This window comes from Streptomyces sp. NPDC030991 (genome assembly GCF_055571235.1).
Window position 1 is genome coordinate 57672 of sequence record NZ_JBVIFR010000025.1, and the last position, 55208, is coordinate 112879.

Sequence of the window (55208 nt, forward strand, 5' to 3'; positions counted from 1 at the left end):
AAGACGTCGATGGACCGGCGGTTGTCGATGCAGCAGGTGGCCGAGGCGGTCATCGAGGACGCCGCGGAGAAGAAGGCGTCGAAGGGCTGAGAACCGGCCCCGCGTAGCGAGCAGTGCGGTGAGGCCCGCGTCCCGATCTATCCGGGGTGCGGGCCTCATTGCGTTTGGGGGGGAGGGGGAAGGGGTCAGTCTTCGCCCAGGTATGCCTTGCGTACGGATTCGTCGTGGAGGAGGTCCTGGCCGGTGCCGGAGAGGGCGATGGAGCCGACTTCCATGACGTGGCCCTGGTCGGCGAGGGAGAGCGCTGCTTGGGCGTTCTGTTCGACGAGGAGGATCGTGGTGCCTTGTGCTTTGAGTTCGACGATGGTCGCCATGATTTTCTGCATCATGATGGGGGAGAGGCCCATGGAGGGCTCGTCCAGCATGAGGAGTTTGGGCTGGGACATGAGGGCGCGGCCCATGGCGAGCATTTGTTGTTCGCCGCCGGAGAGGGTGCCGGCTGCTTGTTTTCGGCGTTCTCCGAGGATGGGGAAGAGTTCGTAGGCGCGTTGGAGGTCTTTTTCGATTCCTGCGGGGTCTTTGCGGAGGAAGGCTCCGAGTTGCAGGTTTTCGAGGATGGAGAGGCGGGGGAAGATGCGTCGGCCTTCGGGGGAGTGGGCGAGGCCGAGGGCGACGATTTTGTGTGCGGGGACGCCGGTCAGCGGTTGTCCGTTGAAGGTTATTTTGCCGCTGAGGGGTTTGAGGAGGCCGGAGAGGGTGCGCAGGGTGGTGGTTTTTCCGGCGCCGTTGGTGCCGATGAGGGTGACGACCTGGCCTTCTTCGACGGTGAAGCTGATGCCTTTGACGGCTTCGATTTTGCCGTAGGCGACTTTGAGGTCTTCGACTTCCAGCAGGGCGGTCACTGGTTGGTTCCTTCCGAAGGTCCTTCTGTCGCGTTTTCGGCGGCGTGTGCTTCGGCTGCCTGGACGTCTTCGAGGGCGGTGTCCTCGGGGGCGCCTTCGAAGGGGGTGCCGAGGTAGGCGGCGATGACGCGTTCGTCGCCCTGGACGACGTCGCTGGTGCCTTCGACGAGTTTTTCGCCTTGGACGAGGACGGCGACGCGGTCGCAGAGGTTGAAGATGAAGCGCATGTCGTGCTCGATGACGAGGACGGCCATGCCTTTGTCGCGGATGGCGAAGACGAGTTCTTCGGTGGCGCGGGTTTCCTGGGGGTTCATGCCGGCGGTGGGCTCGTCGAGGAGGAGGAGTCCGGGTTCGCTGGCCATGGCGCGGGCGATCTCGAGTTTGCGTTGTTCGCCGTAGGGGAGGCTGCGGGCGAGGTGGTCGCGTTTGTGGGCGAGGCCGATGAATTCGAGGAGTTCCATGGCGCGTTCTTCGGATTCCGCTTCGGCTTTTTTGAAGCCGGGGCCGCGCAGGAGTGCGGACCAGAGTCCTTCTTTGGTTCTGGTGTGGCGGCCTACGAGGACGTTCTCGAGGACGGTCATGTTGGCGAAGAGGCGGATGTTCTGGAAGGTGCGGGCCATTCCTGCCTGGGTGACCAGGTGGGGTTTGGGTGGGAGGACGGCGCCTTTGTAGGTGACGGTGCCTTCGGTGGGGATGTAGAGGCCGGTGAGGCAGTTGAAGAAGGTGGTTTTTCCGGCGCCGTTGGGTCCGATGAGGCCGACGATCTCGCCTTCGCCGACGGTGAGGTCGACGGAGCGGACGGCGGTGAGGCCGCCGAAGCGCATGGTGACGTCTTTTGCTTCCAGCACGGTGTTCGTCATGGTGGTCACGTCCCTGCCTTGGTCGCCTTGGTGGCGCCGATGGTGCCTTCGGGCAGGCTTTGTTGTTCTGGGATGTCGAGTTGGCCGGTCTCGTGGAATTCGAGTTGGCGGCGGCGGTCGGCGATGATTCCTTCGGGGCGGAAGCGCATGAGAAGGATGAGTGCGACGCCGAATGCGAGGAGTTCGTAGCTCTTGAGAAAGCCGAGCTTTTCGGGGATGAGGTAGAGGAGGCTGGCGCCGAGCAGGGGTCCGCTGACGGTGCCCATGCCGCCGAGGACGACTGCGGCGAGGAGGAACGCGGAGTTGGGTGGTGCGGCGCCGGCGAACTGGTAGGGGGTGGGGACGACGGAGTAGCTGACGTGGGCGCTGACGGTTCCGGCGAGTCCGGCGAGGGCGGCGCCGAGGGCGAAGGCGACGAGTTTGACGCGGAAGCCGTTGATGCCCATGGCTGTGGCGGCGGTTTCGTCTTCGCGGATGGCGACCCAGGAGCGGCCGATGCGGGAGTCGGCGGCGCGGGTGAAGACCAGCACGACGATGGCCGTGAAGATCAGCATGAGGAGGAAGTAGTTGGCGAAGCGGCCGAGGGTGAAGCCGGCGATGACGTGGGGTTCGCCGAGGTTGAACCCGAGGATTTCGAGGTCGGGGATGTTGGCGATGCCGTTGGGGCCGTTGGTGATGTCGGGGCCGGAGGAGCCGTCGAGGTTGTTGACGGCGATGCGGAAGATCTCTCCGAAGCCGAGGGTGACGATGGCGAGGTAGTCGCCGCGGAGGCGCAGGGTGGGTGCGCCGATGAGGACGCCGAAGACGAGGGAGGCGGCCATGCCGACGAGTACGGCTCCCCAGAAGGGGAGTTGGGTGCCGGAGAAGCGGGAGTACTCGGAGCCGGAGACGAGGGCTGCGGCGTAGGCGCCGACGCCGAGGAAGGCGACGTAGCCGAGGTCGAGGAGGCCGGTGAGGCCGACGACGATGTTCAGGCCGAGGGCGACGGTGGCGAAGATGAGGATGTTGACGCCGATGTTGGCGTTGTGGTCCTCGGCCTGGGTGAAGGGGAAGATCGCCGCGGCGAGGAAGGCCATGGAGGTGGCGAAGCCTCGGTGGCGGGCGTTGAGGCGGGAGAAGCGGTCGGTGAGTCCTGCGGCGAGGACGGCCCAGGTGGCGAAGATGACGAGCAGCATGAAGCCGCTGAAGGTTTCGCCGTACTCGTCGTCGGGGGTGCCGATGCCGTAGGTGAAGACGATGAGGCCGAGGGCGAGGGCGAGGGTGATGATGATGCGTTCTGCCCAGGCGGGGACTTCGTGGGCCGGGGGGATGCGGTCGGCTTTGGCGAAGTAGGACTTCCAGGTGTCGCCGGGGCGGGGGAGTGCGAGGGCGCCGATGACGGGGAGGAGGCTGGCGATGGCGGCGAGGTAGCCGCCGGGTTCGAGGTTGGCGAGGCCGCCGAGCTCGATGGTGATGGCGAGGACCGTGTACCAGGTGACGGCGAACGCGGCGAGGGCGATGAGGAAGACGGGGGCGGTGGCGCGGGCGGGGTTGAGCCAGCGTAGTCCTCGTACGTTCCAGAGGGTGAGGGCGTAGAGGAGGGTGAGGATGGCGCCGGTGAGGGTGAGGAGTTGGAGGCCCGCGGGGTAGCCGGTGACGGTGAGGTCGCCGGGGAATTCGCTGGTCCAGGTCCAGGCGAGCATGGTGCTTGCGAGGGTGGCGAGGGCGCCGGCGGCGATGAGGGGGCGGGCGGTGGCTGGGGGGAGGGGGATGACCGGGGTGCCGTGGGCGTCCTGTTTTTTGGTGGTGTCGGTCATGGTGCTCACGCCCTGTCCGCGACGCGTTCGCCCAGTAGACCTTGTGGTCTGAAGAGGAGGACGAGGATGAGGAGGACGAAGGCCCAGACGGAGGCCCAGCCTTGGCCGCCGAACTGCTCCATGCCGGGGATGTCGGCGATGTAGGCGGTGGCGAGTCCTTCGGCGAGGCCGAGGACGAGGCCGCCGAGCATGGCGCCGTAGATGTTGCCGATGCCGCCGAGGACGGCGGCGGTGAAGGCTTTGAGTCCGGCGACGAAGCCCATGTCGTAGGTGACGGAGCCGACGCGGAAGCCGTAGGCGACGCCGGCGACGGCGGCGAAGAAGCCGCCGATGGCGAAGGCGATGACGATGATGCGGTTGGTGTCGATGCCCATGAGCTGGGCGGTGTCGGGGTCTTGTGCGGTGGCTTGCATGGCGCGTCCGGTGCGGGAGGTGCGGACGAAGAAGGCGAGGGAGGCCATGCAGACGGGGGCGGCGATCAGGACGAAGAGTTCACCGGACTGGATCTTGAGGCTGTCGGTGATGTTGAGGGCGCCGCCGGGGAGGGAGGGGAAGACGCGGGGGTTCTCGGCGTCGGGGTACCAGTTGAAGACGGCCTGCTGGAGGGCGAGGGAGAGGCCGATGGCGGTGATGAGGGGGGCGAGGCGTGGGGCGCCTCTGAGTGGTCGGTAGGCGAACCGTTCCGCTCCTACGGCGATGAGGACGGCGATGAGTCCGCCGCCGATCAGCATGAGGGGGAGGGCGATCCACATGGATATGCCGTCGGGCAGGATGAGGTAGGTGGTGAGGGCGCCGAAGCCGCCCGTCATGAAGATCTCGCCGTGGGCGAAGTTGATGAGCTGGACGATGCCGTACACCATCGTGTAGCCGATGGCGATGAGCCCGTACATCGAGCCGAGAATCAGCCCGTTGGCCAGCTGTTGCGGCAGGGTGTGCACCGCATGGCCTCCATGTGGGTGCGGAGAGTGACTGGGGGTAGAGGTCGGGCCGCGCGGTGACGGGTCGTCGTGGCCGCGCGGCCCTGGGTGGTGCGTGGTTCATGCGGTGGTGCGGGGAGGGTCAGCCGGTTTTGACGGACTTCCACTCGCCCTTGGTGGCCTGGTACAGCGTGAGGGTCTTGTTCTTGGTGTCGCCGTACTCGTCGAAGCCGACGGGGCCTGCGATGCCTTCGAAGCTGATCTTCTGGACCTCGTCGACGACCTTCTGGCGGGCGTCGGCGGGGACCTTTCCGTCCTTCACGACGTTGGCGACGGCCTTGATGAGGGCGGTGGCGGCGTCGTAGGAGTAGCCGCCGTAGGTGCCGTAGTCGCCCTTGTAGTTGCCGGCCTTGTACTTGTCGATGAACGCCTTGGCGGCGGGCAGGGTGTCGACGGGGACGCCGACGGAGGTGACGAGGTCGCCTTCGGCGGCCTTGCCGGCGGTCTTGATGTAGGTCGGGGTGAACATGCCGTCGCCGCCCATGAGCGGGATCTTGGCGCCGGCGTCCTTGAGCTGCTTGGTGAGGACCTGCGACTCGTCGTACTGGCCGCCGTAGTAGAGGAGTTCGGCGCCGGAGTTCTTGATCTTTGTGACGAGGGTGGCGAAGTCCTTGTCGCCGACGTTGACGTGGTCGGTGCCGACGACCTTGCCGCCTGCTTCCTTGTACTTCTTGGCGAAGATGCCGGCGAGGCCGGCGCCGTAGGTCTGCTTGTCGTCGACGACGTAGACCTTCTTCTTCTTGAGGGTCTTGTAGACGTAGTCGGCGGAGAAGCCGCCCTGTACCTCGTCGGTGATGGCGGTGCGGAAGTACGTCTTGAAGGGGCGGGCCTTCGTGCCCGAGACCCAGTTCTTGCCCTGGGTGAGTTCGGGGGCGGTGTTGGAGGGCGAGATCTCGGCGAGGTTGGCGGAGGCGAAGACCTTCTGCATGGTCTGCGCGACACCGGAGTTGAGGGGGCCGACGACGCCGAGGACGTCCTTGTTGGCGACGAGTTCCGAGGCGTTCTGCTGGCCGGTGGGCGGCAGGGCCTTGTCGTCGAGGGCCTTGACCTGGAAGGTGACGCCGGGGACGAGCTTCTTGTCGTTGGCGTCCTTGACGGCTATCTCGACGCCGGACTTGATGCCGAGGCCGGTGGCGGAGTTCTGGCCGGTGAGGGGCGCGTCGACGCCGATCACGACGGTGGTGTTGCTGCCGCCTTTGTCGCCGTCGTCGCCTTTGTCGTCGCGCGATCCGCAGGCGGTGAGCGTGAGTGCTCCGGAGGTGAGCACGGTGGTGAGTATGAGCAGAGAACGGTGTCGCACGATCATTCCTCTCCCTGGCGCGGCTTCCGGGGTCGGAAGCCGTGAGTCTCGCCGGGCCGTACTGGTGGTACAGGGGCCGTGCAATGAACGCGCCCGGCGGCGCGGTGACTGGCCGTGACTATAAGCGCAGGTAGGGGGTGGTGGAGCTGCCGTGGGCAGGCTGTGACGCTCTTGTTATGACGGGGCGGTTCCGAGGGGGTGCAGTGGGGACGATTGGGACGTATGTGGACTGCATCCAGTTGTTCACATGGCGAGAACGTCCTGTTCCGCTAAGGGACTTGAGGTGATCTTGGTCCTTACCGGCTGTGGGGCGTGCGGGTGCCTGTCCCTGGTGTGTGGTGGCCGCCGGGGGCGTGCGGTGCGGGTCGGGGGGTGTGCACGGCTTTGTCTGGGCGGTGGTGACTGATTGTTACGGTCAGGTGAGTTCGAGGGGGAGCGCGGGGCCGCAGTTGGCGTACAGGAACTCGCGCAGGTCGCCGGCGAAGGCGGCGCCGAGGCCGAAGGTACGGCGCTGTTCGCCGCGTTCGTTGCGGAGCACCGCGTCGAGCCGGTGCAGGGCGGGGCCGGGTGGCAGTCCGGTGCAGGTGTACGCGGAGAGCCAGACGGTGACGGTGCGGGAGGTCCCCGGCGCCACCCGCAGTGGAAGGCGGGGTGTGGTGGAGGAGCCGAACTCCGCAAGTCGTGGGCGTAGTTGGCGCAGGGTGACGGGGCCTTCGCGGGCGGCGTGCACGGTGAAGCGGAAGGTGCCGTTGTCCCTGCCGGGCCCGTCGTAGCGCAGCGTCGTGATCTTCGCGGGCCACGGGGTCGGGGTCGGGTCGGCCGGGAAGGGGTGCAGGGCGAGCAGGGTGCCGAGCGCGGTGGCGCAGCCCGCGAGCAGCAGGGCGGTGCGGCGGCGCCGGGCGGGCAGTGCGGCCCAACGCCCGGACAGGCGAGGGGGGTTGCTGCCCAGCGTGTCGGCGGATGGTGGGGGGAGGGGGTCGTCGGAGGGTTCGTACGGTTCGACGGGCCCGATGCCGGTCATGGTGGACGGTAAGCCGGAGGGGTGCGTTCCGCCAACGGTGGTGCGGCGGCCGGGCCGGGGGTGCCCTCTGGCGGTGGGCGGCGCGTCGCGGTGGAATACCGGCGTCCCGCGAGTGAACTCCCTTACCGCGCCTCTGGAGGCACGATGGTGAGATCCACCGGCACGAGAGCACGCCGCTCCCGCGGCCTGGCCGTGGTGTGCGCGCTGGCGGCGGTGCTGGCCGCGCCGTCCGCGTACGCCGCTCAACGACCCGAGCAGCGAGCAGAGTTGAAGGTATCCGGGCACGAGACGCAACCCGTCTTCTCCCGGGCCGATGCCGTGTTGCAGCAGGTCGATGTCCGGACGGAGGTCGACAGTGACGGCGACGGGAGGCGTGACACCGTGCGGATGCGGATTCTGCGTCCGAAGGAGACCGGTACGGCGGGCTTGAAGGTCGCCACGATTGTCGAGGCGAGCCCGTACTGGGCGGGTGGCAACGATGTGCCGAACCACGGTGTCGACCTTGACGAGGACGGCCTGCCGGTCGCCGGGGCGGGTGGCGGGCTCACGGCCACCAGGCCCGGGTTGACGGGCCCCGCGGTCGCCTACTCCGGCTACTACGACAACTACTTCCTGCCCCGTGGCTACGCGGTCGCCCAGGTCGACAGCCTCGGTACCGGCGGTTCCAGCGGCTGCCCCACCTCCGGCGGCCGCAACGAGACGCTCGGTGCGAAGGCTGCGATCGACTGGCTGGGCGGCCGTGCGAAGGGCTGGGACCTCGACGGCAAGGAGGTGCGCGCGAACTGGTCGACCGGTAACGCGGCCATGATGGGTATTTCGTACAACGGCACGCTGCCGACGGCCGTCGCCGCCACGGGGGTCGAGGGTCTCAAGGCGATCGTGCCGATCTCCGGGATCTCGTCCTGGTACGACTACTACCGTGCGAACGGTGGCGTCGTCGCGCCCGGCACTTTCCAGGGTGAGGACACCGACGTGCTCGCCCGCTATGTGTACTCGCGCGCCGACCGTGAGATCTGCGGGCCGGTCCTCGACTCCCTGGAGCGCGACCAGGACCGGGTGACGGGTGACTGGTCGGCGTACTGGCAGGAGCGCGACTACCTCAAGGACGTCGGCAGGATCAAGGCGGGTGTCTTCGTCGTGCACGGCCTCAACGACTGGAACGTGAAGACCAAGAACGCCGGCCGGCTGTGGGAGGCGCTGAAGGAGAACGGCGTCCCGCGCAAGCTGTGGCTGCACCAGGCCGGGCACGCCAACCCGATGCCGCTGCGCATGGAGGAGTGGCTCGACCAGGTCCACCACTGGTTCGACCATTGGCTCTACGGCCTGGGCAACGGGGTCACCGCCGAGCCCCGGGTCGACATCGAGCAGGCCGACTTCAGCTGGCGGCAGCAGCGGGACTGGCCCGCCCCCGGCACCCGGAAGGTCGAGCTCCGGCTGCGGGCCGACGGCACTCTCGGCCGCGCCGCGGGGCCGCGGCGCGTCCAGAGCCTCACCGACGCGGGCCGCACCGTCCCCGCCGAGCAGCTCGTGGTCTCGCCGGACAGCGCCCGGGCGAACCGGCTCGCCTACACGACGGGGCCGCTGGCGAAGGATCTGCGGGTCAACGGCGTGCCCGAGATCGACATCCGCGCGTCACTCTCCGGTACGTCGCCGTACGTGACCGCGCTCCTCGTCGACTACGGGCGGGACACCCGCGCGACGTCCGGCACGGTCACCGACACCGCGCGGCAGGTCTGTTACGGCGAGGGCGTACCGGATCTGCCCGGCGAGAGCGGGTGCGCGTACCGGACGAGGCACGCCACGGAGACGGCCGACTTCAAGATCGTCACGCGGGGCTGGCTCGACGCGCGCAACCGGAACTCCTACGCCCGTCAGAGCAGGGTCGTGGAGGGCCGTGAGTACCGGCTGCGCTGGGACATGCAGCCGCAGGAGTACGTCTTCGAGGCCGGGCACCGTCTCGGCGTGGTGCTGATCTCGACCGATCACGACTACACGCTGCGGTATCCGGCGGGCACGAGGATGACCGTGCGCGCCGGGGCCGGTTCGCTCACGCTGCCGGTGGCGCCATAGGAGAGTCCTTGAGGAGGCAGGTCAGGCGGGCCGTGCAGACCCGCCTGTCCTGCTCGTCGGTGATGACGATCTCGTACGTGGCGGTGGTGCGGCCGCGGTGTACGGGGGTGGCGACGCCGGTGACGAGGCCGGAGCGGGCGCCGCGGTGGTGCGTGCAGTTGAGGTCGACGCCGACGGCGATCTTGCCGGGGCCGCCGTGGAGCATGGAGCCGACGGAGCCGAGGGTCTCGGCGAGGACGGCGGAGGCGCCGCCGTGCAGCAGTCCGTACGGCTGGGTGTTGCCCTCGACGGGCATCGTGCCCACCACGCGGTCCGCGGCGGCCTCCTTGATCAGGACGCCCATCCGGGTGCCGAGGTGCCCGGCGGAGAACAGGGCGGGCAGGTCGACGCCGAGCGTCGCGTACTCGTCGATGACCTCTTGCGGGAACTTCACGTGGTTCTGCTCGCCCATGGGGCCCGGCTCCGTCCGTCGTGCCTGCTTGCGAAGGTGCTGCTCGATGCCTGAGCAAACGCTCAGTCGGTCCTCGATTGTTCCAGGCGGACGACGACGGACTTGCTGGCGGGTGTGTTGCTGGTGTCGGCGGTGGCGTCCAGCGGCACCAGTACGTTCGTCTCCGGGTAGTACGCGGCCGCGCAGCCGCGGGCCGTCGGGTAGTGCACGACGCGGAAGCCGGGCGCGCGGCGCTCGACGCCGTCGCTCCACTCGCTGACGAGGTCGACATAGCTGCCCTCGGCGAGGTCGAGGACCTTGGCGTCCCCGGCGTTGACGAGGACGACCCGGCGGCCGTTCTTGATGCCCCGGTAGCGGTCGTCCAGGCCGTAGATGGTGGTGTTGTACTGGTCGTGCGAGCGCAGGGTCTGCAGGAGGAGGCGGCCCTCGGGCAGGTGCGGGTACTCGACGGGCGCGGCCGTGAAGTTGGCCTTGCCGGTGGTGGTGGGGAAGCGGCGCTCGTCGCGCGGGGCGTGCGGCAGCGTGAATCCGGCCGGGTCCGCCACGCGCGCGTTGAAGTCCTCGAAGCCGGGGACGACGCGGGAGATACGGTCGCGGATCGTGGCGTAGTCCTTCTCGAACTCCTCCCACGGCGTGGCGGAGGCGGCGCCCAGGACGCGGCGGGCGAGGCGGGCGACGATGGCCGGCTCGGAGAGCAGATGGCGGCTCGCGGGCTCCAGGCGCCCGCGCGAGGCGTGCACCATGCCCATGGAGTCCTCGACGGTGACGAACTGCTCGCCACCGCCCTGCACGTCGCGCTCGGTGCGGCCGAGGGTGGGCAGGATGAGCGCGCGGGCGCCGGTGACGGTGTGCGAGCGGTTCAGCTTCGTGGAGACGTGCACGGTCAGCGCGGCGCGGCGCATGGCCGCCTCGGTGACGTCGGTGTCGGGGGAGGCCGCCACGAAGTTGCCGCCCATCGCGAAGAAGACCCGCGCCTTCCCGTCGCGCAGGGCGCGGATGGCGCGTACGACGTCGAAGCCGTGCTCGCGCGGCGGCGCGAAGCCGAACTCCTTCTCCAGGGCGTCCAGGAAGGCGGGCGCGGGGCGCTCGAAGATGCCCATGGTGCGGTCGCCCTGCACATTGCTGTGGCCGCGCACCGGGCAGACACCGGCGCCGGGACGGCCGATGTTGCCGCGCAGCAGCAGGAAGTTGACCACTTCGCGGATGGTCGGCACGGAGTGCTTGTGCTGGGTCAGGCCCATCGCCCAGCAGACGACGGTGCGCTTGGAGGCGAGCACCATCTCCAGGGTCCGCTCGATGTCCGCGCGGGACAGGCCGGTCGCCTTCAGGGTCTCGTCCCAGTCGGCGGCGCGGGCGGTCGCCGCGAACTCCTCGAAGCCGTGGGTGTGTTCGGCGATGAAGGCGTCGTCCGTCGCGCCCTCCGCCTCCAGGATCAGCTTGTTCAGGAGGCGGAAGAGGGCCTGGTCGCCGCCGAGCCGGATCTGCAGGAACAGATCGGTCAGGGACGCGCCCTTGGTGAGGCCCTTGGGGGTCTGCGGGTTCTTGAACTTCTCCAGGCCCGCCTCCGGCAGCGGGTTCACGGAGATGATCCGTGCGCCCCCCGCCTTCGCCTTCTCCAGGGCGGAGAGCATGCGCGGGTGGTTCGTCCCCGGGTTCTGCCCGGCGACGATGATCAGGTCCGCCTTGTAGAGATCCTCCAGGAGGACGCTGCCCTTGCCGACGCCGATGGTCTCGGTCAGCGCGGAGCCCGACGACTCGTGGCACATGTTCGAACAGTCGGGCAGGTTGTTCGTGCCGAACTCGCGGGCGAACAGCTGGTAGAGGAACGCCGCCTCGTTGCTGGTGCGGCCCGAGGTGTAGAAGACCGCCTCGTCCGGGGAGGCGAGCGCGGCCAGCTCCTCACCGACGATGTCGAACGCCCGCTCCCACGTCACTGGCTCGTACCGGTCCGCGCCCTGCGCCAGGTACATGGGGTGGGTGAGGCGGCCCTGCTGGCCCAGCCAGTACCCGGAGCGCGTCGCCAGGTCCGCCACCGGGTGCGCGGCGAAGAACTCGGGCGTCACCCGGCGCAGGGTGGCCTCCTCGGCGACCGCCTTCGCCCCGTTCTCGCAGAACTCCGCCGCGTGCCGGTGCTCCGGCTCGGGCCAGGCGCAGCCGGGGCAGTCGAAGCCGTCCTTCTGGTTGACCCGCAGCAGGGTCAGGGCGGTGCGCTTCACACCCATCTGCTCGCGGGCGATCTTCAGGGAGTGCTTGACGGCGGGAAGCCCGGCGGCATGGTGTTGTACCGCTGTGACCTGCGGTGCGTCCTGAACCGGATCCGACGCGGGCGGCTTGCTGGCCATGGCTGGCTCCCCTTCGAGCTGGTCCTGCGAGCGTGCTGTGACGTGCTGTGGGCCACGTCTGCCGATCCTCGCACGTACGGCTGACAGGGCCCCCTGCCGGTCCGGGGTGGACCGGGCTGTCAGTGGGGCGTGGCAGGATCGGGGACGTGGCAGAGAAAGCAGCAAAGACGGCGAAGACAACCGCGACGAAGGCGACGGGCACGGCTGCGGGCGGGCGCCCCCGGCTGATGCTCATGGACGGGCACTCGCTGGCGTACCGGGCGTTCTTCGCGCTGCCCGCGGAGAACTTCACGACGGCGACGGGCCAGCCGACGAACGCGATCTATGGTTTCGCCTCGATGCTGGCGAACACGCTGCGCGACGAGGCGCCCACGCACTTCGCGGTGGCGTTCGACGTGTCCCGCAAGACGTGGCGCTCCGAGGAGTTCACCGAGTACAAGGCGAACAGGTCGAAGACCCCGGACGAGTTCAAGGGGCAGGTCGAGCTGATCGGCGAGCTGCTCGACGCGATGCACACCCCGCGCTTCGCCGTCGACGGCTTCGAGGCCGACGACGTCATCGCCACGCTCGCCACGCAGGCCGAGACCGAGGGCTTCGACGTCCTCATCGTCACCGGCGACCGCGACTCCTTCCAGCTCGTCTCCGACCACGTGACGGTCCTCTACCCGACCAAGGGCGTCTCCGAGCTCACCCGCTTCACCCCGGAGAAGGTCTTCGAGAAGTACGGACTGACCCCGGCGCAGTACCCCGACTTCGCGGCGCTGCGCGGCGACCCGTCGGACAACCTGCCGGGCATCCCCGGCGTCGGCGAGAAGACCGCCGCGAAGTGGATCAACCAGTTCGGTTCGTTCGCCGACCTGGTCGAGCGCGCCGACGAGGTCAAGGGCAAGGCCGGGGCGAATCTGCGGGAGCACCTGGACGCCGTCAAGCTCAACCGGCGGCTCACCGAGATGGTCCGCGACGTCGAGCTGCCCAAGGGCGTCACCGACCTGGAGCGCACGGCGTACGACCGCACCGCGATCGCGATGATCCTGGACACCCTGGAGATCCGTAACCCCTCGCTGCGCGAGCGCCTGTTCGCCGTCGACCCGGGCGCCGTCGAGGCCGAGGAGACCCCCGCCGAGCCCGGCGTGGAGATCGAGGGGACGGTCCTCACCACCGGTGAGATCGCGCCCTGGCTGGCCGAGCACGGCAGCGCGGTCCTGGGACTCGCCTCCGTCGACACCTGGGCGCTCGGCACCGGCTCGGTCACCGAGGTCGCGCTCGCCGCCGCCGGGGGAGAGGCCGCCTGGTTCGACCCGTCGATGCTCGACGAGGCCGACGAGAAGGCGTTCGCCGCCTGGCTCGCCGACGCCGCGAGGACCAAGGTCCTGCACAACGCCAAGGGCGTCATGCGGGTCTTCGCCGAGCACGGCTGGACCGTGGCCGGCATCACCATGGACACGGCGCTCGCCGCCTACCTGGTCAAGCCGGGCCGCCGCTCCTTCGCCCTCGACGCGCTCTCCCTGGAGTACCTGGGCCGCGAGCTGGCCCCGGCCTCCGCCGCCGACGGGCAGCTCGCCTTCGGCACCGACGAGGACGACCAGGCCGAGGCCGACGCGCTCATGCGGCAGGCCCGCGCCATCCTCGACCTCGGCGAGGCGTTCGGCGAGCGCCTGCGGGAGGTCGGCGCGGCCGAGCTGCTCACCGACATCGAACTGCCCACCTCCGTGCTCCTCGCCCGCCTGGAGCGGTACGGCATCGCCGCCGACCGCGCCCATCTGCAGACGATGGAGCAGATGTTCGCCGGCGCCGTGCAGCAGGCCGTGAAGGAGGCGCACGCCTCCGTCGGCCACGAGTTCAACCTGGGCTCGCCCAAGCAGCTCCAGGAAGTCTTCTTCGGCGAGCTCGACCTGCCCAAGACGAAGAAGACCAAGACCGGGTACACGACGGACGCGGACGCCCTCGCCTGGCTCGCCGCGCAGACCGACCACGAACTGCCCGTGATCATGCTGCGCCACCGCGAGCAGGCCAAGCTGCGCGTCACCGTCGAGGGCCTGATCAAGACGATCGCGGCGGACGGCCGCATCCACACCACGTTCAACCAGACGGTCGCCGCGACCGGCCGCCTCTCCTCGACCGACCCGAACCTGCAGAACATCCCGGTCCGCACGGACGAGGGCCGCGCGATCCGCCGCGGCTTCGTCGTCGGCGAGGGCTTCGAGACGCTGATGACGGCCGACTACAGCCAGATCGAACTGCGCGTCATGGCACACCTCTCGGAGGACGAGGGCCTCCTGGAGGCGTTCACCTCCGGCGAGGACCTGCACACCACGGTCGCCTCGCAGGTCTTCGGCGTCCCCCGGGACGCCGTCGACGCGGAGATGCGCCGAAAGATCAAAGCGATGTCGTACGGCCTCGCCTACGGCCTCTCCGCCTTCGGCCTCTCCGGCCAGCTGAACATCGAGCCGGGCGAGGCCCGCGTCCTGATGGACACGTACTTCGAGCGGTTCGGCGGCGTACGCGACTACCTGCGCCGCGCCGTCGACGAGGCGCGCGCCACCGGGTACACGGAGACGATGCTGGGCCGCCGCCGCTACCTGCCCGACCTGAACTCGGACAACCGGCAGCGCCGCGAGATGGCCGAGCGCATGGCACTGAACGCGCCGATCCAGGGCACGGCCGCGGACATCGTCAAGATCGCGATGCTGAACGTGGACCGGGCGCTCACCGAGGCGAAGCTCGCCTCCCGGATGCTGCTCCAGGTCCACGACGAAATCGTCCTGGAGATCGCCCCCGGCGAGGCCGCCGCCGCGGAGGAACTGGTCCGCCGGGAGATGGCCGGAGCGGTGGCCCTCCGGGCGCCGCTGGATGTGTCGGTGGGGCTCGGCACGGACTGGGAATCCGCAGCGCACTAGCCTCCGGCGGTCGGCGGTTCTGGTGGGTGCCGGGGGAGTTCGGTGGGGTGGGTTGTGGCTGGGCGCCGCGGGGCTGTCGTCTCGGCGGTGCGGGGTGGTTCGACGGGGTGGGTGCGCCCGCGCGCCGCGGGTCTCTCGTCTCGGGTGCGTCCGGCGGCCCGGTGGGGCTTCTCGCGCCGTTCCCCGCGCCCCTGGAGACACGCACTTCGTGCGTTGCCTCCAGCGCCGCGCGCTTACGGCGTCCCTGAGGCCCGGCGGGTCAGCTGCGCCTGCGCGCCGCGGGGTTTCTCGTCTCAGGTGCGTCCAGCGGCCCGGTGGGGCTTCTCGCGGCGTTCCCCGCGCCCCTGGAGCATGCGGCTTCGCCGCAGCCCCAGGGGACGCGCGTCCCCTGAGATGCGCACGCAGTGCGCATCTCAGGGGCGCGGGGAACTGCGCGCTCAGCCACGACGCAACCCGCACCGCCGAACGAGACCCGTACCCCCCTGCACTCGCTGGATGAGGCCCGCGCTGCCCGTACCCCGATCGGGGCCCGCACCCCGTACCCGCCGCACACGACCCCGGCCGGGCCCCACCGCGCCGCACCCCGTACAAGACCCCGCGGCCGCGCACGCGTGAAGCCGCACCGCCGTTCAGCCCTCACACCAGGCCCCGCACGGAGTGCCTCCGCACCATGGGGCAATGCCGTCACCACACCGCCGCGGGCACACCGCCCTCGCTCGCCTGCTCGGCATCCGCTTGCCCGGTAACCGCTTGCCCGGTATCCGCCTGTTCGGCATCAGCCTGCTCGGCGTCTGCCTGGTCGCCGTCGCCCCCACCGCCGGGGCCGCGGGGCGCGGCCCCGTCTGCCGCGTCCCCAAGAAGCCCGGCCTCGCCAAGCAGCTCACCCGTGACCTGCGCGCCGCGCTCGCCGGGCGCCGAGGCATCGTGTCCGTGGCCCTGTACGACGACCGGACCCGGGCCGGCTGCACGCTCGGCGCAGACCGGAGGTACGAGTCCGCCTCCGTCATCAAGGTCCTGACGATGGAGGCCACCCTGCGCCGCGCAGAGCAGCACCACCGCCCCCTCACCGACTGGGAGCGGCGCAACATCCGCCCCATGATCCGCAGTTCGGACAACGCGGCCGCGAGCCGCCTGTGGAACGACCTCGGCCACCCCTACCTGGCCGAGACCCTGCGCCGCGCGGGCACCACCGCCACCAGCCTCGGCCCGTACAGCCACTGGGGCCTGACCCGCACCACGGCCGCCGACCAGCTGCGTCTGCTCTCCGCGCTCACCGGTCGCCGCTCGTTCCTCGACGCCCGCTCCCGCTCCTACGGCCTGAAGCTGATGAGCGAGGTCAGAGAGGACCAGCGCTGGGGCGTGAGCGCCGGGGTACCGCGCGGCGTGCGCGTCCACCTCAAGAACGGCTGGCTGTCCCGCGCCACGCACGGCTGGCGCATCCACAGCATCGGCGTGTTCACCGGCGGCGGCCGCACCTACCGCCTCGCCGTCCTCTCCCACGACAACCCGTCGATGGCGTACGGCGTGCGCACGGTGGAACGGGTCGCGCAGGCCGTGCACCGGAACCTCAACAAGGGGCGCGCCGGCGCCCACGGGCTGACCCCGGCCGACGAGATCAGCGGACGCTCGGACGGCTCGGCTCCGTCGCTCCCCCCGGCGCTCGCGACGCCGCCGGACCCGTGGGGCGCCCCGACGGCCGGCACGCCCTGACCGCGACCGCGTGCAGGACGAGGCCGAGCACGAGCCCCGCGCCCGCCCCGAAGCAGAGCGTCGGAATGATCTCCCAGGGTTTCCAGGCGAGGCCGCCCTCGTCCACGTAAGCGAGCCAGCGCGTCACCCGCAGAGCCGCGCAGCCGCACACGCAGCCCCCGATCGACAGACAGGCCACCCACCGCAGACGGATCGACGCGCCGGCGACCGGGACGGCCCCGGAAGCGTCCCGCAGCGCCCGCCACACCCATACCGCGATGACCCCCATCGCCAGCGCCGAACTCCCGTACTGCACGTACCAGTAGAGCGGAGAACCAGCCACTTTCTCGCCGAGTACGGGGAAGATCCGCATGCCCCAGCGGTCGGGGTGGGTGAAGGCGTCCCACACCACGTGCGTCACCGCCCCGAGCGCCGCGGACACGTACCACCACCACGCCCACCGGCGTCCGGGCCCGCCGCCCGGCCCCCGCAGGAGAGCCGCCGCCCGGCCGCGCAGCCACCGGGGCAGCAGCGCCAGGACCGGTTCCCTGATCAGCCGTTCCAGGGCCACCAGCGCGAGCGCGGTCAGCACGTCCACGGTGAACACACCCGCGAAGGAGTGCGTGAACTCGCCGAACTCCATCGCCCCCGGCACCGCGCCCGCCAGGAAGTACGTGACGTCCGGCGCGAACGACCCGGCGACGAGCAGCGACGGCACGAGCCGGCCCCGCCCCGAGCCGTCGCGCCGCACGCACGGCAGCACCGCCGCGGCATGGCTGATGGTGAACGGCACGAGGCCCCCCTCGGAACAAGTCACAACAAGAACGTGCGAGCGTGGAAGCCTACGACAACGCTTAGCTGTGCAATCGGTGAAAAACGGGCGCGAACAGGTGTCTGCGCGGCGGAAGTTGTCGTAGTGTCGGCTGGGTCCGTGCGCTGGGGAGCGCGAGGACCCGGAACGTCCCCTGATGTGGGACGGCCCGGGAAGAGCGGCTTTGACGGGCTATATGGGAGGGGTTCGCGGTATGGCTGCGGTATTCGGCTGGAGGTTGCGCAGAAGCGCGATGACGGCAGCGGTCGCCGCCGTCGCGGTGGCCGCTCTCTCCGCGTCACAGGCCCCGGGCGTGACCGCCCCGCGGGCGGGCGGGCAGAACACCGCGGACCGATCCGACGATCCGGCGCCCGACGTCGCGACCGGCCCCGACTACTACACGGACCTGCCGCCCCTCGACAGCCCCACCGCCGGCCCGACCCTCGCACCCGGCGCGAGCACCGGCGACGCCGATTCGGGCCTCCCCGCCACCGTCCTGGACGCGTACAAGAAGGCCGAGGCCGAGCTCGCGACCAGCAAGCCCGGCTGCAATCTGCCGTGGCAGCTGCTCGCCGCGATCGGCAAGGTCGAGTCGGGCCAGGCCCGCGGCGGCAACGTCGACGCGAACGGCACGACCCTCCAGCCGATCCTCGGCCCGGCCCTGAACGGCCAGGGGTTCGCGCTGATCAAGGACACCGACGGCGGCTCCTACGACGGCGACACGGAGCACGACCGCGCCGTCGGCCCCATGCAGTTCATCCCCTCCACCTGGGAATGGGCGGGCCGCGACGGCAACGGCGACGGCAAGAAGGACCCGAACAACATCTACGACGCGGCCCTCGGCGCCGGCCACTACCTGTGCCGCAACGGCTGGGACCTGTCCGACGCCACGGACCTGAACCAGGCGATCCTCAGCTACAACAACTCCTCGGAGTACCTCGCCACCGTCCTGTCCTGGCTGGAGTTCTACCGCAAGGGCACGCACGAGGTCCCCAACGGCACCGGTGTCCTGCCCAGGAACCCCAGCGCCGGCACCGGATCGAGCCCGTCGCCGAGCCCGTCGCCGACGCTCCCCGGCTCGGCCCTCCCGTCACCGACCCCCGGCGGCACCGGCGGCACGGGCGGCACGGGTGGCAGCTCCGACCCCACGAAGCCGCCCACGAAGCCGCCCACGACCCCGCCCACCACGCCTCCGACGACGCCGACCAGCCCGGCCGCGTCCGTCACGGAGATCACCGACGCGGGCACCGGCGAACTGAGCGCCATGGCGGGCGACGCCTTCGGCGAGCGGATCGCGGTACGCCCGCAGAACGCCAAGGGCAAGGGCGTCGCCCGGGTCGGGGTCCGGTTCGTGATCGTCGGCGGGACGGACGCGAAGTTCGCCGGCGGAGTGACGAGCGCCGTCGCCACCACGAACAGCTCGGGTGTGGCCACCGCGCCGAAGCTCACCGCGGGCGAGAAGACAGGCGACTTCACGGTCCGCGCCACCGTCGTGGGCCGCTCCGGGCCCACCCTCGACCACACGGCGACCGTCACCGCCCGCGCGGCCGACGCACTCGCCCGCACCAGCGACAAGGCGCTCAGCTGCGTCGCCGGCCAGGCGTTCGCGGACACCGTCGAGGTGAAGGCGACGTACAAGGGCGCCGTCGCCGACGGTGTCGCCGCGACCGCGACCCTCGTCAAGGCGGAGAACGACCCGGCCGAGGCGGACAAGGGCCCCTACTTCAAGGACGCCGACGGCAAGAAGGTCCGCACCCTGAAGGCCCTCAAGACCGGCGCCGACGGCCGGCTCGAACTGCCGAAGCTGTACGCGGACGGCACCGCCGGCACGTTCCTGCTGCGGATCAGTACGACGGGCGGCGCGACGCTCACCGTCGAACTGAAGGTGACGGCGGCCCCGTCCGGCGGCGCCTCCGGCACCCCGACCGCACCCGCGAGCCCCGCCGCGTAACGACCGGCGCGCGGCGGACACACCGCGCCGCGCCGCAACGCACCGCGCCAGATCAAGCCCTCCGGCCCCACGGGGCCGGAGGGCTTCGCCGTGTGCGCGACGTGTTCTCATCTGGGCGCGGCATTGCTACGGTGCACCGACCCAAAAGGCTGACGCCTCATCAGATCCCGTGTGCCGCACGGCTCCAGGGAGGTCGGACATGCGCGCCCTCATCGCCGCCGCGAGCGGACTCGTCCTCGCCTTCGTCCTGGTCCTCGCCCTCACGGCGATCGGCGCACCACCGGGCGAGACCTCCCCGAAACCGCTCCTGACCACCGTCCCCGCACACCCCTAGGGCGTAGCCGACGCGACCGTAGTTGAGGAGGGCCACCGAGATGCGCCGCAAGGCCAGCCTGATCCTGCTCGCCCTCGCCGTGTTCTTCACGGCGCTGTCCCCGCTGATGCGCTGGTACGCGTTCCCGCGCCTGGCGAAGATCCCGCCGGGCCAGTACCAGACGATGGTCCTGGAGGCGAAGGACGCGACCCTCATCGACTACGGCTCCATGCAGGCCAGGAAGGTCCCCAGACTCACCGTCGTCCAGACCTTGAAGGGCAACGTCGAGGAGTCGGAGAAGATCGAGAAGAGCGCCGGGCGCGATGTTGTCGTCTGGGACGGACTCAGCTACATCGTGGGCCCCGACGGCGCATTCGTCTCCCAGGTCCCCGAGCGTTACATCTTCGACGCGCACAGCCAGGAACCCGTGCACGCCACCGGGGAATCCGTCGACGGTGACCCGGTCACCCGCGAGGGCATCGAGTTCAAGTGGCCGTTCCTCACGGAGAAACGGGACTACCAGTACTTCGACGCCCGCGCCCGCGTCACCCGGCCCATCCACTACAAGGGCACCGAGACCTTCCGCGGCGTCACGATCTACCGCTTCGAGCAGACCGTCCCCTGGACGAAGGTCCCCTTCCCCAAGAAGCTCCCCGTGCGGGGCATCACCGCCGGTTCCCTCGCGAAGACCGGCACCCGGATGTGGTACACGACCGTCCGTACGTTCCTGGTCGACCCGACCACCGGAGCTCCCGTCTACGGCGAGGAGCGGCACAAGGAGGAGATGCGCGGCGGCACCCTGCTCGGCGGCCGGGAGAAGGTCACCGCGTTCGCCGGCGACGTCAAGATGCGCGAGGACTACATCACCTCCACCGTCGACCTGGTCACATCCCAGCGCACCCTCGTCCTGCTGCTCACCTCGTACCTGCCGTGGGGCTTTTTGAGCCTCGGCGTGCTGCTGCTCGCCCTCGCCCTGTGGCTGGAGGCCCGCGGCCGCCGCCCCGGCGACCCGGAGCGGGCGGCCGCGGCGGAACCGGCGCCGGTCAGCGCCTGAGCCGCGCGTTCGTGAACCGGGTCGGCTCCGCCCCGGCCGGGTCCTGCGGCCACGGGTGCTTCGGATAGCGCCCGCGCAGATCGGCCCGCACGGCCAGGTAACCGTCCCGCCAGAACGACGCCAGGTCCGCGGTGACCGCGGCGGGCCGCCCGGCGGGGGAGAGGAGATGCACGAGCACCGGCACCCCGGCCACCCGCGGCGTCTCCTGCAACCCGAACATCTCCTGCACCTTCACCGCGAGCACCGGCTGCCCGGGATCGGAGTAGTCCAGGCGGATCCGCGAACCGCTGGGCACCTCGATCCGCTCGGGCGCCAGCTCGTCGAAGCGCGCAGCGACCCCGCCGGCCCACGGCAGCAGCCGCCTGAGCGCCTGCCCGGCGTCGATCCGCCCCAGATCCGCCCGGCGCCGCGCCGCGCTCAGCTCCGGCTCCAGCCAGTCGTCCACGCGCGCGTAGAGCCCTTCGTCGCTCACGTCGGGCCAGGGCTCCCCGACGTGCCGGCGCACGAAGGCCAGCCGCTGCCGCAGCGCCTCGGCGTCCCGGTCCCACCGCAGCAGCCCGAGCCCCTCACGCCGCAGCCCCTCCAGCAGCGCACCCCGTACGAGGCCGGGTGCGGCCTTTTTGAGCGGGCGCACGGCCAGTTCGACGGCGCCGAGCCGGGTCACGTGCCGGGCCACCAACTCACCGTCGGCCCACGCCACTTCATCGCCCTCGGAGTACAGCGAGGCCGCCGCCCGGCGCGCGACCTCCTCGTCGACGACCGCGCCGAGCCGCACGCGCGCGTGCCCCGCGCCGACCGGCCGGTCGGCGACAGCGACGGCCACCCACTCGGTGTGCCGCAGCGCGGACCCCTCGGCGATGTCCGCCCGGGTCCCGGACACCATCAGATACGAACCCCCCGACCTGTGGGCGACGCGCTCGGGAAAGGCGAGGGCGGCGACGAGCCCGGCGACCTGATCGTCACCGGCCGCTCTGCCGCCGCCGGCCGCCTTGCCGTCGCCGGACGCCTGCCGCACCTCCGGCTCCGCCGACGCCGACCGGGGCGCCAGGCCGGACAGGCGTCGGACCTCCTGCCGCCACCGCGCCCCGTAGGCGTCGCCGCCGCGCCGCGCGGCCCGTAGCGCCCCGGCCAGGTCGTCCCCGTACTCCCGCGGCGGCTCCTCGCTCAGCAGGGCGACCACTTCCGCCGCCCGCCGGGGCCCCACGGCCGGCGCCGCGTCGAGCAGCGCCCGGCCCAGCCGCGGATGCAGCCCGAGGCGGGCCAGCCGGGTGCCGCGCTCCGTGACCCGGCCCGAGGCGCCGTCCACCGCGCCGACCGCGGCCAGCACGGTCCGCGCCGCCGCCATCGCCCCGCCCGGCGGCGCGTCGAGCAGCGCGAGCCCCCACGCCCGCGGGTCACCCCAGCACGCGACCTGGAGCGCGAACGCCGTCAGGTCCGCCACCTTGATCTCCGGCGCCGGGAACCGCGCGAGCCGCCCGTCCTCGGCCTCGTCCCAGCACCGGTACACCACGCCCGGTGCCTCCCGCCCGGCCCGCCCGGCCCGCTGCGCACCGGCCGCGCGCGAAGCCCGTACGGTCGTCAGCGCGCTGAGCCCGCGCGCGTGGTCCACCCGCGGTTCCCTGGCGAGCCCCGCGTCCACCACGATCCGCACCCCGGGCACCGTCAGCGACGACTCGGCGACCGCCGTGGCCAGGACCACCCGGCGCCGCGCCCCCGCCGAGAGCACCGCGTCCTGCACGGCGGCCGGCGCCCGGCCGTGCACCTGCACCACATCGACGTCGCCGATCGCCCCCAACTGCCCCGCGACCCGGGCGATCTCGCCCACGCCCGGCAGAAAACAGAGCACGTCCCCGGCCCGCTCCGCGAGCGCGCGCCGCACGGTCGCCGCCACGTGCGACAGCAACGCCGGGTCGACCCGCATGCCGTGCGGTGGCCGCACCGGACGCGCGGGCGGCGCCCAGACCACGTCCACCGGGTACGAGACGCCGGCCGCCTCGACGACCGGCGCACCCCCGAGCAGCCCCGCCCACCCCTCGGCATCCGTCGTCGCCGACGCCGCGACCAGCCGCAACTCGGGCCGCAGCGCCGCCCGTACGTCGCACAGGAACGCCGCGACGGTGTCCGCGTCCAGATGCCGCTCGTGCACCTCGTCGAGCATGACGGCGTCGATGCCGGCCAGCTCCTGGTCGCGCTGGAGCCGTTGCAGCAGCACACCGGTCGTGACGACCTCCACGCGCGTGTGCGGCCCGGCCACGCGCTCGCCGCGCACCGTGTAGCCGATCCGCTCGCCGACCTGCTCGCCGAGCAGCCAGGCCATGCGCCGCGCCGCCGCCCGGGCCGCGATCCGGCGCGGCTCGGCGACGACGACCCTGCGGTCGGGAGCCCCCGCCTCCAGGAGCCCGGCGAGCACCAGCGGGACGAGTGTCGTCTTGCCGGTGCCCGGCGGGGCGACGAGCACGGCCGCCCCGTCCGCGTCCAGCGCGGTCCGCAGGGCGGGCAGCGCGGTACGCACGGGCAGTTGGTCGAGGAGGTCGGCGCGGATCACCCCCTCAGTCTCCAGCACCTCCGGCGGGGCGGTCCTCCCGCTCGCAGACGAAGATCGCCGTGCCGGGGATCAGATTCCCGCGCAGTGGCGACCAGCCGCCCCACTCCTGCGTGTTCCACGTCGGCCACTGCGGCTCGACGAGGTCCACGAGCCGGAAGCCGCCCGCCACGACATCGCGCACCCGGTCCCCGACCGTGCGGTGGTGCTCGACGTAGACGGCGTTGCCCTCGTCGTCCTGCTCCACATAAGGGGTGCGGTCGAAGTAGGACGCGGCGACGCTCAGCCCCTCAGGGCCGGGCTCGTCGGGGAACGCCCAGCGGATCGGGTGCGTGACCGAGAAGACGAAGCGTCCGCCGGGCCGCAGCACGCGGCGCACCTCGCGCAGGACGCGTACGGGATCGGCGACGAAGGGCAGCGCCCCATAGGCGGAGCAGGCCAGGTCGAACGAGCCGTCCCTGAAGGGCAGGACGCCCGCGTCGGCCTCCACCAGCGGGATCTTCCCGCCGTCGATCCGCATGGCGTGCTGGAGCTGGCGGTGCGAGAGATCGAGGGCGACGGGCCGCGCGCCCTGGGCGGCCAGCCAGCGCGAGCACTGTGCGGCGCCCGCCCCGATCTCCAGGACGTCCTTGCCGGCCAGCTCCTCGGCCGGGCCGAGGAGCTCGGCCTCCACCTCGTCCAGGCCCTCGGGCCCCCAGACGAAACGGTCGTCCCCGAGGAACGTGCCGTGCTCGACCTGATAGTCGTCCGCGTTACGGTCCCACCAGCCGCGGTTGGCCCGGGAACTCTCCGTGGTCCCGGCGTCGCGCCGGGTCGCCGTCGACTCGTCGTCCACCGCCGAGGCCCCCTGGTCTGCCTGGTGCGCTTCCATTGGTCCGGACTCTTGGATGATCGGCTCCCTCGTCGTACTCTTCCGTCCAACCCTGCGCCAGGAGGGCATCTACAGCGGGCTCTGGGCCCCTCGTAGCCTCGTGCGACAGGTTTTGTGCCGGGTATGCGGCGTTCGCCCCGGGTGGGCGCCTTCGCGACATTGACCCTGCCCGGCGGCCCCCGTATGCTACAAGTTGCGCTGCGGGCCTGCGCACCTCAGACATAGCAGGCTGTGCTCGCATCTGTTGCATGTCCCCTCGGTTGTCGGGGCGCCCCACCAGGGTCGTGGAAACACGGCCATGGGTTCGGCGCTCCTCAGGCTGTCCGGCTTCTTCGGTGCGAAACAGGTTCTCGGCGTAGCAGTACCTACGACTTCAATGTCCGCACCGGAGCCCTTTCCCACATGACGAGCAGCACCGAGACCACCGCCACCACCCCGCAGGTTGCGGTCAACGACATCGGTAACGAGGAAGCATTCCTCGCCGCTATCGACGAGACGATCAAGTACTTCAACGATGGCGACATCGTCGACGGCGTCATCGTCAAGGTTGACCGGGACGAGGTTCTCCTCGACATCGGTTACAAGACCGAAGGTGTCATCCCGAGCCGCGAGCTCTCGATCAAGCACGACGTCGACCCGAACGAGGTCGTCAAGGTCGGCGACGAGATCGAGGCCCTGGTTCTCCAGAAGGAGGACAAGGAAGGCCGCCTGATCCTCTCGAAGAAGCGTGCGCAATACGAGCGCGCTTGGGGCACCATCGAGAAGATCAAGGAAGAGGACGGCATCGTCACCGGTACCGTCATCGAGGTCGTCAAGGGTGGTCTCATCCTCGACATCGGCCTCCGTGGCTTCCTGCCGGCTTCCCTTGTCGAGATGCGCCGCGTCCGCGACCTCCAGCCCTACGTGGGCAAGGAGCTCGAGGCGAAGATCATCGAGCTGGACAAGAACCGCAACAACGTGGTCCTGTCCCGCCGTGCCTGGCTCGAGCAGACCCAGTCCGAGGTCCGCCAGACGTTCCTCACGACCCTCCAGAAGGGTCAGGTCCGCTCCGGCGTCGTGTCCTCCATCGTCAACTTCGGTGCCTTCGTGGACCTGGGTGGCGTCGACGGTCTGGTGCACGTCTCCGAGCTGTCCTGGAAGCACATCGACCACCCGTCCGAGGTTGTCGAGGTCGGCCAGGAAGTCACCGTCGAGGTCCTCGACGTGGACATGGACCGCGAGCGTGTCTCCCTGTCGCTGAAGGCGACGCAGGAAGACCCGTGGCAGCAGTTCGCCCGCACCCACCAGATCGGCCAGGTCGTGCCCGGCAAGGTCACGAAGCTGGTTCCGTTCGGTGCGTTCGTCCGCGTGGACGAGGGCATCGAGGGTCTGGTCCACATCTCCGAGCTGGCCGAGCGCCACGTGGAGATCCCGGAGCAGGTCGTCCAGGTCAACGACGAGATCTTCGTCAAGGTCATCGACATCGACCTCGAGCGCCGTCGCATCAGCCTCTCGCTGAAGCAGGCCAACGAGGCGTTCGGCGCCGACCCGTCGGTCGTCGAGTTCGACCCGACCCTGTACGGCATGGCCGCGTCCTACGACGACCAGGGCAACTACATCTACCCCGAGGGCTTCGACCCCGAGACCAACGACTGGCTCGAGGGCTTCGAGACCCAGCGCGAGGCCTGGGAGACCCAGTACGCCGAGGCGCAGCAGCGCTTCGAGCAGCACCAGGCTCAGGTCATCAAGTCCCGCGAGGCCGACGCTCAGGCCGAGGCCGAGGGTGCTTCCACCACGAGTGCGGCTCCGGCCGCCTCCGGTGGCAGCAGCAGCGGTGGCGGCGGCGGCGGTTCGTACTCCTCGGAGTCGGACGACAACTCCGGCGCGCTCGCTTCGGACGAGGCGCTCGCCGCGCTTCGCGAGAAGCTGGCCGGCGGCCAGAGCTGAATCGCTCTGCGCTAGCAGGTAGTTGAGCAGTGGGCCCGCACCTCTTGGTGCGGGCCCACTGCTGTTCCGCCCTCGCGCCGTAGGGCCTGCGCCCCGCGTGCGGGTACCGGTCGCGGGCGATGGCTCGCGCTGTTCCCCGCGCCCCCCCGCGGAGCGGGAATGTTCACCGCCCTTTCGGGTGTTCCCCGTATGAACACGAGGAGGAGCGGTCACAGTGCTTGATGCGCAGGATCTGTACACATGGGAGCCGAAGGGCCTTGCCGTGGTGGACATGGCGCTCGCCCAGGAGTCCGCCGGCCTTGTCATGCTCTACCACTTCGACGGATACATCGACGCGGGTGAGACCGGCGACCAGATCGTCGACCGGGTCCTCGACTCGCTGCCCCACCAGGTCGTGGCCCGCTTCGACCACGACCGGCTGGTGGACTACCGGGCCCGCCGCCCGCTGCTCACCTTCAAGGGCGACCGCTGGTCCTCCTACGAGGTGCCCTCCCTGGAGGTGCGGCTCGTCCAGGACGCCACCGGCGCGCCCTTCCTGCTGCTGGCCGGCCCGGAGCCGGACGTCGAGTGGGAGCGGTTCGCGGCGGCCGTCCAGCAGATCGTGGAGCGCCTCGGAGTGCGCCTCGCGGTGAACTTCCACGGCATCCCGATGGGCGTCCCGCACACCCGCCCCGTCGGTCTCACCCCGCACGGCAACCGCACGGAGCTGATCCCCGGACACCGCAGCCCGTTCGACGAGGCGCAGGTGCCGGGCAGCGCCGAGGCGCTGGTCGAGTACCGGCTGATGGAGGCCGGGTTCGACGTCCTCGGTGTCGCCGCGCACGTCCCGCACTACATCGCGCGCTCCGCGTACCCCGACGCCGCGCTGACGGTCCTGGAGGCGATCACCGCCGCGACCGGGCTCGTGCTGCCCGGCATCGCGCACGGCCTGCGCACGGAGGCGCACCGGACGCAGACGGAGATCGACCGGCAGATCCAGGAGGGCGACGAGGAGCTGGTCGCGCTCGTACAGGGCCTCGAGCACCAGTACGACGCGGCGTCCGGCGCCGAGTCCCGGGGCAACATGCTGGCCGAGCCGGTGGAGATCCCGTCCGCCGACGAGATCGGCCTCGAATTCGAGAAGTTCCTGGCCGAGCGGGAAGGCGATGCCTGACCGCCCTCGGCCGGGCCGGGGCGACGCCCTAAGCTTCCGCCCATGGTGAAGGTGGGGTTGACCGGCGGTATCGGCGCCGGAAAGAGCCAGGTGTCCCGGCTGTTCGTGCGACGCGGGGCCGTCCTGATCGACGCCGACCGGATCGCGCGGGAAGTCGTCGAGCCCGGTACGCCGGGGCTGGCGGCCGTCGTCGAGGAGTTCGGTGCGCAGGTGCTCTCCCCGGACGGCACCCTCGACCGGCCGAAGCTCGGCTCGATCGTCTTCGCCGACGCCGACCGGCTGGCCGCCCTGAACAGGATCGTGCACCCGCTGGTCGGCGCCCGGTCCGCCGAACTGGAGGCCGCCGCGGGGCCCGGCTCCGTCGTCGTCCACGACGTCCCGCTGCTCACCGAGAACGGTCTCGCCCCGCTCTACGACCTGGTGATCGTCGTCGACACGAGCCCCGAGACCCAGCTCGACCGGCTGACCCGGCTGCGCGGCATGACCGAGGACGACGCCCGGGCCCGGATGGCCGCCCAGGCCACCCGGGAGAAGCGCCGCGAGATCGCCGACATCGTGATCGACAACGACGTACCGCTGGAGAAGCTGACCGAGCAGGTCGACGCGGTCTGGAGCGACCTCATGGACCGGGCGCGCGCCACCGGCGCGTAAGCGGTGGGGCGGCCGGTGCGGGTGTCCCGGACGCGGCCCGCGGGCAGGAATAGCCCCCACGGTACGCGGTGTTGACCCAGGTGACCGGTCGACACCGGAAGGGAGTTCATCGTGTCCGACGCCACCCCGGAGACGCACGTCATCGACTACCGCGCGGCCGAGCAGCTGCTGGCCGCGCGCGACCCGCGAGGCGCGGTGAAGCTCCTGGACGACGTCATCGCCGCCCACCCGGAGAACACGGCGGCCCGGCTGCTCCGGGCCCGCGCGTTCTTCGCCGCGGCGCAACTGCGCGCCGCCGAGCTGGAGTTCTCCATCGTCCTTGAGCGCGAGCCGGACAACGCGTTCGCGCACTTCGCCCTGGCCCGGACGTACGAGAGGTGGTCGCGGCCGCAGCAGGCCCGGCGCCACTTCAGGCTCGCCGCCGCGCTCGACCCGCAGCCGGAGTACCTGGCGGCGGCCCGCTTCGACGACTGACCTGCCACCACGGACCTGCCACCACTGACCTCCCGGCTCCGATCAGCCCGCACCGACCTGCGGTCAGGCGGTCACAGGGGCTTTCGGTACGGTGGGACATCGCGGCCGGGCTGGTAGTGCGGTCCCTGACGGATGCGGCGGAGGATCACAAGGACGTCGACCGTCGTGACGCACCACAGCGTCCCGCAGGCCAGCGCCCACCACGGGCGGTGCGCCAGCAGGAAGGCGACGGTGCCGAAGACCGTCCAGACCAGGCCGAACAGGGCCAGGCCGAGCCGCAGACGCAGGGGACTGCGCGCGGTGACCGGCTCGTCACCCGTGCGCACCGGATGTACCAGACGCATGGGCACCATCCCCTCATGTCGAAGAGGCTCCCCCTCCAGGGTGCCACGATCGAAGGAGCGGGTGTGCTGGACGCACTGAAGGGCGACGAGGCGTGCGCCGACTGGCTGGCGGCGCTGGACGACGCGGCGATACCCCAGCTCCCGGCCGAGCTGCCGGACGCGCTCGACCTGCCCGACGTACTACTCGACCTGGCCGTCCCCCACGAGGACATCAACGAACTGGTGCGGCTGCGCGCCGAGCTGCTGGCCGACCCGGAGCTGCGGGCACTGTTGGGGCGCGCGGTCAGCGGGCTGCTGCGGCAGGCGGGGGAGCCGGGCCGGGGCACGGGCCTGCCGATGTTCCCCGCGGCGACCGGGGCGATGGGGCGCTGCTTCGCCGTGTTCGTGTTCCTCGCCGCGCTGCCGTACACGCGGGCCCACCATCGCGAGCGCGGCATCCCCGACGACGTGTCCCGGCACACGCTCGCCGACCTCGGCCGCAATCTCGCCCTGCACCGCAAGAAGTCCGGCACGACCGGGGTGCTCGTGCCGTGGTGGCCGGACCGGCACTTCCGCGGCGAGCTCTACCAGCTGGGGCGGTTGCAGTTCGAGCGGGTGCGCCTGGGACGGCGTACGGGCGCACGGTTCCAGGCGGCCGGCGCGGGGATCGGGCCCGGTGACCCGGCGCTCGCCGTGCACATCCCGGACTTCCGCGGCCCCCTGACACCCGCGGCCTGCGACGACTCGATCGGGCGGGCCCGGGAGTTCTTCGCGCGGCACTACCCCGAGGAGCCGGCCGGGGTCGCGATGTGCGAATCCTGGCTCCTGGACCGGCAGTTGCGGCAGTACCTGCCGGCCGAGTCCAACATCATCCGCTTCCAGGACCGGTTCGCACCGGTACCGCACGAGGACGAGGAGCCGCAGGACGGCACCCCCGTCGCGTTCGTCTTCGGCGGCCCCGAGACGCCGCGCGAACTCCTGCCGCGCCGCACGAGCGTGCAGCGGGCCGTCCTCGACCACCTGGACGCGGGCGGGCACTGGTACGTGCGGCACGGCTGGTTCCGTATGTAGGGAGCGACCGCGCCGGTAACTCCCGCTGCCGCGACGGGGATCGGCGAGGAACGGAAGGGGGAGGCCGCTCGTTCCCGGTGCATGAGCCTTGAGATGCGTGCGGGGTACGAGGGGACGGGGCCGGGCGCGATCACGCCCGACGGCTGTGCGGTGGAGCTGTACGCGAGACTGCCCGTCGAGGGCGAGCCGGAGATCGTCGCGGGCGCCGTGCCCGCGGGCGCCACCCTGCTCGAACTCGGCTGCGGCGTCGGCCGGGTGACGCACCCGCTGGCGGAGCGCGGCTTCACGGTGACGGCGGTGGACGAGTCGCCGCAGATGCTGGAGCGGGTGCGGGGCGCGCGCACCGTGCGCGGCACCATCGAGGGCCTCGACCTCGGCGAGAAGTTCGACGTGGTGCTGCTCGGCTCGATCCTGGTCAACACCGGGGACGCGGCGGTGCGGCGCGGCATGCTCGACACGTGCCGGCGCCATGTCGCCGACGACGGCTGCGTGCTGATCCAGCGCGAGCGCGACGGCGCGCACGCGGACCTGCCGCGGGAGCATGTCCTGCCCGGCGGGGCCGTGATCCGCAAGCTGTCGTCGGAGCCGGTCGGGGACGCGGGGGTGCGCTCGGTGACGGTGGAGTACGTGTTCCCGGACGCCGTGTGGACCCAGACGTACCGGATTCGCCCGATGGGGGTCGCGGAGTTCGAGGAGGCGCTCGCGGAGTCCGATCTGAAGGTCGACCGGTATCTGACGGAGGACGAGAGCTGGGTGCGGGTGCTCCCCGTGTGACGGTGTGACAGGTCCTTTCTGACGCCGGGCAGATGTTCCTGCCGGGGCGATGAGTTCGGACGGCGGCGCCGGTCTTATCCGGTGACAGTGACCGACCGCTCGCCCTCACCGCACAGGAGACCGTCATGACGAACCTCGCCGCAGCTCCCGCCGCCGTCACCCTGGCCCCCGCCCGTTCCCGGCGTGCCCGGATCGCGTTGCGCACGACCGCGATCGTGCTCGCGGCGTTCTTCGGCCTCGCGAGCGCTCTGCCCAAGCTCTTCGCCGTCCCCGCCGCGGTCGAGGCGTTCGACGGGCTCGGCTGGGGCGCCGTGGGGATGTACGCGATCGGGGCGCTCGAACTCGCCGGTGCCATCGGCCTGTTGGTGCCGGTGCTCGCCGGGCTCGCGCCGATCGGGCTGAGCGCGCTCATGGTCGGCGCCTTCGTCACGCAGGTCGTGGCCTTCGACGGGGAGAACGCGGCGACGCCGCTGATCCTGATGGTCCCGCTCGCCGTCCTGGCCTGGGCCCACCGGGCGCGCAACCGCGAACTGGCGTCCCTGCTGCTGCGGCGGCGCGCCGCCTGACCGTGCGAGGCCCCCCGGGCCGGCCTGCCGAGGTCCACCACCGTGGGCCTCGGCCCAGTGCTGCCCTCAGTCCTGGTCCGCGTCCGGTTCCTGCCCCGGTCCCTGGCCGAAGAGGCCGCGCAGCCGCTCCAGTTCGCGGCGGTCCCGCTTCGTCGGGCGGCCCGCGCCGCGGTCGCGGAGACCGACCGGCGCGATCGCCCCGCGGGGCGGGGGCGGCGGCGAGTTGTCGACGTACGTCTCGGCCGCCACCGGGGCGCCGACCCGCTTGCGGATCAGCCGCTTGACCACCACCAGGCGCTCGTGGCCGCCGGGCTGGCGCAGCCGCACCTCGTCGCCGACGCGCAGCGCGTACGCGGGCTTCGCGCTCACCCCGTTGACCTTGACATGGCCGCCCTTGCAGGCCGCGGCGCCCGCCGAGCGCGTCTTGACCAGGCGTACGGCCCAGATCCAGCTGTCGACCCGCACGCTCTCGCCGCCGGCCGGCGCCGCCGCCCGCGCCGCGCCCACCGGGTCCGGGGTGCTCGGCGTCCCTGATGTCTGCGATGCCATACGTCGAGCTTAGAGCCTGTCTTTGAACCCCCGTCGTCCGCGCGCAGACGGGGGTTCAAGACAGGCTCTCAGAGCCTGCCCTTTCGAACCGGGACCTGTCGGCGAGCCCCGGGCCGGACACCTCTCCCCAGGTCGGATAATTCGGGCGAAGCGTACGTAGCCGACAGTGAGAGGCGCCCTCGTCATGGCCGCGATGGACCCGGACAACGACCCGTACGACCCGGACAGGTCGCTGGGCGGAGTCGACCTGCAGGCGGCGGTCGACCGGCTGATGGACGGATTGCGATCCGATCTGGAGCGGCTCGCCGCGATTCCGTCGGTCGCCTTCCCCGGCTTCCCCGCCGAACCGGTGCGGCAGGCCCACGACCTGCTCGTCGGCCTGCTGCACGACGCGGGCGTGGAGCGCGTCGAGCGCATCGACCTGCCCGAGACGGCGCCCGTGATCTTCGGTGAGATCCCGCCGCCCTCCCCGGACGCCCCGACCGTGCTGCTCTACTCCCACTACGACGTGCAGCCCCCGGGCGACGAGAGCCTGTGGCACTCGCCGCCGTTCGAGCCGACGCCCGTCGAGGAGGGCGGCGCGGCCGGGCTGCGCGCCCGCGGCATCGCCGACGACAAGTCGAACGTCATCGCGCACCTGGGCATGCTCCGCGTCTTCCGGGGGCGCCCGCCGGTCGGCGTGAAGATCGTCTTCGAGGGTCAGGAGGAGTACGGCAGCCCCTTCGACGCCTACCCGCCCAGCGACCCCGGGCGGTTCGCCTGCGACGCCATGGTCATCGCCGATCTCGGGAATCTGCGGCCCGGCACCCCGACCCTCACCACCGGGCTGCGCGGCGCCGCCGAGGTCGTCGTCGAGGTCCGCACGCTCCAGGAGCCGCGCCACAGCGGCGAGTTCGGCGGCGCCGCACCCGACGCGCTGCTGGTCCTGCTCAAGGCCCTCGCCACCCTGCACGACGTGCACGGCGATGTCGCCGTGGAGGGGCTGCGCCGCGAGGCGTGGACCGGCACCAGTTACACGGAGGACGAGTTCCGTGACCTCGCCGGCGTCGAGGACGGCCTCCCGCTCCTCGGCAGCGGCTCCCTCGGTGAACGCCTGTGGAGCGGCCCCGCGATCACCGTCATCGGCCTCGACGCACCCGCCGTCGAACACGCCGCGTCAGCCGTCGTCCCCTACGCCCGCGCCCGGTTGAACCTGCGCTTCCACCCCCTCCAGGACCCGCACGAGGCACAGGCCGCGCTCGTCGCCCACCTCGCCTCGCTGAAACCGTTCGGTATCCCGCTGACCGTCACACCGGGCGACACGGGGCCCGGCTACGAGGCGGCCACCGACGGCCCCGCCTACCGCGCCGCCCGCACCGCGCTCAGGGAAGCCTGGGGCGCCGACGCCTCGTACGTCGCGACCGGCGGCTCCATCCCGCTGGTCAACGGCCTGGCCCGGGCGGCACCGGACGCCGAGGTCCTCCTCTTCGGCGCTCAGGACAGCATGTGCAACCTGCACGCCCCGAACGAACGCGTCCTCCTCCCCGAGCTGCGCGCCACCGTCGTCGCGATGTGCGCCTTCGTCCGCGAGTACGCCGCCGACTTCGGGAACGGGGTGACGTCATGAGCACGCGGACCCCGGCCCCCGAGCGGGAACAGCCGCCGGCCGAGAAGAAGTTCACCTTCCCCAGCGCCCTGACCGTCCTCGCCGTCGTCACGCTCGCGGTCTGGCTGCTGGCCTTCCTCATCCCGCCGGGCCAGTACGACCGGGGCGCCGACGGCGCACCCGTGCAGGGCACGTACCACCGGGTCGACTCCGGCCGGACCCTCGTCGACCGGCTGAACGACCTGTTCCTCTCCCCGGTCAACGGCCTCTACGGCATCCAGGACCCCAAGACGTCCCTGGTCGGCCCGGACAACTCCGGTGATCTGTACGGCAGCGCGGGCGTCTTCCTCTTCGTGCTGGCCATCGGCGCGTTCATCACCGTCGTCTTCGCGACCGGCGCCCTCGACCGCGGTATCGGCCGCCTCGCGCACCGGCTGCGCGCCCGCGGGGCCCTGCTGATCGCCGGTGTCATGGTCGTCTTCTCGGTCCTCGGCACGGTCGAGGGCTTCGCCGAGGAGACCCTCGGCTTCTACGGGCTGATCGTGCCGCTCATGCTCGCGCTCGGCTACGACCGGATGACGGCCGTCGGCGTGATCATCCTGGGCGCGGGCGTCGGCGTGCTCTGCTCGACGGTCAACCCGTTCGCCACCGGCGTCGCCTCGTCCGCCGCGGACATCTCCCTCGGCGACGGCATCGCCCTGCGCTTCGGGATGTGGATCATGCTGACCGCGGTCACGGTCGCGTACGTCATCCGCTACGCCAAGCGCGTCCAGCGGAACCCGGAACGCTCGCTCTCCGGGTTCCTGCCCGGCGACAAGGACCGCGACGAGGCGGCGTCGGACGAGGCCCGGGTGCCCGAACTGACCGCGCTCCACAAGGCCGTCCTCGGCGTCACCGCGCTCGTCTTCGCCTTCATGATCTTCTCGGTGGTGCCGTGGGCGAGCGCGCTGACGGGCAAGGCCGACGCGACCCCGTACGGCTTCGAACTCGGCTGGTCCTTCCCACAGCTGGCGGCGTTGTTCCTGTGCGCCGCCGTACTCGTCGGCCTCGTCGGCCGCATGGGGGAGCAGCGGCTCAGCTCGACGATCATCCAGGGGGCCGCCGACTTCGTCTCGCCCGCGCTCGTCATCCTGCTGGCCCGCGGCGTCACCGTGATCATGAACAACTCCAGGATCACGGACACGGTGCTGCACGCCATCGAGGGCGTCGTCGCGGGCACCTCGTCCGCGATCTTCGCGATCATCGTCTTCGTCGTGAACCTGCCGCTGGCCTTCCTCATCCCGTCCACGTCCGGGCACGCCACCCTCGCCATGCCGATCCTGGCGCCGCTCGCCGACTTCGCGGGCGTCTCGCGCGCCGTCGTCGTCACCGCGTGGCAGGCGGCGAGCGGCTGGATGAACCTGTGGGTGCCCACGACCGCCGTCACCATCGGCGGCGTGGCTCTCGCCAAGATCGGCTACGACAAGTACCTGCGGTTCGTGTGGCCGCTACTCGCCCTGCTGTTGCTGCTGATCTGCGCGTTCGTCGCGCTGGGCGCCGCGTTCACGTAACCGCGCGGCGTGCCTTTATGGTCGTGAGGATGGACGAAGGACTGCACGGACCCGACGGACCGCACGCACCCGACGGACCGCACGCACCCGACGGAGCGCACGGACTCGACGGACCGCATGGACCCGGCGGGCTCCACGGACCCGACGGAGCGCACGGACCCGGCGGGCTCGGGAGACTCGACGAGCGGATCACGCACTGCCGGGCCTGCCCCCGTCTCGTCGAGTGGCGTGAGGAGGTCGCGCGCACCAAACGCGCGGCCTTCGCGGACGAGGCGTACTGGGGCAGGCCCGTGCCCGGTTTCGGCCCGCACGACGCGTCCCTGCTGATCATCGGCCTCGCGCCCGCCGCGCACGGCGGCAACCGCACGGGCCGCATGTTCACCGGCGACCGCTCCGGCGAGGTGCTCTACCAGGCGCTCTACGACGTCGGGCTCGCCTCCCGCCCCGACGCGGTCTCCCTCGACGACGGCCTCACCCTGCACGGCGTGCGCATCACGTCCCCGGTGCACTGCGCGCCGCCCGACAACAAGCCGACCCCCGCCGAGCGCGACACCTGCCGCCCCTGGCTGCTGAGCGAACTGGAACTGCTCCGGCCCACCCTGCGCGCCGTCATCGTGCTCGGCGGCTTCGGCTGGCAGGCGGCGCTGCCCGCGTTCACCGCCGCGGGCTGGTCGGTGCCGCGCCCACGCCCCGCGTTCGCCCACGGCGCCCGCGTGGACCTCGGCGGCCTCGCGCTCTTCGGCTGCTACCACGTCAGCCAGCGCAACACCTTCACCGGCCGCCTCACCCCCGGCATGCTCCGCGGGGTGCTCCGCACCGCCGCCATGGAAGCGGGCCTGGACGTGTCACCGTTCGGAGCAACAGATATGGAGCCACCTCCTCCGGATTCCTAGCCTGAAAAGGGTGACGACACCTTCCGCTCCGAAGACGCCCTCCACGCCTTCCAGGCCGGCCTCGCAGGCGAGCAGCCACCCCCCGGCCGCGGCCTACCGCAACCTCGTCGTGGCCACGATCGGTTTCGCGCTCACCTTCTGGGCCTGGAACCTGATCGCGCCGCTCGCCGGCGTCTTCGGCTCGGACCTGGAACTCAGCTCGTTCGCCCAGTCGTTCCTCGTCGCGGTGCCCGTGCTCGTCGGCTCGCTCGGCCGCATCCCGGTCGGCGCGCTCACCGACCGCTACGGCGCCCGGCTGCTGTTCCCGCTGATCTCGGCGCTCACCATCATCCCCGTGCTCCTGGTGATCCCCGCCCGGCACACCTTCGGCGCGATGATCGCCGTGGCGTTCCTGCTCGGCCTCGGCGGCACCACCTTCGCCATCGGCATCCCCCTGGTGAACTCCTGGTTCCCGCCCGCGCACCGGGGCCTGGCGCTCGGCATCTTCGGCATGGGCATGGGCGGCGTCGCCCTGTCCGGGTACTTCACGCCCCGTATGGCCAAGCACGGCGAGAACCTGCCGTTCGTCGTCGTCGCCATCGCGCTCGCCGTGTACGCGGTCGTCGCCGCCGTCCTCATCGCCGACCACCCCGACCGCAAGATCCCCACGACGTCCCTCGGCACCCGCCTCGGCGCGGCCGGCAAGCTCCGCGTCACCTGGGAACTCTCGGCGCTGTACGCGATCGGCTTCGGCGGCATCGTCGCCTTCGGCGTCTACCTCCCCACCTACCTGAAGACCTGGTACGAACTCAGCCCCACCGACGCGGGCACCAAGGCGGCCGGTTTCGCGCTCGTCACGGTGGTCTTCCGGCCCATCGGCGGCTGGCTCTCCGACCGGATCCACCCGGCGACCGTCACCGCGTGGGCGCTCGCCCTCGTCGCCGTCTTCGCGATCCTCCAGGCGTTCGACCCGACCCTGAACCCCATGGGCACGATCTGCTTCCTGCTGATGGCGGCGGGCCTCGGCACCGCCAGCGGCAGCGTCTTCGCCCTCGTCTCCCAGGTCACCCCGCAACCGCAGGTCGGCTCGGTCACCGGCATCGTCGGCGCGATGGGCGGCCTCGGCGGCTTCGTACCACCGCTGGTCATGGGCGCGATCTACAGCGCCAAGGGCTCGTACTCGATCGGCTTCATGCTCCTGTCCGACCTGGCGCTCGCCGGATGCGTGTACGCGTACGGGCGGATGCGCAGCGCCAGGCCGGAGGAGTGAGCGGGGGACGCGCCCGGGGCCGGCGGGCGAGCGGACGTACCCTCGCCGGATGCCCCTGCACCCGGACATCGAACCGTACGACCACGGCCACCTCGACGTCGGCGACGGCAACCGCGTCTACTGGGAGACCTGCGGCAACCCGCACGGCATACCGGCGCTCGCGCTGCACGGCGGTCCCGGCTCCGGCGCCACGCCCTTCATGCGGCGCCTCTTCGACCCCGCGCGCTACCGGATCGTCCTGCTCGACCAGCGCGGCGCGGGCCGCTCCACGCCGTCGGCCCGCGCGTACGACACCGACATGAGCGTCAACACCACCCCGCACCTCATCGCGGACCTCGAACGGCTGCGCGCCCACCTCGGCATCGCACGCTGGCTGGTGTGGGGCGTCTCCTTCGGCTGCGTGCTCGGCCTGCGGTACGCGCAGACGCACCGCGAGCACGTGTCCGGGCTGGTGCTGACCGGCCTGGCCACCGGCGGCCGAGACGAGGTCGGCCTGCTGACGCGCGGACTCGGGAAGATCTTCCCCGAGGCGTTCGCCGCGTTCCTCGCCGGGCTGCCGCGGGAGGAGCGCGACGGGGATCTCGCGGCCGCCTACCACCGGCTCCTGGAGTCCCCGGACCCCGGGGTGCGCGAGCGGGCGGCGCTCGCCTGGACCGACTGGGAGACCGCGATCGCCTCGCAGCCGCCGCGCTCCGCGCCCCGCTACCAGGACCCCGCCTTCCGCTACGGCTTCGCGCGCACCGTCACCCACTACTGGAGCCAGGACCACTTCCTCGGCGGCCCCGACACCGTCCTGCGCGACCTGCACCTGATCGAGGACGTCCCCGCGGTACTGGTCCAGGGCCGGCTCGACCTCGGGAACCTGGTGGGAGTCCCCTGGCGGCTCCAGCGCTCCTGGCCGCACGCGGAACTCGTCCTCGTCGACGACGCGGGGCACCACGCGGGCGCGCCCGGCATCGCGGACCACATGGTCGCCGCCCTTGACCGGTTCAGCGCCCCCGGCGACGCCTGACCCGCTCGCCCTGCGCCTCGATGAACTGCAGCTCCAGGGCGACCGGCGCGGGCGCGACCCCGGGGCCTCCCGCCTCGGCCCAGGCCAGGATCTCGTCGGTCGAGTCGTCGCCCATGGACCAGCCGATCCACGCGGCACGGCCGCCGCGGGCGCGCCCCTGCCCCGACGGCTGCACCACGACCACGTTCGCCTGGTCGCACGGGCCCAGACAGTCACTGACCCGCACCGCGAACCGGCCCCCCGACGCTGCCGCCGCGGCCCGCAGCCGCTCCAGCTGCCACTCATGGTCGTATCCGGGGTGCTTGCGGGCGTCACCGCAGCAGCAGCCCCGGCACACGACGAGCGTGCAGGGGCGGGTGCGGGCTGCGCCTATGAGGGTCGGCACGGTGCTCCTGGGTTCTACCGCGCGGGTTCTCGCGCACGGGTTTCTCGCGGTTCTACGTGGACGGGTGCTCGATGTCGTCGCCGAAGAGGTGACGCACGGTGGAACGGTAGTTGGTGCGTACGTGCCCGAGCGCCACGGCCCGCGCCCGCTCCGGGTCCCCGGCGGCGACGGCGTCGTACAACCGCCGGTGCTCGTCGAGCTGTTGGGGCCACGCCTCGCCGCGCCGGGTGAGCCAGCGGAGCCGCCCGTCGACGGGCTGCATCACGCCGGTCAGCAGCGTGTTGCCCGCCGTGGCCAGGAGCCGGTCGTGGAAGCGGCTGTTGATGTCGGCGATCGTCTCGTCGTCACCCTCGGCGGTGGCCCGCGCCGCACGCTCCAGCAACTCCGCCAGCTCGGCCAGGTCACCCCGCTCGGCGCGCTGGGCGGCGAGCCCGGCGGCGTAGACCTCCAACGCCTCGCGCAGTTCGTAGAGTTCGGCGACGTCGGTGCGGGTGAGGGTGCGCACCACGGCCCTGCGCGGCGTCTCGAACGTCACGAACCCCTCGGCGAGCAGCGCCCGGATCGCCTCGCGCGCCGGAACCCGCGACACCCCGAACCGCTCGGCGACCTCCCGCTCGACCAGCCGGTCACCGGGCCGCAGCCGACCACCGATGATGTCCTGCCGCAGCGTGGCAAGCACACGTTCACGCACCGCGCCCAGGGGTTCCGCCGTTGTCATGGGCCTATCTTCGCCGATGAGCGGCGTCCATCGGGGGCGGGGTTCGGCCGTGACCAACCGCCTCGCGTGAGATCTCCTCGGCGCGGGGCCTGGCCATAATCGGTCAAGCAGTGCCGACGTGGTGCGTCGGCAGACACAGTTGGGCCCAGACGGTCTTGCCTGGGCCGTCCGGGCGAGGTGTGCAACCCCAGTCATCGGAGAGAACGGCTACGAGAAGGAGGCCGCGGCCTGCCTCGTCGTCGGGGGCGGTGCAGCCCGGGGTGTCGAGGGGGAGTCGCTCGCCCCGGGTGTCCGTGACCTCGATGCGGTACGAGTCCGGGGCGGTCCGGGTGAGGCTGAGGTGGAAGTCGCGGCCCGGGACATGGCCATGCCGAACGGCGTTCGCGGTCAGTTCGGCCGTGATCAGGGTCAGGGTCTCATTGACGGGGTTGGTGTAGGGGTGGCCCCAGTCGTGCAGACGGTGTGAGACGAGACGGCGGGCGAGGCGGGCGCCGCGCGGGGTCGAGGTGAAGCGCATGGCGAAGCGCGTCTCGTGGGTCGCGGGTGGGGGCTCGGCGAGGTCGTCATGGTGCATGGGGTGAGCGTTGTGCAGTGCGGGGTACGGCTGCCAGGGGCTTCGTGGGGACGGGGTGTCGTTGTACGTGATGAGGGGCTGGGTTGTACGTGTCCGCTGGGGCTCGGCGTGAACTGCCGTTCGAGGCATGTGTGTTGACGAATATGCCGGTGTTGAGGAGTTGGGTGCTTTGTAGGGTTCGCCGGAGTGGGCGTGCATAGCGTTGCGGGGGTGATCGGTGCGCTGACGAGCGGTTTCTGTACGCGGTGAGCGGTTTCTTGTACGCGGCTTGCGGCGTGACCGGGTCATGGGGGAGGGGAGTTGTTCCGGGGAGGGCGACCGTGGAAGGGGCCGGTGTGGACGTGGGCGCGAGTGCGGGCGACGGTGAGGTCGGCGGCGAGGATGTCAGCGGGGTGCTGTTGTCCTTCGGACGGCAGGTGAAGAGGTTCCGGGAGTGGAAGGGGCTGAGCCGGGCCGAGCTCGGTGAGCGGACCGGGTACTCGGCGGCGACCATTGCCTCGTTCGAGCAGGGGCGGCGGATTCCTCCGGGCCGGTTCATCGAGCAGACCGATGACGTGCTGGGGGCACATGGGGTGCTGCGGGAGCGGATGGAGGAGGTCGAGCGGGCGCAGTATCCGGCGTTCTTTCGGGGCGCGGCGAAGTTGGAGGCCAGGGCGGTGGCCCTGCACGTGTACGCCGGGTTGGCGCTGCCCGGGCTGTTGCAGACCGAGGGATACGCTCGGGCGGTCTTCGAGATGTGGCGTCCGCTGCTCGACGAGGAGACAGTGGCGCAGCGGATCGCGGCTCGCATGGCCCGGCAGAGGATCTTCACCCACAAGGCCATGCCGACCATCAGCTTCGTCATTGAGGAGAGCACGCTGCGGCGCCCGTTGGGTGGCAGTTGCGTCATGCGGGGGCAGTTGGAGCAGGTCTTGCTGTGCGGACAGCTGCGAAATGTCGAGTTGCAGGTCATGCCGACCGACCGTGCCGAACATGCTGGTCTGGACGGGCCGTTCACGCTGATCGAGACCGTCGAAGGACGGCAGGTCGCTTACGTGGAGGTGCACAAGCAGAGTCGCCTCTTCACGGAGCGGAGTTCGGTCCGTGAGCTGGCGGAGCAGTATGGAATCCTCAGAGCTCAGGCGCTCACGCCGAGTGAGTCGCTGGCCCTCGTGGAGCGGTTGCTGGGAGAGACATGAACGTCGAAGAGTCGGTGCTGGGCGAGGCTGAACTGGCGTGGTTCAAGAGCAGTTACAGCAGTGGCGCCGGTGGCGAATGCGTTGAGGTCGCCGCCGGTGCCGCGATGGTTCGCGTACGTGACACCAAGGACCGGGCCCGCTCCATGGTGCACGTCGCGCCACCGGCTTGGGCCGCCTTCGTCGGCTTCGCGGCGCGCGGCTGAGCTGTGGCCGAACGTACCGACACCGCCTTCCTCGACCACCTCGCCGCCCGGCTCGCTCGGTCTCGGTGAACTGGTCGACCGTGCCCGGGAGTTGCTGGAGCGAGCCGTGCGCGCCGCCCGTCAGCAGGGCCCCGTCAGCGGGTAGTCCGCCGCGTCGCGCCAGCCCGTGCCCGGCCCGTCCGTGACGATCAGGCGGACCGAGCGGATCTGTGAGCGCAGGGGGAGGCGCCGATCGAACGCGCTCGTCGGGAGGGAATCCGTGCCGTCCCCGCTCGCCAGGGTCAGATGCGGGTCGAGCCCCTCGTCCCCGAAGACGCCCCGGTACGGGACCGCCCGGGGCCAGCGCTCGCGCAGCGACTTCGTCAGGGCGCGGAACGGATCCGCGGGGGACGGGTGCAGATAGAGCACCCCCGGCCAGCGGCGGATCTCGGAGAACGTGCAGGTGAAGGCCGGCGTCGCCGCGAGGAGCGCCCGCAGCTCCGCCGCCGTCTCCCCGGTGACGTACGACACCGGCAAAAAGGGATAAAGCACTGTCACATGGGCACGCGATCCGGTGCGGACCAGTGCGTCCGCCTCGGGGACGTGGATCGTCAGGGCAGTGTCGCCCGGTGCGTCCGGCCAGCCGCTGGTCACAGGGGGAGTGGGCACGGTCAAGTGTCACATTGCGGAAACACGCCCGTTTCCGCCTCTTCAGCCACGTCCTTTACCGTGGAGGAACCAGTTCAGAGCTGGCCGATGTCGTCCGGCGCCCCCGCGTCCTCGTACGACAGGAGCCTGCGCATCCCCATGATCCGCCCGCATACCCTTCCGCCCTGGCTCGGCCACGCCCTGCGCGCCCAGCGCGCCCCCGTGCCGTGGCCGGCTGTCGTGCGCGGAGCCCTCGCCGGCGGACCGCTGCTGCTGCTCGCCGTCCTCGCCGGGCGGCCGTCCAGCGGGGTGCTGCTCGCCCTCGGCGCGATGCTCGCCGGGGTCAACGACCGCCCCGGCACCCGGCGCGCCGCCGTGTCGCGGCTGGGCGGGCCAGCTCTCGCGGGGGCCCTCGGCATGTTCCTCGGCAGCTGCCTCGCCGGAAGCGGCTTCGCGATCGTCGGCGTCTTCGCCGGGCTCGGGCTCCTGGGCGGGGCGCTCAGCGCCGTCGGGCCCCTGGCCTCGGCCGCCGGGACCCAGCTGCTCGTCACGGTCGCCGTGGGGGCCGGGATGCCGCTGCCCGAGGCGGGGTGGCAGCGGGCGGCGCTGTTCGCCGCCGGAGCCGCGTGGCTGATCGTGCTGCGGATCGCGCTGCCCTCACCGGGACGCGGACAGCGGCTCGGCTACCTCTACGACGGGGAGCGCGCCGCCGTCGCCAAGGTCTACGACGCCGTCGCCGCGCTGCTCGACGCCGCGGGCGGGCCGCAGGCCAGGGCGCGCCGCGCCGCCCTCACCGCCGCCCTCGACCAGGCGCAGGACGCCCTGCGCGGCCGGCCCGCGGGCATGCGGCGGCTGCGGGCCCAGTACGCGGCCGCGCTGCCGCTCGCCGAGGCCGCCACCGCGCTGGCCTGGACCGGGAAACCCGTGCCGGGGCGGGCCGCCGAAGGACCGCTGCGCCTCGCGGCCGCCGTGCGGACGGGGGCGCCGGTCGGGGCGCTGCCGGCGCCGGCCCGTTCCGCCGCGGGCCTGCGGGCGCTGGACGAGGCGTTGCTGCGGGCCGCCGAGGTCTTCGACCGGGGGCGGGGCGGCGAGGGCGCGAACCGCCGGAACACCCGTCGCCGCGGCTCACCCGCGGCTGCCCTGCGCAGGATGGCGGGGCCCGCGGGGCGCGAGTACGGGGTGCGTGTCGGACTCTCCTTCGGGGCCAGCGCCGCCGTCGCGCAGACCCTGCAACCCGTGCACTGGTACTGGCTGCCCGCCACCGCCGTCTTCCTCGTCAAGCCCGACCTGGGACCGCTGGCCTCGCGCGTCCTGTGCCGGGCCGCCGGAACGGTCGCCGGGGCGCTGCTCTTCGCCGGGCTCGCCGCGTTCCTGCCGCGGCCCTTCGGTCTGGTCGCCCTGGTGGCCGTGTGCGGGGCGCTGATCCCCGTCGCCACGCGGCACTTCGCCGCGCAGACCGCCGTCATCACCGTGCTCGTGCTGTCCCTCGTGATGGTCGGCGGCGAACCCGGCGCCTCCTGGAGCCGCATCACCGAGACACTGCTCGCCTGCGCCCTCGTGCTGGTGGCCGGGCACCTGCCGTGGCCCGGCGCGCACCGGGGCGGCGGGGTACGGGTGCGGCTCGCCGTCGCCCGCGAGGCCGCCCACCTCTACGTACGGCATGTGCTGAGCGAGGACGCGGACCGGGCGGGCCGGTGGGCGCTGCGGCGGGAGGCGTACCGGACGCTGGCGGAGGCGCGGGCCGCCGTGGAGCTGGCGGCGGCCGAGCTGCCCGTCCTGGCGCGGCACTCGGACGGCACGCGGCAGGTCACGGTCGTGCTGGAGCAATTGGTCGACGCGACCACCGCGTGCGCGGTGCAGGTCGACGACACCGGCCGGGTACCGCCGCGCGACGCCGAACGGATCGGGGTGCTGCTGGCGGAGCTGGCGGCGTAGGGCGAGAGGGGGCGCAGGCCGGCCTGCGCCCCCTTCGGAGCGTTACGGCTTGGGCAGGGTGCAGCCCGTGGCCGAGAGGTCGATCTTGTTGCCGATCCCGACGCAGGGCACGATCCCGTACGTCTGCTGCGCGTAGTTGATGCCCTGGCGCACCGTCACGTTCCCGTTCGCGTCCACCTCGCACGGATTGTTGTCCGTGCACCGGCCCCCGTCCTCGTTACCGGTGTTGTTGACCGCGACGACCTTTCCCGTCGCCCGGTCGACCACCGGGGAGCCGGAGGTGCCGCCGATGGTCTGGCAGGCGGAGGTGTAGCGGACCGAGTCCTTCCAGGTCCACGCGCCCTCCTTCAGCCGGTACGCGAATCCGTCGACCGAGCAGTTGTAGATCCGCTTCCAGTAACCGGAGACCACGCTGATCGCCGTGGACTGCGCCGGGCGGGCCGCCGACAGGTCCAGGGCCTTGATGCCGTAGGAGCTCTCGATCCGCTGGTAGGTGCTGGTGAGTTCGTAGAGCGAGACGTCCGTGTCGGTCATCGTGCCGTACGCGACTTTGCTGGCGCGCAGGGTCGCCACCTTGGTTCCGGCCGAGTTGAGCAGGCCGAAGGTGCGGGTGGAGGGCTGGTCGACGACGACCTCGCCGGGGCCGGGGAAGCCGGATTCCAGGCAGTGGCCGTTGGACAGGACGAGCGCCGGGTCCGTCGGCTGGGAGTTCGGTACGCGGACGACGGAGCCGGAGCAGTTGCTGAGGGCGACCGTGCCGGCGAAGTTCACGGCCTGGGCCCGCGGCGCCGCCGACGATTCCACGCTGTCGAGTGCCGCGGCGGGGACGGCTGTCGAGCCGCAGAGCAGGACGCCGAGAACCGCGCCGACGAGGGACTTCTTCATGTGGGGGGTTCCTCTCCCGTGCTGAGAGTGGTGCACCGGGTGGGACGTACGCCGTGTTTGGCATGAGCATTGTGATGGCGTACGGCTCAGCGGACAACAGTGCCTTCTCAGCGAACGGGCCCGAAGGGCCGGTCTCAGCGAGTCAGTTCGATCCACACCGGCGCGTGGTCGGACCCCGGCGCGTCCCGCCGCTCGCCCGGCTCGTCCCCGACCGACGGGAGCGGGAGCGGCTCGGGGGCCGCCGCATCGTGCGGGACGCCGGTGCCCGCCCGGGTGATGCGGCTGATCATGTCCTGCGTGACGAAGACGTGGTCGATCAGCTCGCGGCGCCCCGCGTGGACGCGTGAGTAGCGCTGCTCCTCGGGGATGAGGGGCGCGATGTTCCACAGGCGTTTCGCGTCCCCCTTGTCCGGGTGGTCGAAGCCCGGGGTGCCGATCTCGGAGCCGGGCGGTCCCTGGAGGATCTGGGTGGTGGCGGCGTGCGCCTCGTCGTTGAAGTCGCCCAGGACGGTGACGCGCCGGTTGCGGCCGTCCTCGCCGATGAGCGTGTCGGCCATGGAGCGCAGGGCCGTGGCCTCCGCCGCCCGGCGCTGGAGGGCGTACGCCGCGTAACGCGCCCGTTCGCCCTCGTCGCGCGGTGCGAACCGGCCGCCGGGGTAGCTCAGCAGCTTCGACTTGAGGTGGCAGACGGCGGCCGTCAACCACGTCACCCGCGTCGAGAACTCGACGGCGAGCATGCCCCGGCCGGCCCGGTCCGTCGTACGGCCGCTGTCGTCGACCTGCACCGGCCGCAGGGCGTCGGGGAAGGAGGGGGTGTCCGCGACGACGTTCACCGGTATGTCGCTGAGAACGCCGACCCGGATGCCGCGCTCGTCGGGGAACTCGGACAGCCGCACGAAGTACCTCCCGTCGAGCAGCTGTACGAGATCGTCGAGCGCCGCCGGGTCGCCGACCTCCTGGATACCCAGCAGGGTCGGTTCGAGCAGGTTCACGGTGGCGGCGAGCGAGGCCAGCTTCGCTTCGTACGCGGCTTTGTCACGGGGCCCGAACGGCCCTCCGGGGCGGTAGAGGTTCTCCAGGTTCCAGGTGCCGACGAGCATGACGTGCTCCGTCCTCGGGCCGGCCCGGACGGGCCGGGGCCGCCAGCGTGCCAGCGGCTCCGCCGGGGGGACAGGGGCCGGCCCCGATGAGCGATCCGGGTCGGCGAGGTGGAGGACGGGGGTGCGGGGCGGTACGCGTAGGGAGGGTGGGGCGGGGCGGGGTGGGGAGCCGCCGGAAAAAGTCGCCCCGAAATTTTTCGCGGACGGCGATGAGTTCCGCCGGGACCCCCGGTCACCCCTCCGAGAGACCCGACCCGAGGAGGAACCATGGGGCTGCCGAAAGCGGTCACGCGCGACGAGTGGCGCGCCGCCCGCGAGGAGCTGCTCGCCCTGGAGAAGGCGGCGACCCGGGCGCGGGACGCGCTGAACACGCGGCGGCGCGAGCTGCCCATGGTCGAGATCGACAAGCTGTACGTCTTCGAAGGGCCGGACGGCAAGGACGAGTTGCTCGACCTGTTCGAGGGGCGGGCCCAACTGGTCGTCTACCACTTCATGTTCGCGCCCGACTGGGACGCGGGCTGCCCCAGTTGCTCAGGCTTCCTCGACCAGATCGGTCACCTGGCGCATCTGCGGGCCCGGGGCACGGCGTTCGCGGCGGTCTCCCGTGCGCCCTTCACCAAGATCCTGCCGTTCAAGGCCCGCATGGGGTGGACGGTGCCCTGGTACTCGTCGTACCTCAGCGACTTCAACCAGGACTTCGGCGCCACCGTCGAGACCGACGAGGGCCCGCGGGAGCGCCCCGCGCTCAGCTGCTTCGTCCGGGAGGGGGAGCGCGTCTTCCACACCTATTCGGCGTTCGACCGCGGCCTCGACAACATCGGGTTCACCACGAACCTGCTCGACCTCACCGCGCTCGGCCGCCAGGAGGAGTGGGAGAAACCGGCGGGCCGGGCCTCGTCCCTCGGCGCGCCCGCGGGCAGCGCCCGGATCCGGTATCACGACGAATACGCCGACTGAGCCCGCCACGGGACCGTCCCGACCGCTGCGAACTCGTACCGACCTGGTGTCATTATCGTCACGTTGCGAGTCCGAACCCGCCCTGTCAGCGTTCTCCCCCATGAGACGCCGGGCCGTACCGGCGTCAGCACATCGGCACGATCACGGGGGCAGGGACGAGCGATGATCAACGGACGAGTGGTACTGCAACGATTCCCGGCCGGCGGGCCCCGCGGCTCCTGGCCCGCCGAGGAGTTCGCGCGCCTGCGCCGCCAGGAGGGCCAAGCGGCAGAAGTCGTCATGGACCTGGCGTCGGACGCGTTTCTGGTGATCGTACGGGCGGCCACCCCCGCGCCCGTCGGGTGAACCGCTCCGCCGGAAGCCCGTACAGCCCGGCGTAGACCTCGCCGGTGGGGCCCCGCCCGGGGTCGTCCGCCACCGGCGGTGTCCCCGGCCGCGTCGCGTCAGGAGGCGCCGATGGTCCGGGACCAGACCGGCGTCGTCCCGGTGACCCGGCACAGCGCCAGATACAGGGGGATCGGCGGCGTGTAGGGCACCGAGCTGTCGGGGCAGTGGATCAGGTCGGGGGCGCGTCCGGCGTCCGGCACCAGAGCGCCCGCCGTGTACCGCGCGGGCGCGGGCCACTCCAGGGAGACGTCGGAGTCCGACGGGACCAGCCACCACCAGTGCGCCCCGTCCGCGTACACGCACCCCATCCGGGGCAGCCGCCGTGTCATCGCGCGGGCGAACGGCTCCGGCACCGCCACCGCGTCACAGCCCAGCGGCACGGCCATACCGTCCGGCACGCTCAGCCGCACGGGCTCCGCCGGGCGAGGGGCACGTCGTCGGGCGAGCCCGACCAGTGAGTCCAGCTGCATCGTCCGCGTCGTCACCACGCCCATTCGTTCCCCGCTCAGCACGATCGTCGTCGTTCCTCGCCCGCCCGGTCGGGGCGGGCGCCGCTCACCAGGTCCAGCCGGTGCCACCGGAGACGTCCGGCGCGGAGCCGGGACCCGGCACCACCCGGGCGTCCCGTGGGAGCTCGGCCCAGACCAGCAGCCCCGGTCCGGTCTCCTGGGCGCCCCACGCCGTGGAGACGGCCGCCACGAGGAGGAGCCCCCTGCCGTGCTCCTCCTCGGGCGCGATCCGTCCCGCGGTGCGCGTGGCGCCGGGCACACAGCCCTCGTCGCGGACCGCTATCCGCACGCGCTCGCCGGCGTCGTCGCGCAGCTCGTGCAGTTCACAGTGGATGCGTCTGCTCGCGGTGTGCACGATCGCGTTCGTGACCAGCTCGGAGACGACGAGGGCCGCCGCGTCGCAGGTGTCCTCGCACGCACCCCAGCCGGTCAGATGGGCACGTGTCATGCGCCGGGCCTGTGCGGCGGAGCCCGGGTGGGGAGCCAGCTCGAAGCTGCTGCGCCGTGCCGCGGACCCCACCGAGGTGCCCGAACGGTCACTGAGCGTAGCTTCGTCGGCTTCTGTTCCTAAAGGCGCGGACGGAGTCACGCCTGCCACTATCTCCCCGTCGCGAACACTTGGCAAGAGCCACTCTGAAAAGTGCAGAGTGCAGTGTGCCGTAGTAGGTGGACATGGCACACTGCTGGCAACAGCTCGTCGCGCGGCGCCCATTGGGGGTGAGCCGTGGGGAAACGGCCGGTGGGCGACCTCTCCGGCCTCTTGTCCGCGGCTGCATTTCAGAGAGTTGACTACTGGGAGGTAACGGGCGTGAGCGAACCGCGGTCCGCGCCGACGGTCGGCCAGGTCGTCCTCGGTCGACGCCTCCAGGACCTCCGCGAGAGTGCCGGACTCAAGCGCGAGGAAGCCGCCAAAGTACTCAGAGTGACAGCCGCGACGGTGCGCCGCATGGAGACCGCGGAGGTCGGGCTCAAGATCCCCTACCTCCAGCTGCTCCTGAAGTCCTACGGCGTCTCGCAGGACGAGGCCGACGCCTTCGTGCAGCTCGCGGAGGACGCGAACAAGCCGGGCTGGTGGCAGCGGTTCCACGACATCCTGCCCGGCTGGTTCTCGATGTACGTGAGCCTGGAGGGCGCCGCCGCCCTCATCCGGTCGTACGAACCGCACTTCGTACCGGGCCTGCTGCAGACCGAGGACTACGCGCGCGGGGTGCTCCGCTCCGGGGCCATCGGCCGCGCCCTCGCAGAGGACCCCGAGGTCGTCGACCGGCACGTGGCCCTGCGCATGCAGCGCCAGACCCTGCTGACCCGGCAGGACGCGCCCCGGCTGTGGGTGGTCATGGACGAGACCGCGCTGCGCCGTCCCGTCGGCGACGCGGACGTGATGCGCGGCCAGGTCGACCGGCTGCTCGAAGTGATGGAGCGGCCGAACGTGACGCTCCAGATCGCGGAGTTCGCGGCAGGGCCGCACCCGGGCACGTACGGGCCCTTCGTCCTGTTCCGATTTGCCATGTCAGAACTGCCGGACATGGTCTACAGCGAGTACCTGACCGGCGCCGTCTACCTGGACGCGCGGCCAGAGGTGGCCACTCACCTGGAGGTCATGGACCGCATGGCGGCGCACGCCGCGACGGCACAACGCACAAAGGAGATCCTCCGCGATCTCCGCAAGGAGCTGTGAATGGACCGGATCAAGGACCGGATACGAGGCGTCGACGGGGAGCCGATCTACAACGGCATGCCCGCGCGTGAACTCGGCACCGAGGGCTGGCACAAGCCGTGGAGCGGCGGCAACGGGGGCAACTGCCTCGAAGCCATGAAGCTGGCCGACGGCCGCGTCGCGGTCCGCCAGTCCTCGGACCCGGACGGACCCGCCCTGATCTACACCCCCGGCGAGATCAACGCGTTCATCGAGGGAGCGAAGTCCGGCGCGGCGGACTTCCTCCTCTCGTGACCAGCGGCGCCCCCCGGCCCTGAGCCACGCCCCGGCCGGCTCAGGTGAGGGCCAGCACGAACGAGGCGGAAGCGGCGAGGGCGGCGGCGCCCCGCACGTGGTTCCACAGCACCCACTGGCTGAGATACGTACGCCAGTACGCGCCGCTGCTCTCGGACCCCTCGTCACCGGCCAGCTTGGCGAGGGCCTCGTTGCGCGGAATGTTCGCCGTGATCGTCACACCGAACGAGCCCACCAGGTACAGGACGCAGCCCAGCAGCAGCTCCACGGTGCCCTCGTCGGGCCACAGCACGAACGTGACGACGGCGATCACCGCGCACAGCACGGCCGCGCCGAGGAAGACGACCATGAAGGCCGGGTTCACGGCTGCCACGTTGATGGCGTTCATCGCCGCGATGCCGCGTGCGGCGGGCAGCGCCCCCAGCCCGCGCATCACGAACGTGGAGAACGCGACGAACACCCCCGCGGCGACCCCGCACCACAGCGCGCCGAACACGACGAGCAGAAAATACGGCCCCTCTATCATTCCCATCCCCCCAGAACTCCCGTCCCCCGGAACCCGGACGGCCCGAGACGGGATCATCCCGCAGAACCCGGCCGTAGGCAGCGCTTTCCCCGCATGCCGTGATCAGCCCCCGCCCCCTCCGTCAGCCACCGGCCGGGGAACAGCCGCCGGACGGCGGCAGCGCGCTGCTCGGACGCACGTCATGCCCGCCGGAGCGCCCCGTCACCGCCCGGCATCATGGAGGTGTGCGACTCGAACCGATCACCTGGGAACGGCTCGGCGACGCCCTCGCCGAGCGCCTGCTCGACCTGGAGCCGGCCGACGGCGGCCCCTGGCCGAAGGTCGCCTTCGACGGGGCGCCGGCCGCCCGGCCCGGTGACCTCGCGGCCCGCGTCGCCGAGGCCCTGCGCCTTCGCGGGCGCACCTCCCTGCCGGTCGCCACGGAGGGCTTCCTGCGCCCCGCCTCACTGCGCTACGAGTTCGGGCACGAGGACGCGGAGTCGTACTACAGCGGCTGGTTCGACACGGGAGCGCTGTGGCGCGAGGTGTTCGGCCCCCTCGAACCCGACGGCACCGGCCGGATCCTGCCCGACCTGTGGGACCCGGCCACGGACCGCGCCACGCGCAGCCCCTACGTCGCGCTCCCGCCCGGCGGGGCCCTGTTGCTGCACGGCCCCTTCCTGCTGACCGACTGGTTCCCCTTCGACCTGGTCGTCCATGTCGGTCTGACCCCGGGCGCGCTGCGGCGGCGTACGCCGGAAGCGGACCGGTGGACGCTGCCCGCCTTCGCCCGCTACGAGACCGAGACCGGCCCGGGCGACCGGGCGGACATCGTCGTCCGCGCCGACGATCCCCGGCACCCCGCCTGGTCAGGGCGGTAACCGCGGTTCCTGGCCGCTCTCACAGCCAGCCGTTGCGCTTGAAGCCCCGGTAGACGCCGACACAGATCACGGCGATGACGGACACCATGAGGGGATAGCCGAAGCGCCAGTGCAGCTCCGGCATGTGGTCGAAGTTCATGCCGTAGATCCCGCAGCCCATCGTCGGCACGGCGACGATCGCGGCCCACGCCGTGATCTTGCGCATGTCCTCGTTCTGCGCGACGGTCACCTGCGCGAGATGGGCCTGGAGGATCGAGTTCAGCAGTTCGTCGAAGGCCGCTATCTGCTCGGCCGCCCGCATCAGATGGTCCGACACGTCACGGAAGTACGCCTGTATCTCGGGCGGCACGACGGGGAACGGCCGCCCGGCCAGCTCCAGCACCGGCCGGGACAGCGGCGCCACCGCCCGCTTCAGCTCCAGGAGTTCACGCTTGAGCTGGTAGATGCGGCCCGGGTCGGTCCGTGCCCCGTTCGGCGCGAAGACCTCCGCCTCGACCGCGTCGATGTCCGACTGGACCTCGTCGATCACCGTCAGATAGTCGTCGACCACCCCGTCCGCGATCGCGTGCAGCACCGCCGCCGGGCCCTTGGCCAGCTGCTCGGGGGCCGCCTCCAGGCTCTCCCGCACGGGGCCGAGCGAGCCGTGCCGCCCGTGCCGCACCGTGATCACGAAGTCCCGCCCGACGAACACCATGATCTCGCCGGTGTCGACGACCTCGCTGGTCGCCGTGAGCTCCGCGTGCTCGACGTAACAGACCGTCTTCAGGACCGCGAACAGCGTCTGCCCGTACCGCTCCACCTTCGGCCGCTGATGCGCGTGGACCGCGTCCTCCACCGCCAGCGGGTGCAGGTCGAACAGTTCGGCGACGTCGGCGAACTCCAGCTCGGAGGGTTCGTGCAGACCGAGCCAGACGAACCCGTCGGCCGCCTTGCGCACCGCCCGCACTGCCTCCACGAGGTCCCGGCCGCCCCGCTCGCGCACCCCGTCGCGATACGTCACGCAGTTCACCACCGCCGAACCGAGCGGGGAGCGCGCCGGGTGGCTCAGATCGACCCGGCGCCGCCGCCGCGCCAGCCGCGCGACCTTCCGCAGCCCGTCCACCCCGCGCAGGCCACCGACCTTCCGCAGGTTGCCCGCCATCGCCATGCTCGGCTCCTCGCGCCCGTTCCCGTACGTGCTCCTACCCGGCCACCGCCCCTGCCACGAGAGCGGCCCCGGCCGGTCAGTCTGCCAGCCGGCACCGACAACCTGTCAGGGCCCTTCGCGGGCACCGCCCGGGGCGAAGGCGCGCTATCGGATACGGCTGCTGGGAAGATCGGCCCATGACGCGTTCCGGCGACCACGAGTACCTTCTCGACAACCAACAACCCGAGGCGGGACGGCGTTTCGACGCCTTCACGACCCTCTTCGATCCCACGACGTTCCGGCACCTGGAGCGGCTCGGCGTCGGAAGTGGCTGGCGCTGCTGGGAAGTCGGCGCAGGCGGCGCCTCGGTGGTGTCCTGGCTGGCGCGCGAGGTCGGACCGGGCGGCCGCGTCCTCGCCACCGACATCGACACCTCCTGGCAGACCGCAGCGCCGGAGCCCCCCATCGAGGTACGCCGCCACGACGTCGGCACCGACGAGCCGCCCGCCGAGAGCTTCGACCTGGTGCACGCCCGGCTCGTCCTGGTCCACGTCCCCGACCGGGAACGGGCGCTGCGCTCCATGATCCGCACCCTGCGCCCGGGCGGCGTCCTCCTCCTGGAGGACGCCGATCCGGCGCTCCAGCCGCTGCTCTGCCCCGACGAGCACGGTCCCGCCCAGCAGTTGGCCAACCGGCTGCGCCACGGCTTCCGCGCCCTGCTCGCGGAGCGCGGCGCCGACCTGTCGTACGGCCGCAAACTCCCGCGCCTGCTGCGCGAGGCGGGCCTGAGCGAGGTCGAGGCCGAGGGCTACTTCCCGCTGACGTCCCCCGCCTGTACGGCCCTGGAGACGGCGACGGTCGAGCAGATCCGCGCCACCCTCGTCGAGGCGGGCCTGGCCACGGACCAGGACATCGACCAGCACCTGGCCAACGTGGCGCAGGGCGCGATGGACCTGGCGACGGCTCCGCTGATCTCGGCGTGGGGGAGGAAGGCGTAGAGGCGCCTGTGCGCTCCTGCCGAAAACGGGGCTCCACGCGCGCGTGGAGCCCCATTTGTCGATGTGGAAACACGGCGGGTCGTCGAAGCGGGAACAGCGAGGCTCAGCGGCGTACTCGCCGGCGGCTCGTGCTGCCCCGGTCGAGCATGGCCACACCGACCGCCGCAAGGCCGACCTGGATCAACCACTCGACCCAGTCCACGCCCTTGGTGTCGGCGACATCGAAGCCGGCGGCGATCGCCGAACCGAGCAGCGCCGCGGCGACGCCGACGAGGACCGTCGCCAGGACGCCGATACGTTGCCGGCCGGGCAGCGCCAGCCGGCCGAGTACGCCGACGACGATGCCGATCACGATCGCGCTCAGAACGCCGGAGACCTCCATGCCGTACCTCCAGGACAAATCGGTAAATCGCCAAGGTGTCTGTCAGTTCAGGTGCTCATCAGTTCACGTGCTGGTCGGCTGGAATGTTTGCCGGTTCGCATGCTTGTCGGTTCGCGTGCCGGTGGAGCACTTGCCTGCCGGATGGTGTGCCGGTCGGGTTGTGTGTCGGTCGGATCGTCTCTGTCGGACGTCTTCCCCTCGACGGGCCGTCCAGTCCCCGCCGCGCACACGCTACGAGGCGTCCAGTGAGGGGAGGGGCACAGGCGATCTAGGGTGACCGGCCATGACCACCACGAACGAACAGCACGCCACCCCGGGCGCCGCCTCCCTCACCGATTCCCTCCCCGCCTCCTTCGTCGTGCACGTTCCGGACGTCGAACTGGAACCGGAGCCGCTCGACCCCGCACAGATCGTGTCGGGCGCCCCGGTCGTCACGGGCGCGGTGCTGTGGGAATCGGCCGACGGCAAACAGCTCCGCGGCATCTGGCAGATCACGCCGGGCGTTGTCACCGACACCGAGGCGGACGAGATGTTCGTGGTCGTCAGCGGCCGCGCCACCGTCGAGGTCGAGGGCGGTGCCGTCCTGGAACTGGGCCCCGGCACGGCCGCCGTGCTGCGGGAGGGCGACCGCACGACATGGACGGTCCACGAGACGCTGCGCAAGGCCTACCACCTCACACTGAGCTGAACTCCGCTGCTCGCTACGCCTGTCGGGCCCACCGGGTGAACAGGGCGAAGGCGCCGAGCGGCACCAGCAGACACGCCGCCGCCAGGTTCAGCCACGCATAGCTCGCCGTCGCCACCACCAGGCCCGCCGTGGCACCCCCGACACCCGCGGACAGGCTCGTCGTCAGATCGGACAGCCCCTGCGCTGCGGCCCGCGCGGCGCCCGGCACGGAGTCGGTGAGCAGTGCGGAGCCCGCGACGAGCCCCGCCGACCAGCCGAGCCCCAGCACGAACAGGCCCACCGCGATCTGCGCGTGACTGCCGCCCGCGGTCCCGGCGAGCAGCGCCGCGCAGGCGAGCAGCCCGACGGCGAGCCCGATGACCGTCAGGCGCCCGAACCGGTCCGCGAGCCGCCCCATCACCGGCGAGAACGCGTACATCCCGGCGATGTGCCCGCTGATGACGAGCCCGATCAACTCGATGCCCGCGCCGTGGTGTTCGAGGTCCACCGGCGTCATCGACATGACCGACACCATCGCGGTGTGCGACACGGCGACCGTCACCAGCGCGAGCCGGGCCCGCGGCGAGGCGGAGACGGCGGCGAACCCCGCACGCAAGGAGCGCGCCTCGCGCGTCCGCTCCGCGGCGGGGGCCAGCGCCCGCGCGGTCAGCAGCGGATCGGGGCGCAGCAACAGATGCACGAGGACCGCGGAGACGAGGAAGACACCGGCTGCCCACACGAAGGGCCCCGACTCCGCGGGTATGCCGAGCCCGGCGACGCTGCGGCCCGCGGGCGCCGCTATGTTCGGCCCCAGGACCGCTCCGACGGTGGTGGCCCACACGACGGTGGAGATGGCGCGGGCCCGCCGGTCGGGGTCGGCCAGGTCGGCGGCGGCGTACCGGGCCTGGAGGTTGGCGGAGGAGGCGGCTCCGAAGCCCATGAGCCCGACGAGCAGCAGCGGGAAGCTCCCGGCCCTGGCGGCGACCACGGTCAGGACGGCGCCCGCCGCGCCGACCAGGTAGGCCAGGACGAGCCCGGCCCGTCGCCCCCGCGCGTTCATCAGCGCGGCCAGCGGCATCGAGAGGACCGCGGTCCCGGCGACGCTCGCCGTGGCCGCGAGCCCCGACAGCGCCTCGTCCCCGCTGACCTTCTTGGCCAGCACGGCGGCGAGCGCGATCCCGGTGGCTGTCCCGAGCCCGCCGAGGATCTGCGACGCCACGAGCACCCGCTGCGTACGCCGCTGGAGAGCGTGCGTCGCCCCTTCCCCGGCCCCCTCGGCCGGTCCGGCGCTCACGGACCCGCCCTTGAGGCGACGGAACAGACTCCCACCCACGGCCAACGAAAGACCCCCGACCCCATGACGCACCCCGACGACGGCTCCGGCCCCGACCGCACCTTCAGCACTGGTCCCGGGACCCTCTCAGAACAACGGCTCGGGCAACACCCCTTCCAGCGCGAGCAGCTTCCGCTTCGTCTCCAGCCCGCCCCCGAACCCCCCGATCCCGCCGTCACGCTCCACCACCCGGTGGCACGGCACCACGACGGGCAACGGGTTCGCCCCCATCGCCGCGCCCACGGCCTGCGCCGCCCCGGGCTGTCCGACGCGGCGGGCCAGCT

General features: G+C 71.7%; 55 protein-coding genes (2 of these 55 cut by a window edge). 29 read left to right on the forward strand and 26 right to left on the reverse strand.

Translation table 11 applies throughout. The annotated features are described in order from the left end of the window. Window positions 1–90, forward strand: partial view of an ANTAR domain-containing response regulator gene (locus ACZ45E_RS33820; protein WP_468228415.1) — the final stretch only. Its footprint begins 567 nt before the window's first position; 90 of the gene's 657 nt are visible here — the last part of the coding sequence; the start codon falls outside the window, past its left edge; the stop codon is at window positions 88–90. Between the two features lie 95 nt (window positions 91–185). Here ACZ45E_RS33820 and ACZ45E_RS33825 read toward each other — a convergent pair whose 3' ends face one another. The 6 genes from ACZ45E_RS33825 to ACZ45E_RS33850 all read right to left on the reverse strand — a co-directional run bounded on the left by ACZ45E_RS33825 (window position 186) and on the right by ACZ45E_RS33850 (window position 6856). Continuing rightward, a complete protein-coding gene (locus tag ACZ45E_RS33825; RefSeq protein WP_468228417.1) occupies window positions 186–902 on the reverse strand; it encodes an ABC transporter ATP-binding protein in 717 nt (238 codons plus the stop codon). Further along, window positions 899–1762: an ABC transporter ATP-binding protein gene (locus ACZ45E_RS33830; RefSeq protein ID WP_468228559.1), complete on the reverse strand. Its 864-nt coding sequence runs from the start codon at window positions 1760–1762 to the stop codon at window positions 899–901. Before ACZ45E_RS33830 ends, ACZ45E_RS33825 begins: the two co-directional genes overlap by 4 nt. Before the next feature lie 5 nt (window positions 1763–1767). Further along, window positions 1768–3558, reverse strand: coding sequence for a branched-chain amino acid ABC transporter permease (locus tag ACZ45E_RS33835; protein WP_468228562.1), 1791 nt, complete (start codon window positions 3556–3558; stop codon window positions 1768–1770). Between the two features lie 5 nt (window positions 3559–3563). Then, a complete protein-coding gene (locus ACZ45E_RS33840) occupies window positions 3564–4496 on the reverse strand; it encodes a branched-chain amino acid ABC transporter permease (protein ID WP_468228420.1) in 933 nt (310 codons plus the stop codon). Window positions 4497–4617: 121 nt separating this feature from the next. After that, window positions 4618–5841 (reverse strand): branched-chain amino acid ABC transporter substrate-binding protein, encoded by a 1224-nt coding sequence (locus ACZ45E_RS33845; RefSeq protein ID WP_468228423.1) that lies wholly within the window; start codon window positions 5839–5841, stop codon window positions 4618–4620. A 409-nt stretch (window positions 5842–6250) separates the two neighbouring features. Beyond that, window positions 6251–6856: a hypothetical protein gene (locus ACZ45E_RS33850; protein WP_468228426.1), complete on the reverse strand. Its 606-nt coding sequence runs from the start codon at window positions 6854–6856 to the stop codon at window positions 6251–6253. A gap of 144 nt (window positions 6857–7000) precedes the next feature. Between ACZ45E_RS33850 and ACZ45E_RS33855 the strand changes: the two genes are divergently transcribed. Further along, the gene (locus ACZ45E_RS33855) at window positions 7001–8926 is read left to right on the forward strand and encodes a Xaa-Pro dipeptidyl-peptidase (protein WP_468228428.1); all 1926 of its coding nucleotides are present in this window, start codon (window positions 7001–7003) and stop codon (window positions 8924–8926) included. Here the strand turns inward: ACZ45E_RS33855 and ACZ45E_RS33860 are convergent. Continuing rightward, on the reverse strand, window positions 8904–9377 hold the full coding sequence (locus ACZ45E_RS33860) for a PaaI family thioesterase (protein ID WP_468228431.1): 474 nt from the start codon (window positions 9375–9377) through the stop codon (window positions 8904–8906). The genes ACZ45E_RS33855 and ACZ45E_RS33860 overlap by 23 nt on opposite strands. Window positions 9378–9439: 62 nt before the next feature. Further along, window positions 9440–11719 (reverse strand): FdhF/YdeP family oxidoreductase, encoded by a 2280-nt coding sequence (locus ACZ45E_RS33865; RefSeq protein WP_468228434.1) that lies wholly within the window; start codon window positions 11717–11719, stop codon window positions 9440–9442. Between the two features lie 227 nt (window positions 11720–11946). On the opposite strand from ACZ45E_RS33865, the gene polA reads away from it, so the two are divergent. Together polA and ACZ45E_RS33875 are read left to right on the forward strand one after the other, a co-directional pair. After that, complete coding sequence (gene polA / locus ACZ45E_RS33870) at window positions 11947–14616, forward strand: DNA polymerase I (RefSeq protein ID WP_468228564.1); 2670 nt, start codon at window positions 11947–11949, stop codon at window positions 14614–14616. Between the two features lie 678 nt (window positions 14617–15294). Beyond that, complete coding sequence (locus ACZ45E_RS33875; RefSeq protein WP_468228437.1) at window positions 15295–16326, forward strand: serine hydrolase; 1032 nt, start codon at window positions 15295–15297, stop codon at window positions 16324–16326. On the opposite strand, the gene ACZ45E_RS33880 is transcribed toward ACZ45E_RS33875, so the two are convergent. Then, the gene (locus ACZ45E_RS33880; protein ID WP_468228440.1) at window positions 16232–17098 is read right to left on the reverse strand and encodes a DUF4184 family protein; all 867 of its coding nucleotides are present in this window, start codon (window positions 17096–17098) and stop codon (window positions 16232–16234) included. The genes ACZ45E_RS33875 and ACZ45E_RS33880 overlap by 95 nt on opposite strands. Before the next feature lie 232 nt (window positions 17099–17330). On the opposite strand from ACZ45E_RS33880, the gene ACZ45E_RS33885 reads away from it, so the two are divergent. The 3 genes from ACZ45E_RS33885 (at window position 17331) to pgfA (ending at window position 20434) form a co-directional block, all read left to right on the forward strand. Continuing rightward, window positions 17331–19067 (forward strand): lytic transglycosylase domain-containing protein, encoded by a 1737-nt coding sequence (locus ACZ45E_RS33885; protein WP_468228443.1) that lies wholly within the window; start codon window positions 17331–17333, stop codon window positions 19065–19067. Window positions 19068–19266: 199 nt separating this feature from the next. Then, on the forward strand, window positions 19267–19401 hold the full coding sequence (locus ACZ45E_RS33890) for an SPW_0924 family protein (protein WP_468228445.1): 135 nt from the start codon (window positions 19267–19269) through the stop codon (window positions 19399–19401). Window positions 19402–19441: 40 nt separating this feature from the next. Next, entirely contained in the window at window positions 19442–20434 is a 993-nt protein-coding gene (pgfA, locus tag ACZ45E_RS33895; protein WP_468228447.1) for a cell envelope lipid trafficking protein PgfA, read from the forward strand. On the opposite strand, the gene hrpB is transcribed toward pgfA, so the two are convergent. Together hrpB and ACZ45E_RS33905 are read right to left on the reverse strand one after the other, a co-directional pair. Then, window positions 20424–22979 carry an ATP-dependent helicase HrpB gene (gene hrpB / locus ACZ45E_RS33900; RefSeq protein WP_468228567.1) on the reverse strand — a complete coding sequence of 852 codons (2556 nt, stop codon included), beginning with the start codon at window positions 22977–22979 and terminating at the stop codon, window positions 20424–20426. The genes pgfA and hrpB overlap by 11 nt on opposite strands. Before the next feature lie 4 nt (window positions 22980–22983). Continuing rightward, window positions 22984–23847 (reverse strand): class I SAM-dependent methyltransferase, encoded by an 864-nt coding sequence (locus tag ACZ45E_RS33905; protein WP_468228450.1) that lies wholly within the window; start codon window positions 23845–23847, stop codon window positions 22984–22986. Window positions 23848–24249: 402 nt separating this feature from the next. Here ACZ45E_RS33905 and rpsA point away from each other — a divergent pair, with 402 nt between their 5' ends. From rpsA to ACZ45E_RS33925, 4 genes are all read left to right on the forward strand, one after another. After that, entirely contained in the window at window positions 24250–25773 is a 1524-nt protein-coding gene (gene rpsA / locus ACZ45E_RS33910) for a 30S ribosomal protein S1 (RefSeq protein WP_468228453.1), read from the forward strand. Window positions 25774–25987: 214 nt separating this feature from the next. Beyond that, complete coding sequence (locus ACZ45E_RS33915) at window positions 25988–26926, forward strand: PAC2 family protein (RefSeq protein ID WP_468228456.1); 939 nt, start codon at window positions 25988–25990, stop codon at window positions 26924–26926. Between the two features lie 42 nt (window positions 26927–26968). Beyond that, window positions 26969–27577, forward strand: coding sequence for a dephospho-CoA kinase (coaE, locus tag ACZ45E_RS33920; protein ID WP_468228459.1), 609 nt, complete (start codon window positions 26969–26971; stop codon window positions 27575–27577). Window positions 27578–27688: 111 nt separating this feature from the next. Continuing rightward, window positions 27689–28051 (forward strand): tetratricopeptide repeat protein, encoded by a 363-nt coding sequence (locus ACZ45E_RS33925; RefSeq protein ID WP_468228462.1) that lies wholly within the window; start codon window positions 27689–27691, stop codon window positions 28049–28051. A gap of 71 nt (window positions 28052–28122) precedes the next feature. Here the strand turns inward: ACZ45E_RS33925 and ACZ45E_RS33930 are convergent, their stop codons facing one another. Then, window positions 28123–28395, reverse strand: coding sequence for a DUF6343 family protein (locus ACZ45E_RS33930; protein ID WP_468228465.1), 273 nt, complete (start codon window positions 28393–28395; stop codon window positions 28123–28125). Between the two features lie 15 nt (window positions 28396–28410). Here ACZ45E_RS33930 and ACZ45E_RS33935 point away from each other — a divergent pair, with 15 nt between their 5' ends. From ACZ45E_RS33935 to ACZ45E_RS33945, 3 genes are all read left to right on the forward strand, one after another. Beyond that, window positions 28411–29445 carry an acyltransferase domain-containing protein gene (locus ACZ45E_RS33935; RefSeq protein WP_468228467.1) on the forward strand — a complete coding sequence of 345 codons (1035 nt, stop codon included), beginning with the start codon at window positions 28411–28413 and terminating at the stop codon, window positions 29443–29445. An 81-nt stretch (window positions 29446–29526) separates the two neighbouring features. After that, window positions 29527–30219 carry a class I SAM-dependent methyltransferase gene (locus ACZ45E_RS33940; RefSeq protein WP_468228470.1) on the forward strand — a complete coding sequence of 231 codons (693 nt, stop codon included), beginning with the start codon at window positions 29527–29529 and terminating at the stop codon, window positions 30217–30219. A 125-nt stretch (window positions 30220–30344) separates the two neighbouring features. Then, a complete protein-coding gene (locus ACZ45E_RS33945) occupies window positions 30345–30785 on the forward strand; it encodes a DoxX family protein (protein ID WP_468228473.1) in 441 nt (146 codons plus the stop codon). Window positions 30786–30851: 66 nt separating this feature from the next. Here the strand turns inward: ACZ45E_RS33945 and ACZ45E_RS33950 are convergent, their stop codons facing one another. Beyond that, complete coding sequence (locus ACZ45E_RS33950; RefSeq protein WP_468228476.1) at window positions 30852–31334, reverse strand: RNA-binding S4 domain-containing protein; 483 nt, start codon at window positions 31332–31334, stop codon at window positions 30852–30854. A 193-nt stretch (window positions 31335–31527) separates the two neighbouring features. On the opposite strand from ACZ45E_RS33950, the gene ACZ45E_RS33955 reads away from it, so the two are divergent. The 5 genes from ACZ45E_RS33955 (at window position 31528) to pip (ending at window position 37623) form a co-directional block, all read left to right on the forward strand. Then, window positions 31528–32940 (forward strand): M20/M25/M40 family metallo-hydrolase, encoded by a 1413-nt coding sequence (locus ACZ45E_RS33955; RefSeq protein WP_468228570.1) that lies wholly within the window; start codon window positions 31528–31530, stop codon window positions 32938–32940. Continuing rightward, complete coding sequence (locus ACZ45E_RS33960; RefSeq protein ID WP_468228479.1) at window positions 32937–34469, forward strand: YfcC family protein; 1533 nt, start codon at window positions 32937–32939, stop codon at window positions 34467–34469. Before ACZ45E_RS33955 ends, ACZ45E_RS33960 begins: the two co-directional genes overlap by 4 nt. 29 nt (window positions 34470–34498) lie before the next feature. After that, window positions 34499–35362, forward strand: a complete 864-nt coding sequence (locus ACZ45E_RS33965) for a uracil-DNA glycosylase (protein WP_468228483.1) — start codon at window positions 34499–34501, stop codon at window positions 35360–35362. A gap of 109 nt (window positions 35363–35471) precedes the next feature. Beyond that, the gene (locus tag ACZ45E_RS33970) at window positions 35472–36611 is read left to right on the forward strand and encodes a nitrate/nitrite transporter (RefSeq protein ID WP_468228573.1); all 1140 of its coding nucleotides are present in this window, start codon (window positions 35472–35474) and stop codon (window positions 36609–36611) included. A 49-nt stretch (window positions 36612–36660) separates the two neighbouring features. After that, window positions 36661–37623, forward strand: a complete 963-nt coding sequence (pip, locus tag ACZ45E_RS33975; RefSeq protein WP_468228486.1) for a prolyl aminopeptidase — start codon at window positions 36661–36663, stop codon at window positions 37621–37623. On the opposite strand, the gene ACZ45E_RS33980 is transcribed toward pip, so the two are convergent. From ACZ45E_RS33980 to ACZ45E_RS33990, 3 genes are all read right to left on the reverse strand, one after another. Continuing rightward, window positions 37601–38008 (reverse strand): (2Fe-2S) ferredoxin domain-containing protein, encoded by a 408-nt coding sequence (locus tag ACZ45E_RS33980; protein WP_468228489.1) that lies wholly within the window; start codon window positions 38006–38008, stop codon window positions 37601–37603. The two genes, pip and ACZ45E_RS33980, sit on opposite strands and share 23 nt — an antisense overlap. A 52-nt stretch (window positions 38009–38060) precedes the next feature. After that, complete coding sequence (locus tag ACZ45E_RS33985; protein WP_468228492.1) at window positions 38061–38726, reverse strand: GntR family transcriptional regulator; 666 nt, start codon at window positions 38724–38726, stop codon at window positions 38061–38063. A gap of 103 nt (window positions 38727–38829) precedes the next feature. Further along, a complete protein-coding gene (locus tag ACZ45E_RS33990) occupies window positions 38830–39300 on the reverse strand; it encodes an ATP-binding protein (protein ID WP_468228495.1) in 471 nt (156 codons plus the stop codon). Window positions 39301–39620: 320 nt separating this feature from the next. Between ACZ45E_RS33990 and ACZ45E_RS33995 the strand changes: the two genes are divergently transcribed. After that, window positions 39621–40478, forward strand: coding sequence for a helix-turn-helix domain-containing protein (locus ACZ45E_RS33995; protein WP_468228497.1), 858 nt, complete (start codon window positions 39621–39623; stop codon window positions 40476–40478). Beyond that, window positions 40475–40681 carry a DUF397 domain-containing protein gene (locus ACZ45E_RS34000; RefSeq protein ID WP_468228500.1) on the forward strand — a complete coding sequence of 69 codons (207 nt, stop codon included), beginning with the start codon at window positions 40475–40477 and terminating at the stop codon, window positions 40679–40681. Before ACZ45E_RS33995 ends, ACZ45E_RS34000 begins: the two co-directional genes overlap by 4 nt. A gap of 120 nt (window positions 40682–40801) precedes the next feature. Here the strand turns inward: ACZ45E_RS34000 and ACZ45E_RS34005 are convergent, their stop codons facing one another. Continuing rightward, window positions 40802–41329, reverse strand: coding sequence for a 2'-5' RNA ligase family protein (locus ACZ45E_RS34005; RefSeq protein ID WP_468228503.1), 528 nt, complete (start codon window positions 41327–41329; stop codon window positions 40802–40804). 138 nt (window positions 41330–41467) lie between these two features. Between ACZ45E_RS34005 and ACZ45E_RS34010 the strand changes: the two genes are divergently transcribed. Next, window positions 41468–43243 (forward strand): FUSC family protein, encoded by a 1776-nt coding sequence (locus ACZ45E_RS34010; RefSeq protein WP_468228505.1) that lies wholly within the window; start codon window positions 41468–41470, stop codon window positions 43241–43243. A gap of 42 nt (window positions 43244–43285) precedes the next feature. On the opposite strand, the gene ACZ45E_RS34015 is transcribed toward ACZ45E_RS34010, so the two are convergent. Both ACZ45E_RS34015 and ACZ45E_RS34020 read right to left on the reverse strand, forming a co-directional pair. Next, window positions 43286–44128 carry a S1 family peptidase gene (locus ACZ45E_RS34015; protein WP_468228508.1) on the reverse strand — a complete coding sequence of 281 codons (843 nt, stop codon included), beginning with the start codon at window positions 44126–44128 and terminating at the stop codon, window positions 43286–43288. A 134-nt stretch (window positions 44129–44262) separates the two neighbouring features. Further along, entirely contained in the window at window positions 44263–45228 is a 966-nt protein-coding gene (locus ACZ45E_RS34020) for an endonuclease/exonuclease/phosphatase family protein (protein WP_468228511.1), read from the reverse strand. A 267-nt stretch (window positions 45229–45495) separates the two neighbouring features. Between ACZ45E_RS34020 and ACZ45E_RS34025 the strand changes: the two genes are divergently transcribed. Together ACZ45E_RS34025 and ACZ45E_RS34030 are read left to right on the forward strand one after the other, a co-directional pair. Continuing rightward, window positions 45496–46185 carry a DUF899 domain-containing protein gene (locus ACZ45E_RS34025; protein WP_468228514.1) on the forward strand — a complete coding sequence of 230 codons (690 nt, stop codon included), beginning with the start codon at window positions 45496–45498 and terminating at the stop codon, window positions 46183–46185. Between the two features lie 162 nt (window positions 46186–46347). After that, window positions 46348–46530 carry a hypothetical protein gene (locus tag ACZ45E_RS34030; RefSeq protein WP_468228517.1) on the forward strand — a complete coding sequence of 61 codons (183 nt, stop codon included), beginning with the start codon at window positions 46348–46350 and terminating at the stop codon, window positions 46528–46530. Window positions 46531–46628: 98 nt separating this feature from the next. On the opposite strand, the gene ACZ45E_RS34035 is transcribed toward ACZ45E_RS34030, so the two are convergent. Further along, entirely contained in the window at window positions 46629–47066 is a 438-nt protein-coding gene (locus tag ACZ45E_RS34035; RefSeq protein ID WP_468228575.1) for a hypothetical protein, read from the reverse strand. Window positions 47067–47127: 61 nt separating this feature from the next. Further along, window positions 47128–47529, reverse strand: a complete 402-nt coding sequence (locus ACZ45E_RS34040; RefSeq protein ID WP_468228519.1) for an ATP-binding protein — start codon at window positions 47527–47529, stop codon at window positions 47128–47130. A 360-nt stretch (window positions 47530–47889) separates the two neighbouring features. Between ACZ45E_RS34040 and ACZ45E_RS34045 the strand changes: the two genes are divergently transcribed. Together ACZ45E_RS34045 and ACZ45E_RS34050 are read left to right on the forward strand one after the other, a co-directional pair. Further along, a complete protein-coding gene (locus ACZ45E_RS34045; RefSeq protein WP_468228522.1) occupies window positions 47890–48759 on the forward strand; it encodes a helix-turn-helix domain-containing protein in 870 nt (289 codons plus the stop codon). Next, a complete protein-coding gene (locus ACZ45E_RS34050; RefSeq protein ID WP_404151811.1) occupies window positions 48760–49032 on the forward strand; it encodes a DUF397 domain-containing protein in 273 nt (90 codons plus the stop codon). A gap of 40 nt (window positions 49033–49072) precedes the next feature. On the opposite strand, the gene ACZ45E_RS34055 is transcribed toward ACZ45E_RS34050, so the two are convergent. Beyond that, window positions 49073–49558 carry an anthrone oxygenase family protein gene (locus ACZ45E_RS34055; RefSeq protein WP_468228577.1) on the reverse strand — a complete coding sequence of 162 codons (486 nt, stop codon included), beginning with the start codon at window positions 49556–49558 and terminating at the stop codon, window positions 49073–49075. A gap of 224 nt (window positions 49559–49782) precedes the next feature. Between ACZ45E_RS34055 and ACZ45E_RS34060 the strand changes: the two genes are divergently transcribed. Next, entirely contained in the window at window positions 49783–50418 is a 636-nt protein-coding gene (locus tag ACZ45E_RS34060) for a nucleoside/nucleotide kinase family protein (protein WP_468228525.1), read from the forward strand. Window positions 50419–50437: 19 nt separating this feature from the next. On the opposite strand, the gene ACZ45E_RS34065 is transcribed toward ACZ45E_RS34060, so the two are convergent. Further along, a complete protein-coding gene (locus ACZ45E_RS34065) occupies window positions 50438–51565 on the reverse strand; it encodes a magnesium and cobalt transport protein CorA (RefSeq protein ID WP_468228528.1) in 1128 nt (375 codons plus the stop codon). 176 nt (window positions 51566–51741) lie between these two features. On the opposite strand from ACZ45E_RS34065, the gene ACZ45E_RS34070 reads away from it, so the two are divergent. Then, a complete protein-coding gene (locus tag ACZ45E_RS34070) occupies window positions 51742–52542 on the forward strand; it encodes a methyltransferase domain-containing protein (protein WP_468228531.1) in 801 nt (266 codons plus the stop codon). Between the two features lie 103 nt (window positions 52543–52645). On the opposite strand, the gene ACZ45E_RS34075 is transcribed toward ACZ45E_RS34070, so the two are convergent. Beyond that, a complete protein-coding gene (locus tag ACZ45E_RS34075) occupies window positions 52646–52924 on the reverse strand; it encodes a GlsB/YeaQ/YmgE family stress response membrane protein (protein WP_468228534.1) in 279 nt (92 codons plus the stop codon). Window positions 52925–53207: 283 nt separating this feature from the next. Between ACZ45E_RS34075 and ACZ45E_RS34080 the strand changes: the two genes are divergently transcribed. Further along, complete coding sequence (locus tag ACZ45E_RS34080; protein WP_468228536.1) at window positions 53208–53612, forward strand: cupin domain-containing protein; 405 nt, start codon at window positions 53208–53210, stop codon at window positions 53610–53612. Window positions 53613–53625: 13 nt separating this feature from the next. Here ACZ45E_RS34080 and ACZ45E_RS34085 read toward each other — a convergent pair whose 3' ends face one another. Together ACZ45E_RS34085 and ACZ45E_RS34090 are read right to left on the reverse strand one after the other, a co-directional pair. Then, the gene (locus ACZ45E_RS34085) at window positions 53626–54885 is read right to left on the reverse strand and encodes an MFS transporter (protein WP_468228538.1); all 1260 of its coding nucleotides are present in this window, start codon (window positions 54883–54885) and stop codon (window positions 53626–53628) included. Between the two features lie 126 nt (window positions 54886–55011). Continuing rightward, a protein-coding gene (locus ACZ45E_RS34090; protein ID WP_468228540.1) for a methylated-DNA--[protein]-cysteine S-methyltransferase crosses the window boundary here: on the reverse strand, window positions 55012–55208 show its end. 385 nt of this gene lie beyond the right edge of the window; only the last 197 of its 582 coding nucleotides appear in the window; the start codon falls outside the window, past its right edge — the gene reads right to left on this strand; it ends in the stop codon at window positions 55012–55014.

Excerpts from the sequence above, each read along its gene's own strand:
- polA (WP_468228564.1), top strand. The coding sequence starts at position 11,947 with ATGCTCATGGACGGGCACTCGCTGGCGTACCGGGCGTTCTTCGCGCTG.
- ACZ45E_RS33875 (WP_468228437.1), top strand. The coding sequence starts at position 15,295 with ATGCCGTCACCACACCGCCGCGGGCACACCGCCCTCGCTCGCCTGCTC.
- ACZ45E_RS33935 (WP_468228467.1), top strand. The coding sequence starts at position 28,411 with ATGTCGAAGAGGCTCCCCCTCCAGGGTGCCACGATCGAAGGAGCGGGT.
- ACZ45E_RS33930 (WP_468228465.1), bottom strand. The coding sequence starts at position 28,395 with ATGCGTCTGGTACATCCGGTGCGCACGGGTGACGAGCCGGTCACCGCG.
- ACZ45E_RS34035 (WP_468228575.1), bottom strand. The coding sequence starts at position 47,066 with ATGGGCGTGGTGACGACGCGGACGATGCAGCTGGACTCACTGGTCGGG.
- ACZ45E_RS33830 (WP_468228559.1), bottom strand. The coding sequence starts at position 1,762 with ATGACGAACACCGTGCTGGAAGCAAAAGACGTCACCATGCGCTTCGGC.
- ACZ45E_RS33890 (WP_468228445.1), top strand. The coding sequence starts at position 19,267 with ATGCGCGCCCTCATCGCCGCCGCGAGCGGACTCGTCCTCGCCTTCGTC.
- pgfA (WP_468228447.1), top strand. The coding sequence starts at position 19,442 with ATGCGCCGCAAGGCCAGCCTGATCCTGCTCGCCCTCGCCGTGTTCTTC.
- ACZ45E_RS33845 (WP_468228423.1), bottom strand. The coding sequence starts at position 5,841 with ATGATCGTGCGACACCGTTCTCTGCTCATACTCACCACCGTGCTCACC.
- ACZ45E_RS34070 (WP_468228531.1), top strand. The coding sequence starts at position 51,742 with ATGACGCGTTCCGGCGACCACGAGTACCTTCTCGACAACCAACAACCC.
- ACZ45E_RS33860 (WP_468228431.1), bottom strand. The coding sequence starts at position 9,377 with ATGGGCGAGCAGAACCACGTGAAGTTCCCGCAAGAGGTCATCGACGAG.
- ACZ45E_RS33965 (WP_468228483.1), top strand. The coding sequence starts at position 34,499 with ATGGACGAAGGACTGCACGGACCCGACGGACCGCACGCACCCGACGGA.
- ACZ45E_RS33855 (WP_468228428.1), top strand. The coding sequence starts at position 7,001 with ATGGTGAGATCCACCGGCACGAGAGCACGCCGCTCCCGCGGCCTGGCC.
- ACZ45E_RS33950 (WP_468228476.1), bottom strand. The coding sequence starts at position 31,334 with ATGGCATCGCAGACATCAGGGACGCCGAGCACCCCGGACCCGGTGGGC.
- ACZ45E_RS34015 (WP_468228508.1), bottom strand. The coding sequence starts at position 44,128 with ATGAAGAAGTCCCTCGTCGGCGCGGTTCTCGGCGTCCTGCTCTGCGGC.
- ACZ45E_RS34010 (WP_468228505.1), top strand. The coding sequence starts at position 41,468 with ATGATCCGCCCGCATACCCTTCCGCCCTGGCTCGGCCACGCCCTGCGC.
- ACZ45E_RS34000 (WP_468228500.1), top strand. The coding sequence starts at position 40,475 with ATGAACGTCGAAGAGTCGGTGCTGGGCGAGGCTGAACTGGCGTGGTTC.
- ACZ45E_RS34075 (WP_468228534.1), bottom strand. The coding sequence starts at position 52,924 with ATGGAGGTCTCCGGCGTTCTGAGCGCGATCGTGATCGGCATCGTCGTC.
- ACZ45E_RS33885 (WP_468228443.1), top strand. The coding sequence starts at position 17,331 with ATGGCTGCGGTATTCGGCTGGAGGTTGCGCAGAAGCGCGATGACGGCA.
- ACZ45E_RS33985 (WP_468228492.1), bottom strand. The coding sequence starts at position 38,726 with ATGACAACGGCGGAACCCCTGGGCGCGGTGCGTGAACGTGTGCTTGCC.
- ACZ45E_RS33865 (WP_468228434.1), bottom strand. The coding sequence starts at position 11,719 with ATGGCCAGCAAGCCGCCCGCGTCGGATCCGGTTCAGGACGCACCGCAG.
- ACZ45E_RS33850 (WP_468228426.1), bottom strand. The coding sequence starts at position 6,856 with ATGACCGGCATCGGGCCCGTCGAACCGTACGAACCCTCCGACGACCCC.
- ACZ45E_RS33945 (WP_468228473.1), top strand. The coding sequence starts at position 30,345 with ATGACGAACCTCGCCGCAGCTCCCGCCGCCGTCACCCTGGCCCCCGCC.
- pip (WP_468228486.1), top strand. The coding sequence starts at position 36,661 with ATGCCCCTGCACCCGGACATCGAACCGTACGACCACGGCCACCTCGAC.
- ACZ45E_RS33960 (WP_468228479.1), top strand. The coding sequence starts at position 32,937 with ATGAGCACGCGGACCCCGGCCCCCGAGCGGGAACAGCCGCCGGCCGAG.
- ACZ45E_RS33940 (WP_468228470.1), top strand. The coding sequence starts at position 29,527 with ATGAGCCTTGAGATGCGTGCGGGGTACGAGGGGACGGGGCCGGGCGCG.
- ACZ45E_RS33905 (WP_468228450.1), bottom strand. The coding sequence starts at position 23,847 with ATGGAAGCGCACCAGGCAGACCAGGGGGCCTCGGCGGTGGACGACGAG.
- ACZ45E_RS33835 (WP_468228562.1), bottom strand. The coding sequence starts at position 3,558 with ATGACCGACACCACCAAAAAACAGGACGCCCACGGCACCCCGGTCATC.
- ACZ45E_RS33990 (WP_468228495.1), bottom strand. The coding sequence starts at position 39,300 with ATGCACCATGACGACCTCGCCGAGCCCCCACCCGCGACCCACGAGACG.
- ACZ45E_RS34055 (WP_468228577.1), bottom strand. The coding sequence starts at position 49,558 with ATGATAGAGGGGCCGTATTTTCTGCTCGTCGTGTTCGGCGCGCTGTGG.
- ACZ45E_RS34050 (WP_404151811.1), top strand. The coding sequence starts at position 48,760 with ATGGACCGGATCAAGGACCGGATACGAGGCGTCGACGGGGAGCCGATC.
- rpsA (WP_468228453.1), top strand. The coding sequence starts at position 24,250 with ATGACGAGCAGCACCGAGACCACCGCCACCACCCCGCAGGTTGCGGTC.
- ACZ45E_RS34030 (WP_468228517.1), top strand. The coding sequence starts at position 46,348 with ATGATCAACGGACGAGTGGTACTGCAACGATTCCCGGCCGGCGGGCCC.
- ACZ45E_RS34020 (WP_468228511.1), bottom strand. The coding sequence starts at position 45,228 with ATGCTCGTCGGCACCTGGAACCTGGAGAACCTCTACCGCCCCGGAGGG.
- coaE (WP_468228459.1), top strand. The coding sequence starts at position 26,969 with ATGGTGAAGGTGGGGTTGACCGGCGGTATCGGCGCCGGAAAGAGCCAG.
- ACZ45E_RS34025 (WP_468228514.1), top strand. The coding sequence starts at position 45,496 with ATGGGGCTGCCGAAAGCGGTCACGCGCGACGAGTGGCGCGCCGCCCGC.
- ACZ45E_RS34080 (WP_468228536.1), top strand. The coding sequence starts at position 53,208 with ATGACCACCACGAACGAACAGCACGCCACCCCGGGCGCCGCCTCCCTC.
- ACZ45E_RS34040 (WP_468228519.1), bottom strand. The coding sequence starts at position 47,529 with ATGACACGTGCCCATCTGACCGGCTGGGGTGCGTGCGAGGACACCTGC.
- ACZ45E_RS34065 (WP_468228528.1), bottom strand. The coding sequence starts at position 51,565 with ATGGCGATGGCGGGCAACCTGCGGAAGGTCGGTGGCCTGCGCGGGGTG.
- ACZ45E_RS33955 (WP_468228570.1), top strand. The coding sequence starts at position 31,528 with ATGGACCCGGACAACGACCCGTACGACCCGGACAGGTCGCTGGGCGGA.